The sequence below is a fragment of the Gemmatimonas aurantiaca T-27 genome, assembly GCF_000010305.1.
Taxonomy (GTDB): domain Bacteria; phylum Gemmatimonadota; class Gemmatimonadetes; order Gemmatimonadales; family Gemmatimonadaceae; genus Gemmatimonas; species Gemmatimonas aurantiaca.
Genome location: NC_012489.1, coordinates 3,804,671 through 3,862,341 on the forward strand (window position 1 = coordinate 3,804,671; position 57,671 = coordinate 3,862,341).

The following is a 57,671-nucleotide window of genomic DNA, read 5'->3' on the forward strand; positions in this document are numbered from 1 at the left end:
GATCATCCCACCGATATCCCCCACATCTTTCCGATCGTGGCGTGGAGCAAGCAGGGCGATGCGCTGCTGGTGAACGACACACATGACGTGTGGCGTTTGGCCGCCGATGGCAGCGCTGCCACCCGCCTGACCAACGGCGCCCGCGAACAGGTGGCCCACCGCCTGGTCAGTGCGGCCGGGTTCAATGCGTCGGTCGTCGACCGCGCGGTGGACCTGTCGGCGCCGCAGTACTTCGCCCTCACCGGACGGCAAACCAAGCAGAGTGGCTACGCCCGTCTCAATGCCGATGGCACCGTGCAGCGGCTGCTGCTGATCGATGCCGGGCACTCGGGATTTGTGCGCGCCGACAGCGCCAATGTGGTGGCGTTCCTGCGCCAACGGTACGACACGTCACCCAATGTGTTCGTGGGTGCCGATCCCGCGTCTGCCAAGGCCGTCACCGCCACCAACCCACAGCAATCGAAGTTCGCGTGGGGCAAGGTGGAGCTGATGAACTTCCGCAGCACGATCAACGTGCCGCTGCAGGCGCTGCTGTACTATCCGGCCAACTACGACCCGGCCAAGAAGTACCCGCTCATTGTCTACACGTACGAGCGGCTCACGCAGGGGCTGCATGGCTACATCGCCCCCAACAATCGCAACTACTACAACGCCACGGTGTTCTCGCAGGAAGGCTACTTCGTGCTGATGCCCGACATCGTGTTCCGGCCGCGTGAACCGGGGATCGGCACCAAGTACGCCGTGGAACCGGCGGTACGGACCCTGATTGCGAAGGGGTTGGTGGACGCCAAGCGGGTGGGCCATGTTGGCCACTCACAGGGCGGCTACGAAGCGGCGTATCTCGCCACTCACAGCAACCTGTTCCAGACCACTATCGTGGGCTCCGGCATCACCGACATGATCAGCTTCGCGGGCCAGTTGCATTGGAGTGGCGGCACGGCGGAGTTCGATCACTGGGAGACCGGTCAGTTCCGCATGCAGGTGGCGCCGTGGGAAGACATGAAGGCCATGCTCGACAACTCACCCCTCGCGCGGGTGCATCAGATGCAGGCCAAGAGCATGCTGATCGAAATCGGCAGCGACGACGGCACGGTGGATCCGCGGCAGGGTTCGCTGTTTTACAACTACGCCCGCCGCGCCGGCAAACATGTCGTGATGCTCACCTACCCGGGCGAAGGCCACGGCCTCACCAAGCGTGAGAACCAGCGCGACTACCAGACGCGCATTCTCGAGTGGTTCGGACACTACCTCAAGGGTGAACCGGCCGCGAAGTGGATCACCAACGGCCAGACCGCACTCGAACGTCGCGCCATTCTCGACGCGAACAAGTAAGCGCGAACGCGTGGAGCAGGACGCCCTGAGCGCAGCCCAACCGGCCGCCTCAGGGCGTTCGCATTTTGGTGAACTCCGGCTTGGTGGCCGTGAGGATCTCCAATACCACGCGCCGGTCTTCGGCGGGAATGTTCTGCAGGTCCGGCGTGCGATCAGTCCCCCGGAGAATGCCATCGAGACGCACGTAGATGGCGCGCTTGGCGATCTCCGGCAGCGCATCGAACGCTTCCGAATGAATCAGAAAACTGAGCGGATACTTGAACAACCGCTTCTCGAGATCCAGCGCCCGCAGTGACCGACCCTGCGGATCCCGCGGCCCATGGGCCATGAAGTCCGTCGCAAAAGTGGTCGTGCCACGAACCGGTCCTTCGAGCGGAGCAGCATTCACGAACAACATGCCACGCACCAGTGTCTCCACCGCCCCCCGTAGTCGGGGCGAGACCTGCGGGGTCTGGGCGCGCGTCTCCGGTGGAGCAATGGCCGCTTCGAGCAATGCTTCCCGGGCCGCTTCATGCGTGGCGGTGATGAGATTGTGCATGATCGTCTGGTGCGTGAGCACCAGGATCGCGACGATATCGCTCTGGGTCGTCAGGTAGTACGTGGAATCGAACTTGCCCGCGAGGCTGGTGAGGGCGCTCTCGGTGCGCATGTTGAACTGCGTGCGATACTGGGCCTTGTCAGCCACCTGATGACCCAACACGGGCGCATACACATTGCCCGAGTGCCCGATCGTGCCGTGCGTGCCGGTCACATACCACCCACCGAATCGCTGGCGTACCGGCGTGGCATCGGTGGTGGCCCCTTCATGCACGCCGGTGATGGGATAGCCGTGCCGATCGACCAACGTGGAGAGCACCATGAAGCCCGGCACGCCACCGGTGACACTGCGTGACTGATGACACATCAGGCAGGTCGTGGTTTCTCGCGCGAATCGCGGCTTGGGACGCACGGCCTGACCAAACGTGTAGAAACGCGCGCCCGCCGTGGGGTGCACGGCCGCGATCTCCAGGAAATCGCTGTCGAACACATAGCCCACATACACATCGTCGTTGAAGTACAACGCCCGCGGCGACCACGGCGTGATCTTGTCCGTCTGCAGGCTGGTCCGGGAGAACACCAGCGTCTGCGACGACGACGGGATATCGAGCGCCTTCAGCACCGCCGGCAGATACCCGAGCACCGAATCATGGGCGAGCGTCAACGTGCCCGCTTCCAGTTTCGCTTGCAGGCGCATGACCGGATCGAGCGCCGTGGTGTCCTGTGCCATCACGGGGCGTGTGAGGCCAGCCGCCCCGGCCAGTACCACGGCCGCTATCCAACCTCGGAGTGCACGCATATCCGATAAAAGTGGGTGATTAGATACTTGTATTAAAGACTACGCACGGCCAGCGCTTTTCGCTCGAAGGGCAGTTCGTCCCGGGAATCGGGCAATCGCATCGCCGAGTGGCATATGCGCGGGACCAGAGGTGAAACTGGCGCGTCGGGTGCGCGTGGTGAGAAGAGGAGTACTGTCCTCCCACTATTTCCTTCCCAATGCCAACGCTCCGGAGCCGCCTGCCCATGGCGGCATCACTCTCGCGCTCCCTGCTGGTCGCCGTCACCGCTGCGGCAATCCTCCCCCTCAAACCGCTCTACGCTCAGCCGGGCAATGACCCGCGCGCCGAGGCCGTCGTGGCACGCTCCCTGGCTCGCATGGGCGGCGACAGTCTGTTGAATGCGGTCACGTCCGTTCGCATGGATGTCATGACCCAGTGGCAACGGATCGGCTTCTCCGATCTGCCCTATGCCGACGCCCCGTCGTACGAACGCCATACGGAACTGCGCAACTACACGACGAAGAGCTGGCGCAATACGCGCTACTTCCTGCCCAGTCCTTCCATCGCGGTCGATGTGGTGCGCGATACGGTCGGCGCACGCTGGCTCTCCCAGCCCAACGGGCCGAGGTCGATCACACCGCTCAACATCGCCTACGTCGATGAACGTCGGGAACTGTTCGCGTTTGCCCCCGAGCGCACCCTGCAGCAGGCACGGGCGTCCGGCACCCTGCGACTGTTGACCGACACCACACTGGGTGGTGTGCCACATGCCCGTGTGCGTGGTACGGTCGATGGATTTCCGGCCACCTGGTTCCTGCATCGGAGCACGCATCTGCTCTCCATGATCCGCTTTTCGGCCGACGAGACCAATGATTTTGGGCTCGCACCGTGGGCCCGACAGGACGTCGAGATCTGGTACTCCGGATGGACGCGATACAATCCCGGTGTGCTCATCGCACGGCAGCGGGATGTCCGTCGTGTGGGTCGTCCGTACAAGCGCATGACGGCCATGGTGGTCGCGGTGAATGCACCGGCACCGGCCGATTCGTTTGCCATCCCCGACAGCGCTGTGACGCGGTATCTCGCCACTGAGCGCCGTCCGATGTGGCAGGTGTCGCTCGACTCCGTACAGATCGTGGAGAATGCGTTCGCCAATTTCCCGCCCTTCATCGGCAGCATTGGGGCGGTACGCATTGGGGGGCAGTGGGTGCTGCTGGAAACGGCGCAGACCGAAGGGGCCGTCGACATCGTGCACAACTGGCTCGCCAAACAAACCGGAGCGGGAGCATCGGTGGCGATCGTCGCCCGCCCGGTGAGTGGGAATGGCGGTGTGCGTTGGTTTGCCGCGAAACAGCGTCCGCTCTATGTGGCCCCGGGCGCCGCGACGTCGGTGCGCCGCATGACCGGAGCGGCCAACGCAGCCCGTGCCACCGTGGTCTCGAAGACCCAATGGGTGCGCATCGGCAGCGATTCGGTGTTGATCACACCATTCGAGGTGCCGGACTTTGGTGTGGCACTCGCCGTGTATTCACCCACCCTGCGCTGGCTGTACACACCGTTTGTGGGCGTGCCTACCTATCAGGTCGAACATGATGTGATCATGGCCGACCTCAAGCGTCGACAGTTGCCCGTGGAATGGATGGGCACCACGCGCGCCTTGCGCACGGCGGCCCCGCGTCCGACCAACTGACACGGCACACGCCTACGCATTCAAGCGCGACACCGACTACCCGAGGGCGCGCGCCAGCTCCCGCAGCAGCCGGCGCGTGTCTTCGAGACTGACACAGGCATCCGTGATGCTCTGACCAGGACGCATCGGCACACCAGGCACGAAGAGCTGACGCCCCTCCTCGAGATGACTCTCGAGCATGATGCCCAGCACATGGGTCATGTCCTCATTGCGTCCTTGTACCCGTCGGATGATGTCCTCGAGCACCACCGTCTGCGCACCGGACGGCCCGGCGTTGCCGTGCCCACAGTCGATCATGACACGCGGCACGAGCCGCTCCCGGGCCACCGCTGCGCTTGCGACATGCACCGAATGCCGATCCGCATTCGGTCGCGTTCCACCTCGCAGGATCAGGTGCGTGTCCGGGTTGCCGGGTGTCTGACGCACCGCGGCACGCCCATCATCGTCGATCGTCAACACCCGATGGGTGGCACCGGCCGAGATCATCCCGTTGATCGCGGCCGTGACATCGCCGCTGGTGCTGTTCTTGAACCCCACCGGGCACGCCAGCCCAGACGCCATCTGGCGGTGCAGCGGGCTCTCCACCGTGCGAGCGCCGATGGCACTCCACGCCACCAGATCTTGCAGGTAGTCGGCCACGACCGGGTCCACAAATTCGGTGGCCACTGGCAACCCCATGGCGTTGATCTCTTCGAACAACGCTCGGGCAATGCGCAGTCCGTCGTTCACCCGACCACTGCCATCGAGCCCCGGATCATGCAACAGACCGGTCCATCCGAGTCGCGTACGCGGCTTTTCCACGTACACACGCATCACCAGTAGCAGGGAGGACGAGACCTCCTGCTGCAGCGCGTGCAACTGCGCGGCGTACTCACGCGCCGCGTCCACATCGTGCACCGAGCAAGGCCCCACCACCACCAACCAGCGGCGATCGGCTCCGTGCAGAATCTCGCGAATATCCGCACGGGCGCGCTCCACCGTGCCCTGGGTTGCATCCGACAGCGGCACCGCATCCCGCAGTGCGTGGGGAGTCGGTAGTGCATCAACCATGCAATGATGCTCCGCCATCGACAAAAAGCTCGTTCATCGTGATATGTCCGGCACGATCAGACAGCAGGAACAACACTGCGTCAGCGACATCACGCGGCTCGGCGAGTTTCGCGAGTGGGATGCCGATCTTGAATTGGGCGGGTGACCCCGCGATCACACTGTCCATACCATGTTCGGCCAACATCGCCTCCAACATGGGGGTTCTCGTCGAACCCGGCGACACCACATTGCATCGCACGCCAAAGGGCGCGAGCTCGAGGCCGAGACTGCGGGTGAAAAGGGAAGCGGCCGCCTTGGACGCTCCATAGGCGGCCATGCCCTGGCGCGGGACACCGCCGGCGTTCGAGGCCACCGTGACTATACTGCCCTGGCGCTCGGTCATCATGTGCCGCGCCAAGGCGCGCGACAGGTTGAACACGCCGGTGGTGTTGACGGCAAACAGTCGATCCCATTGGGTGTCGTCGGTATCCACCACGGATGCCGTATGCAACACACCAGCCACGTTCACGCCGAACCTCACCGGTCCCCATTCAGCGATGGTCTGTGCGACCAGCGCTTCCACCGCAGCCGACTGCGACACATCCACCGCGAAGGCACGATAGCGCGAGTCATCCGCGTCGGTCCGCGTTGGGATCTGCTGATCGAACGCCACCACGCGCGCTCCGGCGTGCAGGAGCGCCGACACCACCTCGGACCCGATGCCACCCGCTGCACCACTCACGATCGCGACGCCACCGACCAGACCGGGATGGGTCATTGGACCACCACCGTGAGGGGTTGCAGCCCGGCGTGCATAAGTGCCGCAATGCGGGGCGCATGTTCAGGGCTTGTCATGTGTGCATGCAACGAAGGGATATCATGAGCGTCGATCGTCTGGGCGTACGGCTCCCACTCCGTCGCCAGATACGAACCGTCTCCGTGATCGAGCGCAGCGCGCAGGTGCAGGAGCGTACCGTCGAAACGGCGCTGCACATGCCCGCGCACCAGGCGGTTGTTCGACTCCACCACACGCAGAACGCCGGCCAGGGTGTCGTCGGACAGTGTGCCCAGCGGATGGCCGGTGTGTCGGAGCAGACAGATCACGCTTTCGAGATTCCGATCAGCCTGCGCGAACGACGCCGGATCGATCCCGGCGATGAGCAGCAGCGCATCGAGAGCGGCGCCGTCAGCCGGGGGCGGCGCAAGGCGCCAGTGGTCGGCGGGATACGCATCGAGCAGTGCCACGACACCCACGGCAGCACCGGCTTCCTGCAATTGCACAGCCATCTCCTGAGCGATGATCCCCCCCACCGACCACCCGGCGAGGTGGTACGGACCGGCCGGCTGGATCTCGCGCACGCGCTGCACATAGGTCGATGCCATGTCGCGCAGTGTGGATGGCTGCGCACCTCCGAGCAGGTCCGCCTGCAGACCATACACCGCACGCGGTTGCATCATGACCCGACCCAGGGCGGCGTAACACCACGAGATGCCACCCGCCGGATGAATGCAGAAGAGCGGCGCGTGGTGCGGCGCCACGCCATCCCGCACGCCATCGGCGAGCAACACCACCGTCCCCAAGCCTTCGGCCTGCGCACGCTCGTGGGCGCGCAATGGCAGCGCCTCATCGAGATAACGGGCAAAACGCGACACCGTGGGATTGGCGAAGAGCGCGCCGATACCAGCCGAAAGCTGTCGCTCTGCACGCAGCCGCACCATCACGCGGGCGGCCAGCAGCGAGTGCCCACCCAGAAGAAAGAAGTCGTCGTCGGCATGCAGCGTGGTGACATCGAGCTGCAGCAGCTCGGCAAACAACGCCGCCACCTGGTGTTCCGTCGCGGTGGACAACGAACGTCCAGCCCCCACGATGTGTTCAGGCATCGGCAATGCCTTGCGATCGAGCTTGCCACTCGATGTCAGTGGCACTGTGTCCACTGCCATGACATACGACGGCACCATGGCTTCGGGCAGTCGCGTCTGCAGCAACGCACGCAGTCCGTCCGCATCGGGCGAGTTCGCACCGATGGCCGGCATCACGTACGCCACCAATCGTGTCTCACCATCGGGCATGACGCGTGGTACCACATGGGCCTGCGCGTATCCGCCGATGCTCATGATCGCCGATTCGATCTCGCCCGGTTCGATGCGTACGCCGCGGATCTTCACCTGGTGGTCGGATCGGCCGAGATAGGTCAGGGCTCCATCGGCACGCCACATGGCCTTGTCGCCCGTCAGGTACATCCGTGCGCCCGACACAAACGGATCTGCAATGAAGCGTTCGGCCGTGAACTCCGGGCGATTGAGATAGCCGCGCGCGAGCTGCACACCGGCGATGTAGAGATCGCCCGCCACACCCGGCGGCACCGGCCGCAGGCGCGCATCGAGCACATACATCGCGGTGTTCCACACAGGGAAACCGATGGGCACCGGATCACTGCGATCGTCTCGACTGGCGGGCCAGTAGGTGACATCCACCGCCGCTTCCGTGGGACCGTACAGATTGTGCAGTTCGGCCGCATACAACCCATGGAAACGATCCCGTTGCTCCGCCGTGAGGGCCTCCCCACTGCAGAACACCTGACGCAGCGACGATACCGGTCGCGGCGCACCTTCCTGTTCAGCCAGAAAGGCCGACAGCATCGACGGCACGAAGTGCGTGACAGTGATGCCTTCGTCATCGATCACACGCGCCAGCCACGCCGGGTCACGGTGCGACGCCGGAGGCGCCATGACCAAGGTTGCGCCTGCCATAAAGGGCAGGAACAGCTCCCAGACCGACACATCGAAGGTCACCGGTGTCTTCTGCAGAATGCGATCCGTCGCACCGATGCCGTAGTGCGTACGCATCCATTCGAGGCGATTCACGATGGCCGCGTGTTCCACCACCACACCTTTCGGAACGCCGGTGGATCCCGACGTGAAGATCACGTAGGCGGCGTCGGAGCACCCCGGCCGCTCCGGTCGTGCATCGGCACGCGCCTGTGCAGAGGGCACGGCTATCACACCGTCCTGCACCTGCAACTGTGGCAGCGCATCAGGAAGTGTCGACGCGAAGGCCGCACTGGCCACCAGCAACCGCGGCTTGGCCTCGCGCATCATCACATCCACGCGTTCGATCGGCTGGTCCGATTCGATCGGCATGTAGGCAGCGCCGACCCGCAGTACCGCCAACATCACCACCGACAAGTCGAGTGAGCGCGGAATCGCCAATGCCACGACATCGCCCCGCTGCACACCGGCGGACGCCAGGGACACGGCAGCCGCAGTGACCAGCGTGTCGAGCTGCGCATAGGTGACGGTGCGACCATCGGCCCGCAATGCTGGCGCATCCGGCGCGCGCCGCATGGCATCGTCGATGAGGTCGATCAGCGTGACGGACGGCACGACATGCGCCGTATCGTTCACCGTGTGCACCCACTGCTGATGCTCGGTGTCGGTCAGTGTGGGGACCGAAGCGAGTGTGTGGGCCTGCACGGCGCGCTGCAGGAACGTGGAGAGCCGCGTCAGATGCGCGTCCACCTCGGCCACCGAATACCGATCCGGGTTGGCCTCGAATTCGAGGCGTGCGACCGTACCCGGCACATCACGACTCGGCGCTCCACCACGCACGGCGATGGCCAGATCATCGACCGGTCCGGTGCCGAGCACCAGGTGGTTGCTCTGCACACCACGCAGCGTCACCGCTTCTTCAAATGGCAACACATTGACGATCGGACCGTGCACGTGTCGATCACCACCAATCAGGTGCAAGTCGCGGCGCAACTGTTCACTGCGATACCGGCCATGTTTGCGGGCCATGCGCAGTCGATCCGATACGTCGGCCACCAGTGCGCGCATCTCCTGGGATTCATCGATCACCAGGCGCATGGGCAGCACGTTCATCGTCATCGTTGGCACGCGCGCGGCGGGCGTGCCGAGGCGACCCATATAGGGAACGCCGATGACGATTTCTTCACTGCCGGTGTGACGCGTGAGATACGCGGCGACCAACGTCACCAGCACATCGGGCCATGGCACTTCCGCTTCCTCGGCCACGGCCTGCACGGCCTCGATGACCGTGGCCGGCAGCGCGGCAGAGGCCATGTGTGCGGCCCGAGCGGCTGGGGCGCGCGACGCGGACAGCGACGTGATCTCCGGCAGTCGCACGAACTGCTCGTGCCAATACCGGCGATCGCGTTCCCGCAGAGCGCCGGCACGGTATCGGGCATCGTCGGCCTGGACATCGACAATCCGCCCCATGGTCATGCCGGTGGGTTCGTCGTCGCCTCTGTCATACCACTCGCTGATGCGCCGCATCAACAGCAGTGTGCCGTACCCGTCGATCAGGATGTGGTGCACCCCTTGGTACCACAGCCAATGCGCGGGCCCGAGCACATACAGACGCTGCACCACCAGCGCGTCCCGATCGAGCGCGCGGGCGCGGTCCATGTCCGCGCGGATGGCCATCATCGCCACCGCGTGTGGGTCGGCCTGCGACGCAAGGTCCACCACGTCCAGCACCGGGACCTGCGCGTGCATCACCTGACGCGGACCATCGAGCGTATCGATGATCTGCACCTGCAACCCAGGCGCTTCCGCCAATGCGCGCTCGATGGCACGGGCAAAGCGCGGCACGTCGAGCGCGCCGCGCAGCTCAACGGCATGTGCGGTGTTGTAGCCTGGATGCGTAGGATCGGCCTGCGAAGCGTACCAGATGCCTTCCTGGGCTTCGGTCAGCGTCACCGCTCCAGCCACATCGCCGGCCATGTCGCCGTCGGCGATATCAGCCGTCATGCTCCGCACCACCCGCAGACGCGAGCAGTCCCCACCAGTACGAAAGCTGCGGCCGCTCCGCGAGCTGCGCGAAGTCGACCTGAAGACCCGCGCGTTGCCACTGTAGCGTCAGCGCCATCAGGCGAATGGAGTCGAGCCCCCAGTCGACGAGATTGTCCTCGTCGCCGATCTGCGAGACTTCTTCTCGGAGGATGTCCGCCACGGCCTGGCGCATCCCATTGAACGTGATGGCCGTCATGACGTGGTCACCTCCGTTCCCGAGAGCGCTGCAACAATCTGCGTGGTGTCCTGCACCACCGCGCAGCGTGACGCCGCGTAGGTGATGGCCTGATCGTGGTGCGCACGGGAAAAATCGCCAATGGCATCGGAAACCAGGAACGGCTCGATATCCCGCATGAAGGCGTCGGCTGCCGACAGCAGGCATCCGATGTGCCCATACACGCCACAAACGATCAACTGTGACCGACCACGCGCGCGCAGCATTTCTTCGAGTGGCGTGCGCTGAAAGGCACTGTACCGCCACTTGGTGAGCACATGATGCCCGGCGCCGGGCCGCAACGCCGGGATGATGGCCGCCTGCTCGGCCGTCGCCATGCCCGTTCCCCAGAACTTTGCCTGCAGGCCGCGGTCGCGCTGATCCTGAGCCGCATGTTGCGCCGTGTAGAACACGGGCACTCCCTGCGCATCACAGGCATCACGCAACCGCGCGATATTGGCGACCACCGCCTCGACAGGCGCCTCACCCGACGCAAAGGCATCCACGAAGTACTGCTGCATATCGTGGATGAGCAACGCGACGCGATCCGTCTGGACACGCCACGGCGCCACCACCGGCGGCAACTCGTCGGCGGTAGGCATCACATACGAGCCGATGCGAGGCAGCTTGGCACTGCTTGGAGCATTACTCATGACACGCGAGAATCAGGAGTGGAAACAGGTGCTGCGGCGGCCGTGGCCTGCTCTGCCGCGAGTGCGCGCAGCGCACCACGCAGATCCTTGCGACTGGTCTTGCCGACACCGGTGGACGGGAACGCGTCCACGAACACGATTTGATCAGGCACCTTGTACGCGGCCAGCCCCCGATTGCGGATCCACGACTTGAGCACCGGCGGGGGCACGCGTTCGGCGCGTGGGATCACGAACGCGCAGGATCGCTCGCCGAGATAGTCGTCGGGCACCGATACCACCACGGCATCGAGGACGGCCGGGTGCGCCACGAGGTGATCTTCCACTTCCTCGGGAGACACCTTCTCGCCTCCCCGATTGATCTGATCGGTGGCTCGGCCATGCACCACGAGATACCCGGCAGCCGTACGGCTCACGAGATCACCGGTGCGATAGAAGCCGTCATCGGTGAAGGAGCGCGCATTGGCCGCGGCATTCTGGTAGTAACCGCGGATGGTATAGGGGCCACGGGTCTGCAGGTGACCGATGGCACCCGGTGCGACCGGTACATCATCATCGTCCACGATGCGCAGTTCATCGTCCGCACTGATGGGGCGCCCCTGTGTGTTGCAGATGGTGTCGACATCGTCGTCGAGACGAGTGTAGTTCACCAATCCCTCTGCCATGCCGAACACCTGCTGCAACGTGGCGCCGAGCGTCGGCGTGACCCGTGCCGCAATCGCCGGCGTCAGCTTCGCCCCTCCCACCTGCAACACTTCGAGGCTCGACAGGTCTGCCGATGTGATCGCCTTGGCCTCCAGCCACATCAATGCGATGGGTGGCACGGCAGCAGCGATGGTCACCCGTTCCTGTTCGATCAATGCAAAGGCCACGTCGGGTGCCGGCGATGGACTGAGCACAATGCAGGCGCCAGCGTCCAATGCGCCGAGAAACCCGGGTGAACTCATCGGAAAATTGTGCGCCACCGGCAGCACGACCAGATACACCGACGCCGGTGAGAGACCGCAGATCGTCGCGCTCTCCCGTACGCTGTACAGATAGTCGTCGTGGGTGCGAGGGATCAATTTCGACAGTCCTGTGCTTCCACCCGACAATTGCAGGAACGCCACCGACGAGGACGGCGGATCGATCAGCAACGACAGATCGTCGCCACGGAACGCGTCCAGCGACTCGAGATCCGGATCGTCCTGCTCCACGACGCCGGCAACGACCACGTGGCGCACGGTCGCATGCGAAGCCCGCAGCGATCGCCCCAGCGTGCGATAGTCGAACTTCTCATGTACCGCCGGAATGACATACGCCACCGCACCGGACACCGTGGCGATGTTGTCGATCTCGGTCTGACGATGGGCCGGCAGGGCAAATACGGGCACGATACCCGCCCGAATGAGCCCAAGCATCACTGCCAGGAACTCGGGGACATTGGGCAACTGCACCACCACCCGTTCCCCCGGTTGCACACCACGCGCTAAAAAGCCCGCCGCCACGCGGTCCGCTTCCTGATCGAGACGCGCGTAGCTCCATCGGGTGCTGCCGCCCACAACGGCGGTGCGCTCAGCATGCTGCGCGGCGCGCGCGCGCAACCAGGCGCCGATGGACTCGCCCTGCCAGTAGCCCGCGTCGCGATACCGGGTCGCATCGGCGACCGGCCATTCCTGCGTGGGCACTCCAGGCACCGATGTCGGCATAACGGGCCTCTCAGGCATGTTGGGGTTCTCCCGCCGGAGCGGCCACAGGACGATGGGCGCGGGCAAGAACCTCCTGGGCACTGAGCGCACGTAGCATCGTTTCGAACTTGGCCGATGTCTCCGCGCCTTCGCCAGCCGGATCGGAACCGATGACGATACCGGCACCGGCATAGAGTCGCGCTCGCGTGCCCGCAATCTCCGCGCAACGGATCGTCACCATCCAACGTCCGTCTCCGCGGGCATCACACCACCCCACCGCGCCGGTGAAGTAGTCGCGGTCGAATCCCTCGAGCTCCGTGATCAGCGACTGAGCCCGTGGCTGCGGCACACCACACACGGCAGGCGTGGGATGCACCACATCGAGCAGCTCCAGCGACGAAACGGCATCATCGCGCAACTGCCCCGTGATGCGCGTGCCCAGATGCCACATGGTGGCCGTGGAAACGAGCGCAGGCGAACGCGCAAAATCGAGTGAGGAGCAATACGGTGACAGTACATCGGCGATGGCTTCCACCACGGCCGCGTGCTCACGCTGGTCCTTGTCCGATCGCAGCAACGCTTCGGCCGCAGCCCGATCGTCTGCGGCAACCAGTCGACGCCGCGTGGATCCGGCCAATGGATGTGACGATACCGTGCGCCCCGACTTCGCCACCAACAGCTCCGGTGTCGCGCCCACCAACGAGCGGGCTGCGCCATCTGGCGTCGCGGGCAACGGCGTCGCAAAGGTGGTCACACTCGGATCGAGTCGAAGCCGCGCCAGCAGACGCCGGATATCGATCGGTGCCGTGGAATTGAGCTGCAGGCTGCGCGACAACACCACCTTGCGCAGCGGATCAGCAGCGGCGGCCTCTGCGTCGTCCACCATGTGCGCGGTGGCCCGGGCAACGGCCGCTTCATACTGCGCACGCGTGGGCTGTGGCACGACATGCCAGACACCGGGCACAAACGCTCCGTGCTGCGCGTCATCGGACGACTGAGGCGCGCTGCCACCATGGGCTGCCCATGCCGCTTCCCACGTGGCACTGCGCGTGACCCGTTCGGGGCGCAGCAACTCCAGCGTCCGCGCGCGATCGAACGGAATCGCGCCCACCAGAACGCCGTGTGGATCTTCCGCCTGTGTTCCCGCAAAGCACGCCGCCACGGCCGCCGGCAAACCGGCGCCGCGGGCGAAGCGCACCCGCTCGACGACACCCGATGCCATGAAGGTCTCGGGTCCCGACGACAGCAGGAACGGCAGTGCCGTCACCGGAGGCTCACCCACTGCGGGCCTTCGATCGGGACAGCGAGGTACTTCGTGTTGATTTCGGTCAGCGTCTTCGCCGGATCGATGTCCTTGAACAGCACGGGATCGATCCACCGCGCCATGGACTCCACGGCGAGAATATCGAGCGGCGAGTTGAGGAGCTGATGGGCAATGCCATACGTCCGTCCACTCTTCACGGCGGCCAACGACGAGATCCCCTGACGCGCCGTCATCTTCTGCAACGCGGTACGGGCCTGCTCGGGCGTGAAGCCCGGGCCCAACACCAGGCCACCGGCCTTCTCGAGGTGCGGTCCACCCGTCTCGATGTACACGGGCGCGTTCTGCGACAGCACGTATTCGATGTTCAGCTTGCCCGTGGTACCGGGCAGCACATCGGCCGCGATGTTGTGGCCACCCACGAAGGTGATGTAGTCACCGATGTTGCCCTTGCCCGGGGCATGACAGCACTCCTCGGAGATGCCGGCGTGCACTTCCACGAACACCTTCGGGCGCGTGCGTGCACCAGCCTTCCGTAGACGCTCCGAGATGACACGCATGTGCTGCTTGCGGAAATCCACGAACGCCTGCGCGGCCGCACGACGTCCTACGAGCTGACCCAGCATCAGCAGGCTGGGGTCGGTGTTCTCGAGCGGGTGCACAAAAAAGTCGATGAACACCACTTCGATACCGGCCCGCTGGAGTTGCTCGACCTGCTCCGTGGAAGGGCCCTGCCCCATCGAGAACACAGCCACCTCGGGACGCACGCGCAGGACCTGTTCCTGCGAATAGGTCGCCGCCGAACTGGCAATCGCGGTCAGTGAATCGAGGCGCGGAAACTTCGCCCGGAACTGTTCGTGGGTGCGCACCCCGATACGATTGATATCCTTGGGCCACGCCACGAGTGTGCGCACCGGATCGGGGTCGATGAGCGCCATGGCCATCAGGAAACGGCCATCATCGATCAACACACGCGACGCCGGCTTGGCCAGCGAGATGCGGCGTCCGGAGATATCGGTGAACTGCACCGGTCCCTGCGCCACCGCCGCGGTGGCACGCGCGGTACCACGCGGCGCGGCCTGCGCCTGCACGGTGTTCACACCAGCGGAGATACCCTGCCCGATGGTCGCCAGGAGCAGCGGCAAGAACGAACGGATCACGGAGTGCCTCACAGAAACGATGGGAAGGAAGCGAACAAAACGTGGCCGGTCACGAGGGTTGTCCCTCGCGGCGCAGGGCGGGAAACGCGAGCACGATGACCACCGTGCCGATCAGCGCGAGACATCCACTGACGGTCACCACCCGATGCGGCGGCAGCCATTGAGCGGCGGCGCCAGCGAGTGCCATGCCCAGCGACGGCAACACCACCGCCTGGATCAGCCACAGGCTGCCCACACGCCCTTGCAAGCCATCGGGCGTGTGTGACTGCAACAACGCGCGGCGAAGAATCTCCGAGAGCGCGCGGCCGGCGCCGGCCACCGTCAGGGCGATCACGGCGGCCAGTGCGGTGGATGCCACACCGAGTCCGATCGTGCCGACGGCCCACAACACCGTCGTCAACACCAGCATCGCACCGGCATCCCGCGTGCGACCGGTCCATCCGCTGAGCAGCGACGAGAGAAAGGCACCTGCGGCTGGCGCTGAGTAGAGCCAACCGGCCACGATGGCACCATCCATCAGCCGACTGCTCCACGGCAGCGACGCCCCGGCAAACCGCGACGACGCCAGCTCGGGAAACAGCGAGCCCGGCGACGCAAACAACGCCACCGGAATCTCCAGCAACAACAGGGCACCCACCACATGATGGGTGCGTGTGAAGTGCCACGATTCCCGCGCCGCAGCGATCGGGCCCAATGGCACACCGGGGCCGGCCGGCAATGGCTGCATGCGCGACAGCAGCAGCGGCGTGAGAATGGCCCCCACCGCGACGATCACATAACAGGCCGTGAGTCCCCACGCACCGATCGTGATGCCGGCGAGCGAGGGCCCCAGCATCGCACCGGCCTGACTGGACACCGTGATCAATGCACCGGCCGCGGCCAGTTGCGCGCGCTGCACCAGCGAGGGCATCGCCGCCATCAGCGCCGGCGCACTGATGCCGTTGATCGCTCCGGCAATGGTCGACGCGAGATAGATGATCCACAACTGCGGTTGTGGCAGCAGCGTGTTGATCAGAAACAGCGCCGCCACCAGCACGTACACGCTGCGCGAACTCACGATGAGCCGACGACGATCGAACCGATCGGCCATCACGCCGCCGACCATCAGCCCCATCGTCATCGGCACGGCGAGGCACAGATTCACCAACCCCACGTGCCACGACGAACCGGTGATCTCGAACACCTGCCACCCAACCGCCACACTGATCACCCCGATCGACACGATGGAGATCGTGCGTGCGGCAAACAGCAGCCGGAAATCCCGGCTCGTGCGCAGTGGGGTCACATCGAGCAGCAGCCCCGATGCCGGCGCCGTCATCGGACCGTCCCCACCAGGCGCAATGCCTCGCTCATGCTGGGCAACACCACTGAGGCATGATCCTCACCGGCGAACACACGGCATCGCGCATCGAGCGCCGGCGCGACCTCGTTCAGGCGATCGGTGAACTCGCGTGCCTGGTCGACCATGCGACGCGCGCGGCGGCGCTCCAGAATGTCGTCGGCATTGTTCTGCCCATGCTGCCAGGGCGCCAGCGCCTGCTCGTATTCACCCACCGTGATCAGCACCTGCGGATGCAACACCGGACGCGATGTCGACAGCGCCGCAACGGCCTGCCACAAAGTGTCTCCACCTCGCCAGATGGACGGGCTGATGGCCACGTACGCCTGATAGGGCGGCGCCCCTTCGGGTGACGTTCCACGGCCCAAGGCTTCCAGCAGCGTGTCGAGCACAAACAGACCGCCCAGCGAGTGACCGATCAGTGTGGAGCGTGCGGCATTCACCGGAAAGGCCGAGGCGATGGCCGGCTGTACCACCGATGCCAGGAACGTCCGAAAACGCGACGCACCCAGTGCCGGCGTGAAGTCCTCCGCACGCAACATCTGTCGGTGCCGACGCCGATCGTCGGCACTCACGGCGGTGTGTTCGGCCCCGTCGTCGGCATACGACACGCCCACCACGATCGCCGGCATCACCCCCGTGGCATCGGCTCGGTGGGCACGCGTACGCATCGACTCCACCGTGGTCGCGAACGTCGCATCGCCATCGAGCTGATAGATCACGGGGTAACCGCTCGGCGGAGCCGGTTGCACGGGCCAGGCCACTCGCAACCGATAGCGCACACCATGGGCGCTCTCGAGCTCCCAGGTTTCTGCGTCGGCCATCACGACCGGACCCACGACCGCGCCCATGACCGCGCTCACACGAGGTGAACCGGCCCCGGACATCGTCGGGTCGAGCGCCGCACGATCACTCACCGCGCATCACCCTCGCCAACACGATCCCGCGTGCCGTCGACAATGACCTGCGGATACCCGAACGAACACGGTTCCACGCGCGCGTCCACACCGTAGATGCGCGACAACAACGTGGACGTGAGCGCCGCCGTCGGTGCGCCCATGGCCTGCACACGACCGCCATCGAGCACGATGAGCTGATCGGCCCAGCGAGCCGCCAGTGTCAGATCGTGCAGCACCGAAATCACCAACCGCCCTTCATGCGCCAGTGCCCGGGCGAGCGACATCACGGTCACCTGGTGCCGCAGATCCAGCGCACTCGTGGGTTCGTCCAGCAGCAGCATCGCCGGCTCACGCACAATGGCCTGTGCCAATCCCGCCAGTTGCCGCTCACCCCCCGAAAGGTGCTGCAACGGCTGCAAGGCCAGGTGCGCGATCCCGATGCGCTCCAGTACGGCAATGCCCCGCTGCTGCGCATCTTCCATGGTCTCCACTGGCGGCGACATCGGCGACGCCTTGAGCGCGCCCAGCAGACCATCGAGCACGGAGAGCGTCACGTCCTGCGGCAGCGATTGTGGCATGAAGGCCACGCGCTGGGCACGCTGCATGGCCGACACCCGCAACAGATCGAACCCGTCGAAGCGCACCGAACCGCGCCCTTCCACCAAACCGGCGAGCACGCGCAGCAACGTGGACTTGCCCGCACCATTGGGCCCCACCAGCGCGATGTGCTGGCCGGCATGCAGCAACGGCAGCGTGAGGTCGTGCAACACGGGACGATGGCGATAGCCCGCCGTGAGCCCGCGGATCTCCAGTGGACCAGCCGAACGATCGCGTGGTGCGCTCATCCGCGTGTGCCTCCTCGCGTGCCGAAGATCAGCACCACGTAAAAAGGCACACCGATCAGCGCCGTCACCAAGCCGATCGGCAGGATCGCACCGGGCACGATTATCTTGCTCACCACCGACGCCAACGACACCACCAACGCCCCACTCAACGCACTGGCCGGCAGGAAGAACCGATGGTCTTCACTCACCAGCATGCGGGCGATATGAGGACCCGCGAGTCCGACAAACGGAATCGTGCCCACAAACGCGACGGCGGTGGCCGTGAGCAAACTCACCCGCAACAGCGACGCGCGCCGCAGTTGCGCGACGTTCACGCCAAAGCTGTGCGCCCGTTCTTCACCCAACCGCAGCGCGTTGAGCTGCCACGACGCACGAAACGTGAAAGGCAACACACAGGCCACCACGATGGCGACGAGCTGCACGCGGGGCCACGACGCACGCCCCAGGCTACCCATCGTCCAGAAGACGAGCTGTTGCAACGCCTGCTCGCCGGCGATGAACTGCAGAATGGCCACCAGCGCATTGAACGTGAAAAACAGGGCGGTGCCGAGCAGTACCAGCAATTCGGTGGACGACCCCTTTCGACGAACGGCCGCCTGCAGCAACAGCACCGAGCCGAATGCAAACACGAAGGCGTTGGACGAAATCACCCAATGATCCGGCACGCCGGGGATGCGCACTCCCAACACGATCGCCAGCGCCGCCCCCAGGATGGCCGCCGAAGACAGGCCCAGCGTAAATGGACTGGCCAGCGGATTGCGCAGCGTCGTCTGCAACTCGGCGCCGGCCAACGAAAGCCCCATGCCCACCAACAAGGCCATGACGGCCCCGGGGAGACGGACTTCCTTGATGATCATCAGCGATGTCTCATCCATCGGGCCGTCGCCGAACAAGCTTCCCAGCACTTCGGCCGCCCCCAGATCCGAAGGGCCCGTCAGCACATCGGCAATCAGGGCCACCACAATGGCCACCGTGAGCAGCACCAGCAGCGCAAGCCGCTGGCGTATCTGCCGACGGTACCCCGCCAACACGGTGGCGGCCTGCGGCGACGCGGCCCCTGAAGATCCGGCGGGCAAACTCGTCATGAGCGCACGACGCGTATATCGTGCAGTCGATGCACACGCTGGCGACACTTCCCCGTACGCTGTCCCCCGGACACGCGCATCTGTACATCGTGGTAATCGCCGACTGGCTGCCCGTCGCTCTGGATGTGCTGCAGGCGACGATCTCCGCCGAAGAACAGACGCGCATGCGCCGCTTCCGCCAGCACGCCGATCAGGAGCGTTTCCTGGTTGCGCACGGGACACTGCGCCTGCTGTTGGGACGGCACCTTGATCGGGAGCCGGTGCGGCTGGCTTTCAGAACGGGCGCCCGCGGCAAACCCTGGATCGCCACCGATACCATCGGTGATGCCATCACGGAGCCACCGCTGCACTTCAACCTCGCGCATGCCGGCGGCGTCGTGGTGATTGGCATCGCCGAACGACCGCTGGGGGTCGACGTGGAGATGGTGCCGGCGACCACCACGGCACCCGATCCTGGTCCGGCCTTCGATCTCACACAACAATGGGTGCGTCACGAGGCACTCCAGAAGGCCACCGGGCTCGGCCTCGGAGCAGAAATCCTGGAACCCCAGACCTTGGACGCCACGGAGGCCAGCCCACCGCTTCGCGTGGTCGACATTTCACTGGCCAGCAACCTCGATCCGGCTCGCCCGGAACAGACGTATGCCGCGTCCGTGGCGATGGACGCTTCTCTGACAACCGTGTGCACATTCCGGCTGGTCGCGCTCTCACACCATCCATAGACAAGCAAGTCAGTGTGGCGTGATGACACTGCCACACCACTGACTTTATAGTGCCTCGATCGTGTTGCCTGTTTGGCTACGGCGGAAGGTCCCACAACAGGAGCTGGAAAGCGACGTGGGACGCACGGAGCGACCGCGGAACGTCTGGTTTTTGACTGAATCGGATAGACTAGCAACAATAAACGATTGAAGGTATCGGGATTAGTACGAGTCGCGATTTCTGGCCGCCTGGACACGCCAGAACTGGCCCGCATAGGCATTGAGTCCGCGTGGCGACCAGCCATGTTTTCAAGCACTATGTTGCTCCATGACCCCGTCTCGGGCCCTGGAGCTCATCGCCGCCCTTTGCATCGCGCATGTTGTCGCGGTGCAGCGCCTCGCAGCGCAGGAGTTTGGCCGGCGCCCGACACCCGCCACCTCGTCGGCGGTCACGGCCCTCGAACTCGACGACCTCGCCTACACGGCCTTTGGTCGACGTGACGGTCTGCCGGACTCGCCCCTCTACTCGCTGACCCGCTCGCGGGACGGCAGCGTGATGCTGGGCACCGCCGACCGTGCGCGCCATTTCACGGGACGGTCATGGTCGCGATTGCCCCTGCCACCCACCATTACGGACGGTATGGTCCGTATGGTGCTCGATGCGTCCGCGCACGAGCGGTACTACGTCCATCATCGCTACGTCAGCATCGAGCGCGATGGCCAATGGGTTGGACGCTTCGAACTGCCGGAGGCGGCGGCCCCCATCTACTCGGCCGTGTTCGAGCCGCGCGGCGACAGCACGCCACGCCTGATCGTCGGCACGGCGGGTGGCGTGTTCACGGCGCAGGACAGCGGACGTTTCACGCGCATGCCGCTGCCCGCTGGCATGGTGGAACGCGATGCCATGATCGCCTCCCGTACCGTCAATGGAGAATTCGAACTCTGGGTCGGTACCCGGGGGGGAGGTGTCGCGCGCCGGTCCAACGGAAGGTGGACCACCTGGGGCGCGGCCGATGGCCTCGACAACCGCATGGTGGAGCATCTGGCCGTCGCACCACCGGGCGACTCCGCGTCGGCGATCATCGCCACCGAGGATGGCGCCTTCCTGCTCACCGGCAATCGGTGGCGTCGCATCGGACCGGCGGGCTCCATTGCCCGCGTGTTACGTGTGCGCGTCAACGACGCGACCGAAACCTGGATCGGAGCCACGAGCGGTCAGGTCTTTCGATCCCGTGACGATCGACAATTCACATCGCTCGAACTGAGCCCCCGCACACTCGGCTCACGCGTTCAGGCGCTCGAGGCGGTGGACCATGGACTCGGGCACCCCTCCATCTACATCGCCTTTCGCAGCGGCGTGCTGCTCCGCGTCACGGTGGGGGTCGCCGGACGGGTGGCGACGGCGCCCGAAGTCCTCGGCTATCCCATCGTCGGCGCGGCCCCGCGACGTTTGGGGGACACGTTGTGGTTCTGGGCCATGAACTTCGGGGCAGTCCGTTTCCCCGATTTTCACGGGGTGCGCACCAACGAGGAGATGCGTGGTGGCAACGACTCCCGCACGCGACTCTACTTCGATACGGGCACCAGCCCCGCCCGTTTGTTGACCGCCATCGGATGGCACTTCTACGAACAGGTCGGCGACCGATGGGTGCTGCGCCTCGATGTGGGGGAGAATGACTTCATCTTCGATTTGCTCGAAGGTCCCACTCCCTCGGGATCCAACGCGCTCATCATCGTGTCCGGTCGTGGCGCCTGGTACGAGTCCGCTCCCTCCACATTCACGCGATGGCCTGGCTTTCCGGCAAGCGCACGGGCGGCCACCATCGATTCCACCGGTCCGACACGCCAGCTCCTGGTAGCGCTTGCCGACGGACGCGTCGATCGGTTCGACGGACAACGATGGTCCGTGCTCTCCGACGATCGACCCGCCATTGGCACACCGGTTGATCTCGTTGCGATGCGCTTGAGTTCCGGCGAATGTGCGTTGGTGCTCGGTGGCTCCGAAGGCCTGGCCTTGATGCGGAGCTGCGGTGGGACACCGTCCTGGAAATTCTTCGACACCGAGCATCTCACCGGGCTGCTCGGCGAGGACGTGAAAGATCTCGCCCCGCTCCCCGGAGGGCGGGTTGCCATTGCCACGTCGCGCGGGCTGACGATCGCCTCGCTGGGCCGCACCTTTGCCGACTCACTGGCCGTGACGGAATCGTTCACGGACCTCGATGGACTGCCGCACCCCTACGTCGCAACCATCGGTCCGCTCGACGATCGCGGACGCCTCTGGCTGGGTACCCCACTCGGTGTCGGATTTGCCAATATCGACGGACGACGCGGACACGAGATGCGCCCCCTGCTCTCGCTGGTGCAGCTCCGCAATGGCCGTGGTCTGCTCATCACCCAGGGCTCGCGTCTGCAACAGGCCGAATCACGCGTGGAGATCGATGCCTACGCGATGACTTTTCATCGCGAGGAAGAGACGCTGTACCGGTTTGAGCTCGACGGAACACCCATCACCACCCCCGCATGGACCGACCGCGGCAGCGCCACGCTGGCCACGCTGTCACCAGGGCGCCACACGATTCGTGTGCGCGCCGTGGACTATCGGGGCTTGGAGGCCGTCAGCAGCGAAACGCAGTTTGTGGTCATGCCGCCCGCGTGGCGCTCTCCACTGGCACTGATCACCTATGGTGGGCTGTTGCTGGGTGCCGGGGTATTGATCGATCGTCGACGCAACCAGAAGTCGTGGCAACGTGCGCAAGAAGCAGAGGCCAATGAGCGACGGCTCGCCACCAGCGAACAGCGCTTTCGTCGTCTGTTCGAAGACGGAGCCAACCCACAACTGCTGATCGCCGATGGCGCCGTATTGCAGGCCAATCATGCGGCCATGCAACTGCTTCAGACCAGCGCCCAACCACTGGTCGGACGTCCGATCGCGTCGCTCATTCCTCGGGTCGTGCCGCTGCTGGCCAGCGACCGCCCCACACATCGACGTGAGTGCGATGTCATCAATGACCACGGAGAAGCGATCCCGGTCGAAGTGTGGCACACGCGTATCCCGCTCGATGAGGCCATCCTCGATCACTTCGAGATGCGCGACCTGCGGGAGCGCAAGCGCCTCGAGGAAGAACGAGCCGAACTGGAGTCTCAGTTGCGCGATGCGCAGCGACTCGAATCGATGGGCACCCTGGCCGGCGGGGTGGCACACGACTTCAACAACCTGCTGACCGTCATTCACGCCAACGCCGAACTCGCGGCGAGCGATCTCGTGCCGACATCAGCGGCTGGTGAGGCGATTTCGCAGTTGCTGGTGGCGAGCCATCGAGCACGTGAAGTGGTGCGGCAGATCCTGACCTTCAGCCGGCGTACCGCACTGCAGCAGGAACCGGTGCGCCTGTCCGCGCTGCTCGAAGAAACGCGCTCGCTGTTGCGCTCGACGATCCCCTCCACCGTGCAGGTGATCATCTCCAACGAAGCGCCCGACGCCACCGTCACGGGAGATACCACGCAACTGCAGCAGCTACTGCTCAACCTCTGCTCCAATGCCGAATACGCGATGCGCGCCACCAATGGGGGCACGCTGGGCATCCGGTTGCGTTGGCTCACGGACATCGCAACGGCTGACGGTGCAGAGTGGGTGGCACTGACCGTCTCGGACTCCGGTGTGGGCATGTCGCCAGACGTGCGCGCGCGCATCTTCGAGCCGTTCTACACCACCAAGCCCGTGGGCCATGGCACGGGGTTGGGTCTCAGTGTGCTGCATGGCATTGTCACGTCGCACGGTGGACTGACCCATGTGACGTCAGAGCTCGGCCGGGGCACGACCATGGAGATCCATCTGCCGGCATCGCGGATGGCGGAGCCCGAACGCCCAACCGCAACACCTCCCACCGCGAGTGCATCCAGCCAACGCCAGCGTGTTTTGCTGGTCGACGACGAAGACGCCGTAGCAGGTGTGATACGACGACTCCTCGAGCGCAACGGGTTCAACGTGACCCTGGCCAGCAACGGGGTGCAGGCGCTGGAGCGTGTGGCGGCCCATCCGGCGTTCGACCTGATACTCACCGACCAGACCATGCCGATGATGACGGGCCTGGAGCTGGTCGAGCGACTGCGGGCGACCGGTCACCACACGCCCATCATTCTGGCGTCAGGATTCGGTGCATCGATCGACGGGGAGCGCGTCGCGCATTTGCGCGACGTGCACCGCATCGACAAGCCATTTGCCTCCAACGACCTGCTGCGCCTGGTGCGCAGCGCGATCGCGGGATCCTGAGCGTCAGTCGTTACGCGCCCGGCTGGGGCACAATGCGCAGGTACGGCTTCGGTTCCTTCCAGCCGTCGGGATAGATGGTGCGTGCTTCATCGTTCGACACCGAGCCGGCGATGATCACCTCTTCGCCATGCTGCCAGTTGGCCGGGGTCGCGACACGGTGCTTCGCCGTGAGTTGCATCGAATCGACCACCCGCAGGATCTCGTCGAAATTGCGACCCGTGGTCATCGGGTAAGCCAGAATCAGCTTGATCTTCTTGTCGGGGCCGATGACGTACACCGTGCGCACGGTCTGATTGTCGGCCGCCGTACGACCTTCACAGCTTTCTCCCGCTTCTTCGGGCAGCATGTCGTACAGCTTCGAAACGGCGAGTTCCGTGTCACCGATCATCGGGAACTCGGGCATGTAGCCCTGCGTTTCCTGAATGTCCTTGGCCCACTCGCTGTGACGATCGGTGGGATCCACCGACAGGCCGATCACCTTCACATTGCGCTTGGCGAACTCCGGCGCGAGACGCGCCACATAGCCGAGCTCTGTCGTGCAGACCGGCGTGAAATCCTTCGGGTGCGAAAAGATGATGCCCCAGGAATCACCAAGCCATTCATGGAACCGGATGGATCCATGCGTGGTGTCGGCCTGAAAATCTGGAGCGGTCTGACCAATGCGCATGCGAAAACTCTCCTGAGAGTGAACGAGAACCTAAACCATAGCGACACGACCCGTGATGCGCGATCAACACCATCACCCGTACCCCGATCAGCGCGGCGCGATCTTCTCCTTCGCAATGCGCTTCTCGAGCGCCTCGGCCGCACGGGATGCGTATCGACGGCACGCCTCGCGGTCCACCAGCGCGGGACGCGCGCCGGCCGGTGATGCGGAACGGTCACTGCTGGCCAGTCGCTCCCATAGCGACGACGCCGCCGGATGTGGCGTGATGAGAATGTCGCAGGAGAGTCGGCTCAGCAGAGCCTGCCCACGACGGAAGTCCGCAACACCGGTGCGGTAGGTGGTGCTCCGGGTGTAGAAAAAATCGTCGGCCGACACGGGGGTCTGGCTATCGGCATACACGAGATCCAGGCACTGCGTGCCTTCGCAGGATCGCCAGCTCCAACTGGTACCACCCGGCGTGTGACCACCCGTGAAATGAGCGGTCAGCGACAACGTCCCCACTTTCACGACCTCCCCGTCACGCAGGACACGCACCCTGGGCACCTTGGCAAAACCGGGATTCATACCGTACTGCGGGTCATCGTTCGACGATTGCCCAGCCATCAACCAGCGCGCACTCGAGGGGCTCGCGGCCACCGTCGCACCGGACAGCCGCTGAATCTCGGCCAGCGCCCCCGCATGATCGAAATGCGCGTGGGAATTCACAATGATTTTGATGTCCCCGACACGAAACCCCATGGCTTCGATGCCCGCCACGATCTGTGGTGCCGATTCAGGCAGGGCGCCGTCCACCAGCACATGACCATCGGGTGATGTGACGAGGATGGCGCTCAGACCATGCGTGCCCACGTAATAGCTGTTGCCAAAGATGCGGAATGGCGCGTGGGGGGCATTCCATTCTGCACAGTCCGGACAATTCGGGGTCGGTGGAACCGGTGTGACCACCGCGCGCGTGGCACTCTGCGCCGACACACCGACAGGCCCCCCCAGAAGCAATGCTGATGAGGCCACACACCATGCCAGGGCCATGGCAGCGCGCTGCGAGCGCGACAGAGGAATGCAAAAGGACATGTGTTCCTAAAGCTGCGCGCGAAAGGCGCGACGGTAGGCGTGGGGGCTGGTATGCAACTGCGTACGGAAATGTGCACGCATGGAGATCACGGATCCAAATCCACACTGCTCGGCGATTCGTGAAAGCGGCAACGCCGTGGACTCCAGCAATGTACGCGCACGCTGCAAGCGCTCCATCAGCAACCACTGTAGCGGTGATGTCCCGACCTCGGCGCGAAAGCGGCGGGTGAAGGTTCGCAGTGGCAATGCGGCATGCCGCGCCATGGCGTCCACGGTGGACACTTCCCCCAATCGCGTGCGCGCCCACTGCCGTGTCGCATCGAGCGAGCCGGTGTCGTCGGTCACCATGGCACGATCCACGAACTGCGCCTGTGAGCCATCACGGTGCGGTGGCACCACCAGCCGTCTCGCCACGGTAGCCGCCACGGCCGCGCCGAAGTCTTTGCGCACGACATGCAGACAGAGATCGATGCCGCAGGCGATGCCGGCCGATGTCAGCACCTGGCCCTCGTCCACGTACAACACGTCAGGATCAACGCGCACCTGCGGATAGCGCGAGGCCAGCAATGGGGCGTCCATCCAGTGTGTGGTGGCGCGTCGACCATCCAGCAGCCCTGCTTCGGCCAGCATGAACGCCCCGGAGCAGATCGACACCAGGCGCGCGCCTCGTGCCGCGGCTCGCTGCAGCGCCACGCTCACCGCACGCGGAATGGGCAGATCAAGATCGTGCACACCCGGCAACACAATGGTGTGCGCCTGCCGCAGCGCCCCCAATCCGCGCGTCACCAGCACATCGAATCCATTGGCCGTGCGCACCGGGCCGGGCTTCGGGGCGCAGAGCGTGGCGCGGTATCGCTGTACGCCGAGATCGATGCCGGGATAGCCAAAGACCTGCATGGGCACGCCAAGATCGAAGGGCACGACCGATGGCAGGATCAGAATGGCGACAGAAATTGGCGTTTCGATCGGTGTTTCCGGCATGGCCGAAAACTATCGGAAACTGGCTTTTCAGCCACTCACAACCTGAACCAGCCGACGCCATGTTTCGTGCGAACACCCTATCAGCGCTACTTCCGACCCCAATGACCATGCCCGTTCGTGCCCCTCTTGCCGGTTTGTGCTCGTTGACCGCGCCGGCCTTCCGCGTCGCGCTCACGGCCGTTGCACTGACCCTCACCTCCGGCTTCATGCCCCATGCCGCGCAGGCTCAATCGCCAGCGCCGTCCCCGCTGAAGATCGTGTCCACGGAATGGCTGGCCGAGCGTTTGAGCGATCCCCGTCTGGTGATCATCCAGGTGGAAGGCAAGAATTCGCCGGACGTCGTGCGCATCCCCGGGGCGCGCGTGATACCGTACTCCGCGCTCACGACACGTCGTGGTCCGCTCACCACGGAGTTGCCGGACGTGGACAGCCTCGCGTCGCTGTTCCGAAACCTCGGTGTGTCCGATGCGAGCACGGTGGTCATCACCACCAGCCAGGAATCCCCGATGGCCGCGCGCGCACTCATGTCGCTCGACTATCTCGGCCACGGTTCGATGGCGTTCCTCGACGGCGGTGTCGCGCGCTGGACGGCGCAGAATCGCCGCACCACAACGGAGGCACCGGTGGTGACCCGTGGCACCTTCACGCCGCGCGTACGTCAGGATCTGGTGGCCACCGCCGACTGGATCAGTGGCGCTCAGCAGCAGGGCCGCATCGCGCTCATCGACACCCGCACCGATGGTGAATACGCCGGCGGTGGCAATCGCAGTGGCATGCCGTCGGCGGGCCACCTGCAGGGCGCACGACAGCTAGAGTGGGAACAGCTATTCACGGACGAGAAGCACTTCCAGTTGCGCGACTCCACACAGCTCCGGCAGCTCTACACGGAACGCATGCGTGGAGGAGATACGGTGGTCACGTACTGCTGGGTGGGCTATCGCGCGAGCATGACGTATGTGGCCGCGCGAGCCCTGGGATTGCCGGCCCGCTTCTACGACGGCTCCTATCAGGACTGGCAGCAGCGTCAATTGCCCGTGGTGGCCGGTACGTCTCCGCGCGAGTAAAAAGACAACGGCGCCGGGTAAGTGCCCGGCGCCGTAATGCTCTCCCCCACACTGCGTCAGCTTGCGTCAGGACGCCGGCTTGGCCGCAGCCAAATGGGCCTGCATCCGCTTGCGAAAGCGTTCCGCCGTGGCGCGCCCCATGTCGCTGTTGGTCGCCACCCACTCGGCATTGCGGAAGCCGTTCGCGTTCACCTGCGCCCGGTACTCAGCGAGCCACGGTTCGATGCGCGAATAGAGCAGCAAACCTTCCCCGTTGCTCTCGAGCAGGAAGTCGGTGTGGATCACCCCGTGCTTGGCCATCGCGTAGGTCATCTCCCAGTACGTGGAGCACTGACGGAAGGCGGCATTCAGCGGATGATCCGATTTCGTGATTGCCAGCACGTCATCGAAGCTGGTGGGCAGAAACTTGGTGATGATCTGGGCCCGCGAGTCACGCATGACCGCTTCGCGACGCAGCTCATAGAGCTTGAGTACGAGCTCTGCGTCATGATGATCGGGAAAATCCTTGAGGGGCACGAGCTATCCGGGAAGGTGGGAACGCCGACGCCAACTGTTGGCACGGCAGGTATCCGGAAAATATGCGCCTGAAATGCGAGAAGCGCCGGGCATACTGCCCGACGCTTCTCCGTGTCGTCCGTGGAGGTTCGTAGCGACTTGGTCGCGAGAGCGTATTTGCCCTCTGAGTCCACGTCGACACCCGATCATCAGGAACTGCAAGCCCAATGACGGCGCGTTCCACTCTGTGGTGGAATGTTGCAGCGGGTCAATGCACGCAACGTCGTTGCACTACGCCTTCGGTTGAACCGCGAGGAATCGGGATCGATCCCCGATCTGCCGCAGCGCTGTGGAGGCATCGCCCTCTCTCTGCATCAGCAACATGCAAAGACCGAGGGCGCGCCGCCATAGGTAAAACCCCTACACGAGCTGCGCCGTACCAACCCGCCGTACCAATCAGCCGCCCGTGCCGAACTGCCGCGTGAACTTCACGAACACCGAGCGCTGCTGACGCTGCTCCCAATCGAAGAAGCCGTTCGCCGTGCGTCCTTCGTTCAGCACGATGAACAGACCTGTGCCGGCCGTGTTCAGCCACCCGAAACGCACATTGGCCGACCAGATCTCCTGCTGGTTGTTGTACTGCGTCAGTGTCTGCACGAACACACGCGGCGAGAAGAAATAATTCAGACGCAGCGCCTGCAACGAACTCTTGAAGTCACCCTGCGGCAGCTTCACATCGTTGTAGTCCATCGTGAACGATCCCGAGAACGTGGCGCCGCGGCGCACCGTCACGGTGCCACTCCCACCTTGGCGCGTTCCCGTCCAGAACGGACCGACATCGAAACGGCCCACGGCCGACACGTTCTCGCTGGGATCGGTGTTGTAGTCGAATCCGAACGTGCCCCAGTCGTACTGACCAACGGGAATCACCACTCCCGGCGCGATGGTGAACGGCGCCTGCAGGCCTTCATGCGAGATGTTGTACTCCGGACCAAAACGTGCGCCGTTGGCCAGTTCGAACTCGGTGAGATCGATGTGCCAGTAGCCAGTCTGATAGAAACCGTCCTTCAGGCCACTCACATTCCGGTAGCTCACGTGCGGGTTCCACTGCTTGAACCACGACCACTCCGGCTTGCGGATCAGGCGCATCACCGATGCATCGTACGTGCGGTAGCCACCAGGCCGGCTCATGAAGCCCACTTCCGGATTGAAATCCGCGCCCACTTCCGCATAGCGCGCGTTGTGGTTCCACACATTGGTCTGGTAGGCGATGCGTCCGCTGAACGCGCGGTCGTTGCCATCGCGCCCGCGCGTGGTCGTGCGTGCGGCCCACAGGTCGCTGGTCCACGCCTGACCGAGACCGATGCGTCCGTCCACGGCGAACGTACGATTCACATCGACGCTGCTGTCCGTGGACATGCGCTGCACGGCCATCACACCAATACGTGAACGCGACGACAACTCACGTGTAGCGCGCGCCACGGAGTACGACTGGCCGGGCAAGCTGTCGTTCGGTGCCTCGGTGACCATCTGCAACAGACCAACAGTCGTCTGCCCCACGCGTCCCGACAGACGTCCACCACCGAGGATGGGCTGCGGAGACCCATCGGAGGCAATGCCGATGCGGCGCGAGAAGAACAGGTCCACGGCCTGCGGCGTACCAGCCGAGAACACGCCGGCATTCTCGAGGAAAAACGGACGCTTTTCCGGGAAGAACACGGGGAAACGCGTGAGATTCACACGCTGGTCATCGACTTCCACCTGCGCGAAGTCGGTGTTGTACGTGAGGTCCAGCGTGAGTGACGGTGTGACACCGTACTTGATCTCGCCACCGAACTCGGTGGGAGTTTTCTGGGTCTTCACATCGCCAGCCCATCGCTGCTGCACCGACGACAGAATGTACGGCGTGATGGTCTGGATGCGTCGCGACGGTACGTCGAGCGATGTCAGCGTTCCGGCGAGCGACAGTCGATACAGGTTGAACTGACGCGGGATGAACGCCCAATACAGTTCTTCGTTCTTCCGACGAATGCTGCGCGAGACGTTGAGTCCCCACGTCTGATCTTCACTGCCCGCCTGAAAGCGCAGCGTGGAGAACGGGATGCGGAACTCCGCCGTCCAGCCCAGCGAGTCGATGGACGTAGCCACTGTCCAACTGGCATCCCAGTTCACGTTGAAGCCGCCCATCGCACCAGCCTGCATGCGATTCTGTCCGGCAACGGAGGCACCGCCGCCCTCACCTTCGCGGATCACCTGACCATCGTACTCCACACCCGCCGGTGTGGTCGCGAACACGAACCCGTTCTGGCGATCGTGATACGTGTCGAAGATCAGGGCGATATGGTCGCTGTTGCTCAACTGCACGTCACGGATCTTTTCACCCGGCACGATCAGGTGCGGCTCCCGATCGTACATGCGCGCTCCGATATAGAGGTACTTGCCGTCGGTGGCGAGACGGACCTCGGTCCGCTCGGAGGCCGGCACCCCTTCATTCAGTTCGCGCTGCACGAACTCACTGATGGGGGTGCCTTCCTTCCACATGGCCTCATCGAGCCGGCCATCGATATTCGGCGCCGTGGTCACCCGTATCGCGGTGGTGCTCGGCCGTGGCCTGGCGCGCGCAGCCCGTGCAAACGAATCGGCCACGGCCGCATCGAGGCGAGGCTGCGTGGGGGGCGTGCCACCCGCCTGAGCGGAGGCGCGAGGTGCAACAAGGACGGACGCGACAAGACCGAGCACACCAAAGGCACCGGTCAGGGACGCCGGCGCGGTGCGAAACGACGGAAGCATGGAGGGGGCGGAAGGGGAGCCGTGGAGGGAATTGCCGCGGGCAATCTAACGCACATGGACCGTGACGCATCCGTGATCCTACGGTGATGGACCGTTCGCTTCGGCGTGACCGGAGGCGGGGATTCTTCACGATTCCCTTCACCCCTTTTCATGACTTTGGTAACGATCTCCCGCACCGATACCGCCACGCCCCGGCACTCGCTCCGGCGCGCACTGCTCGCCACCACCCTGCTGCCACTGGTCATCGCCGCAGCGTGCTCGGACAGCGACAGCACCGGCCCCGACACGCCGCCGCCCGAACCGACGCCCAACAGCCTCACGCTCGAACGCATTGGCGGCTTCACCGGAGGCGGCGCAGGCGCTGCCGAAATCACGGCGTTCGATTCGGCCAGCAAGCGATTGTTCGTGGTGAACGGCGCCCTGGGTTCGGTGGACGTGCTCGATCTCTCCAATCCCGCGATGCCGGCCCGGGTGGGTTCGATCAGCGTCTCGGGTTTCGGCGCGGCCGCCAACAGTGTGGCGACCTTCGGTGGGTATGTGGCCGTGGCCGTGGAAGCCAACGTGAAGACCGACAATGGTCGCGTGGTGTTCTATCGGGCCGCGGACCTGCAGGCGGTCTCGAACGTGACCGTGGGCGCACTGCCAGACATGGTGACCTTCTCGCCGAGTGGCCGGTATGTGCTGGTGGCCAACGAAGGCGAACCATCGGCCACCTACGCGGTGGATCCGGAAGGCTCGGTGAGCATCATCGATGTGGCGACCATCACCGCACCGACGGTGCGCACAGCGAGTTTTGCCTCGTACAACGGCCAGGAAGCCACGCTGCGCGCGAGCGGTATTCGCATCTACGGTCCGAATGCCACGGCGGCCAAGGATTTCGAGCCGGAGTACATCACGGTCTCGGCAGACAGCCGCACAGCCTGGGTCACGCTGCAGGAAAACAATGCCATCGCCACCGTCGACATCACATCAGGTGCCGTGACCGCGGTGCGTGCGCTCGGCTTCAAGGATCATTCGCGCGCCGGCAACGGCATCGACGCCAGTGATCGCGACAATGCCATCAACATCCGCACCTGGCCGGTGCGTGGCATGTACCAGCCTGATGCCATCGCGTCGTACGTGGTGGGCGGACAGCAGTACCTGGTCACTGCCAACGAAGGAGATGCCCGCGACTGGCCGCCGGGTCTGCAGGAAGAGGCGCGCGTCTCCACGCTCGACCTCAACCCGTCGATCTTCACCGACGCGGTGTGTGGTGGCCCGTGCAAGGATGCGTCACGCCTCGGCCGTCTCACGGTGACCACGACACTCGGCCGCAACACCACCACCAACCAGTTCGACACGCTCTACGTGCTGGGTGGCCGCTCCTTCTCCATCTGGAACGCCACCACGGGCCAGCAGACCTGGGATTCCGGTGACCAGTTCGAACAGCGCACCTCCGCGTTGCCCAGTGTGGCGTTCAACGCCAGCAACGAAGGCAATACGGCCGATGATCGCAGTGACAACAAGGGACCGGAACCGGAAGGCGTGGCGCTTGGAACGTTTGGCTCCAAGACCTTCGCTTTCATCGGACTCGAGCGCGTGGGCGGTGTGATGGTCTATGACATCACCTCACCCACGTCACCGAGCTTCGTCACCTACATCAATCCGCGCACCGGAGCCACCGGCGATCTCGGTCCGGAAGGACTGACCTTCATTCCCGCGAAGTCGTCGCCGAACGGCAAGCCACTGCTCATCGTAGGCAACGAGATCAGTGGCACCACGGCCGTGTATCAGATCAACCTGACGTACTGAGGTACCACGTACTACGGCGTCGGCGGACCGACCACAGGAGACGTGGTGGTTGCGGCCGGCGCCGAATCAGCAGCAGCGGGAGCCGGGGGCGCTGCGGGCGCGCTCTCGGCCACGGCCTTGAGTTGACGTAGTCCCTTTTCGAAATCCGGACCGATCATGCGGTCCATGCTCGTCACCGTCATCATGAGTTTCGTCATGAAGTTGGCGGGGCCCTCCATCAGCCAACGCACATTGGTGCCGTTGCCGGCGGGGGCCAGCGTGAATGTGGTGACATTGTGGCCCTCGATCGGTTCGAGGAAGTCCAGTTTGACGGCCACCGAGGTGGGCGGCGTGGACGACGTGATCTCCATACGCCCCGCCCCCACCGAGGAATTGCCCTTCCATTCGTATGTCGCCCCCACACCGGCCGCTGGACCGGAATAGGTCGCGGCCATGGTCGTGTCGAGTTTGGCCCACGGCGACCACGCTTCCCAGGCGTGAAAGTCATTGATCTGCGCATGCACACGTTCGGGGGGCGCCGCAATATCGATGCTGCGTTCAACCGAGAAGCTGTCCGGCTTGGTAGTGGCAAAACCCAGCAGCGCCACCACCAGCAACAGCACAACGAGCAGAACCTTGCGGACCATGACGCCTCCGTGAACGGTTGCCTGCAGTGACACCGGCGCCCGCCCGGTGATAGCCGAGAAGGCGTACAATTGGAGAGCCAGAACTTAGCACTCAACCTTTCTGCCCGGATCCCGATACTGAAACATGACGACACCATTTCCGGTGTCCAGATTTTGCTTTCTGCCCCGTTCCATGCCGACTCGTCGCGTCCTGGTCCGGTGGCCGTGGGTTCTGTTGTTGGTCGTGGCAGTGCCGGCGCTGGCACAGTCTTCCCAAGCGCCGGCAACCGTGCCATCACGATCCACCGAGTCCGCTTCTCATATCCCCGTATCCGCTGTCGGCATTGCGCTAGCAACGGCCGCCGACACGGTCACGGCGCCCGATAGCCTCCTCAAGGCAGTCACTGCCCGTCCGGCGGAAGCTGAGGCACGCCGGAAGCGCTGGGACCAGTCCTTCAAGAACATGCCGGTCGCCGGGCACTATCCCGTACGGCTGACCATGGCCGGCCAGGCCCGGTGGCGCGAAGAATTCTTCCGTGCCTTCAACGTGGGCCCGGTGGACGACGACCACGGACAGTCGCGACTGCTGCTCAGCGCCGACCTGATCGCCGGCAATCCGAAAGGTTGGTTCGGCCGCGTGTTTGCTGAAGGTCGGGACGCCCAGAGCTACGGCCGTACGTTGCCGGGAGGCGCCCGTCCCTCCGATGCCGATCGTCACGACATCCAGAACCTTTACGTGGATGCCGGTTTCGGAAAGTCGTTCCTTCGCATCGGACGGCAGGAGATCGCGCTCAATCGGGAACGTCTGATCGGTGTGCCTGATTGGTCCAACACCCGCCGTGGTTCGCAGGGCGCGCGTCTGCAACTGGTACATGGCGCGTTCGCCTTCGAAGCCATCGAAGCGCGACCCATGATCGTGCGCCAGTCAGCCACGAACCGCCCGGACAGCACGGCACGTTTGCATACGCTGTCTCTGGGCAGTGCTCCGGGAGCACGCGCGCTGGCCCCTGGCCTTCCCGCGACCTGGCAGGGCTATTGGTACGAGCAGCGCATTCGCAGCACCCCGACAGCGCCGCTCACGCGTCGTATCACGTCGGGTGGAAGAGTGCAGTGGCAGTGGGGCAGCAAGGCTGATGCACCACATGGACGGACCCTCGAATTTGAAGGGGCCCACCAGAGTGGGCGCGCCGGCACGAAGGTGATTGATGGATGGTTCTGGATTGGCGAAGGACAATGGCAATGGAAGCGGCTGCCCGGCAAACCCGCGCTTGCGGTGGGCGTCGAAGAAGCCAGTGGAGAACGTCCCGGTACATCGGGCCGCATTGAAGCCTTTGCCGTGTTGTATCCCGCTGCACACGCGCATGGGGGATACGCCGACGTGATCGGACGACCGAACGTGCGAGAATTGCACGCCATCGGGACATGGGATCCGTTCGCGTCATTGAATCTTCGCGGGGCCGCCTACCGGTTCGATCGGCGGCGTCTCGACGATGGCATCTACACCAAACAGAACTCGGTCTTCCGGGCGGCAGGCAACTCGCGTCAGCGTCATGCGGCCGACGAGTTCGATCTGACCGGCACCTGGAAGGCCACAACACACTGGCGCCTGATTTTTGGTGGGGCGCTGGTGGTACCTGGCGCGTTTCTTCGCGAAACGCCGGGCAGTGCCCGTACGGAGCGGTGGGGCTTCGTGGGCACGACGTTTTCATTCTGAGTGCAATTCGCTCGTCTTACATAGGAATTCTCATGCGTCGCTGGACCGTTCGTAACCGACTCATTGCCGGCTTCGGCTTGCTGCTGTTGTTGCTGGGATTGACCGGCACCATCGCCACTGTGCGTGTGCAATCACTGCGCCACACGGTAGACATCGCCACCCGTGAAGTGGCCGCGAAGGGCCTTGCCGCCAACGCACTCATCGATGCCGTGAACGAAGCCGCGCGCTTCAAGCTCGCCCTGTTCGCTGCCACCTCGGCCGACCTGATCGAACAGTCGAACGCCGGCGTGGTCAGCTCCCGCGAGCGGATCAACACGGCTTACACCCGACTCGATGCGATTGCCAACGATTCACTGAAGGGCGATACGACAATGGCCAGACAGCTCACGGCCATCAAGGCGCTGCGGGTCGTGCACGCCGCGGCGTTCGATTCTGCCGCCGCCGTCCGGAAGACCGGTGATGTGGCACATGCCGAGGTGATCCTGACCACGTCGGTCCTGCCGTCACTGCGCTCGTACATCGAAGCCATCGACTCTCTGATCTCCACACAGAACCAGGCACTCGCGGTCGAAGCACAGCAAGCGGAGAAGCAGGCCGTCCTGGGGATCTCGCTGATCGTCGGCCTCTGCCTCGCAGCCCTGGTGCTCGGGCTGGTCGTGGCGCGTGGCATCTACCTCAGCATCACGCAGCCGCTGGCGCAGCTCACCGGTGTAGCCAATCAGCTCGCCGAAGGCGATTGCGAAGTGACCTTCGACAATCAGGACGCTCGTGATGAAGTGGCGGAGCTGGCGCGCGCCATGCAGCGCATGGCCAAGGCCGATGCCGATCTCGCCCAGGTGGCGCATCGATTGGCAGCCGGCGATGTGTCGGTGACAGTCACCGTGCGTGGCAGCGCCGACGTGCTGGGATCCGCCATGCTGCGCCTCAAGGAGACGCTGGTGGCACTGGAATCGGAAACCCGCAGTCTCACGACCGCCGCCATCGACGGACGCCTCAGTGATCGTGCGCAACTCAAGTCGTTCGAAGGCGCATTCCGTGACCTCGTCGGTGGCCTCAACGCCATCCTCGACAACCTGCTGGCCCCCGTCAATGAAGCGCGCGCCACGCTCGAGCGGCTGGCGGCACGTGACCTGTCCGCGCGCATGAGCACGGAATGGCACGGTGATCATGCGGTGCTGGCGCAGGCGCTGAACACCGCGGCAGAAGCCCTCAACCGCACGTTGTCCGAAGTGACCGCCTCGGCTGACCAGGTGAACAGCGCGGCCCTGCAGATTGCCGACGGCAGTCAGGGCCTGGCTCGTAGTGCATCGGAGCAGGCCGCCTCGCTGGAAGAAGTCGCCGCCGGTCTTCAGGAAGTGGGCTCGGTGACACGCCAGAACGCCGACAATGCATCAGAGGCCCAGGAACTGAGCGCACAGGCGCAGCAGAGTTCCACACGCGGTGTAAACGAAATGCAGCGTCTCTCGGATGCCATTCTGCGCATCAAGCACTCGAGTGACAGCACGGCCAAGATCATCAAGACCATCGACGAGATCGCGTTCCAGACCAACCTGCTGGCGCTCAATGCAGCAGTGGAAGCGGCGCGTGCCGGTGATGCCGGACGTGGTTTCGCGGTGGTTGCCGAAGAAGTCCGTGGTCTGGCCCTGCGGAGTGCCGAAGCCGCCCGACAGACGGCTGATCTCATCGAACAATCGGTGACGACGGCCAATGAAGGGGTGACACTCAACGCCGCCGTGCTGGAGCAGCTCACCGACATCGACCAGCGGGTCAGCCGCGTCGGCACGGTGCTGGCAGACGTCGCATCGGCCAGCCAGTTGCAGCGCGATGGCATTGCCACGATCGGCCGTGCCGTCGACCAGATGAACGCGGTGACCCAACAGGTGGCCGCCAACGCTGAAGAATCGGCGAGTGCCGCCGAAGAGTTGGCCGGTCAGGCGACCACGATGAATGCCCTGGTGAATGAGTTCACGCTGTCGGATCAGGCGTCCTCGCAGGGCAGCCTGCACAACAGCACACGGTTCCAGCGGGGCCGCCTGCGCCGGAGTGCCTGAGTACAATGACATGTCCCATCGGCCCGTCAGGTGCCGATGGTCGGACGAGGAATGAACAATGCGGTGAACGCCGGCAGCGAAGAGAGAAACGCTGCCGGCGGCTCACCAACAAATGCACGGAAATCGCGAATGAGATGCGATTCGTCGCAGTAACCACGGTCGGCCGCCACCCGAGCCAGTGTATCGGGCGCACGACGCCAGGCGGTACACACGCCATGGAAGCGCACGATGCGAGCGAACAGTTTGGGTGAAACACCAATCTGTGTCGTGAATCGGCGCTGCAGTGTGCGCAGCGCCATATGGTGGTCAGCGGCCAGGGTCTCCATGTGCACCGCACCGGCTGTCGCGCGAATCGCCTGCACGGCGTGTGTCACCACATCACTGGTCCGCGGGGCCGTACGTGCATGACGTGTCACCCATTCGTTCACGGCATCCTGTCGGGCCCGATCGCCCAGCGGCTGCAAGGTGTGCCACAACGCCCGCACCGATGTCCATGCTGGGGTGTCGGGCGTGGTAGGCGCGAACGCATCCACCCAATTGTCCGGAGGTGGTGCCGATGGAGCGGTCAGCCCCCAGGCGCCATGGGCCTCGAAGCGAATGGCCAGCAGATCCACCACGCCTGTCGGCCGCACATCGAATGGTCCACTGATCTGCCCCACGAGAAACGCTCGCGGCTGCGAGCGAATACCGTTGTTCGCGCCATGATGCTCAAATGGTGCGCCAAAATTGAGCAACAGCTCCGGGCACCCATCGGGCAACGCAGGCTCCGGGGGGTCAGCGCCCGGCGATGACACGGTGGCAGCCTGCTCACGGCGCAGACGCCATCCACACACGGTCAAGCCGTCGGACGGCTCGGCGGTCGGCCACTCGTGATAGTCCATCATGAGGAGGGAAATCGATACCGGTACGGGGGCTGTCGCAATTGTCCAATGACACCAACCGCACCCATGCTATGCTGGCCCTCTCCGGCACGTGCCCCGTCTCGCCCTACCCTGCAGCCCCTGTTCGCATGACCTATTCCCGTGGCAGAATGCTGTCGGCCCTCGCACTGCTGCTGTGCCCCATGCGGCCGCTGGCCGCGCAACCTCCCGCTGCACTGCCGTCGGATCCGGTGCGCCTGCAGTGGCTGGCCGGGTGCTGGGCCCAACGGGCACCAGGTCGTCTCATCGAAGAACAGTGGATGGTTCCCCAGGGCGGCGTGATGATCGGCATGAGCCGCACGGTGGTGCGCGATACGGCCCGTAGCTGGGAGTTTTTGCGCATCGCGAAGACGGGGGACCGTCTGGCGTACATCGCCACGCCCAGTGGTCAGGCGGAGACCACCTTCCCACTTGTGGCCCTGAGTGACACGCTGGTCACGTTCGAGAATCCGCAGCACGATTTTCCGCAACGCATCAGCTACCGGCGTATTCGCTCGGATTCCGTCGTCGCCACGATCTCCGGCACCGTCAATGGCCGAGCGCGGGCATCCAGCTTTCCGATGGTACGCAGTCGCTGTGTGGGGGCATGACTCGATCTCCAATACGTGCGACTTCGGGCTGAGGTCAGCCGGCCTCAGCGCCACGCAGGCGCTCCACGATCGCTCCATGTCCCTTGCGCTGTGCCCAGGCGAGCGGGGTGGCCCACGGCGCTCCCGCCGCATTGGGGTTGGCGCCGCGCTCCAGCAGGAACGCCACCATGTCCTCGCGGCCCCAGTGTGCGGCATAACCAAGCGGCGTCGACGCGTAGTCGTCATCGATCGCGTCGATCTGCGCGCCCCACTGCAGCAGCAGTGCGGCCTTGTCCACCTCACCGGTGAACGCGACGTCGTGCAACAAGCGGAACTGTCGCCAGTTCCTGTGTTCAGGAGACATGCCGCGTTCGAGTAACCACGCCGCTGTCGCCGTGTGTTTGAAGTAGTACCGGGCGCCCCACTTCGATTCGAGGGGGACGGTCGCGCCATACGACATGAGCAACGCCAACATGTCGTGATCACCGTTGTTGGCCGGGACACTCAGCAGCCCCTCTCCCCAGTACGCATCGGGGTCCTTTGCCAGCGCCGGATGCGCATTGAGCAGTGTGCGTACCTCGTCATGCGCGCCGCGATCGATCAGCGTTTCCAGCGCACGGGCTTCGTCGCTGCGACCGCGCTGAATCGCCCCGGTGTCTCCCCACGCGTGCGCCCGTCCCGGTTCCTTCAACGCAGCACGAAGACGTTCGGCAATCGCCAGTTCTCCCCGGTCTTCGGCGTATGTGACCAGTGGGTCGAGAAAGGGATGTGTACGCGCGTCCGGGTCCAGCGCCCCCTGCTCCACGAGCCAGTCCACGATCTCCCCATGACCGCTGCGCACCGCGAGTTGGAGCGGTGAGGTGTAGTCGTACTGGCAACTCCGCAGCGGTGGCGTGGCGCTCACCAACTGCTGCAGATGGTCGAGGTCGCCGGTGGCGGCGGACACCAGGGCATCCCAGACGAGCGTGGTCGTGCTCCACACCCCTTCATGCAACTGCATGGGGCGCGACTGACGAAGATCCACAGGCTGGTACATCGGAGACCGGGGCATGAAAGAACCATGTGGCCCCCTCGTGGTGGTGTCGAGGCCCCGCTGCCCTTGAAAAGCGACCGATCGGTCGTTTTACTTCAGTCATGAGGCAATCGAAAGGAGAACTCACCCGCCAACGCATCGTGGAAACGGCGGCGCCGGTGTTCAATCGCCGAGGCTATGCGGGGGCCAGCATGGCGCACCTCATGGAGGCCGCCGGTCTCGAGAAGGGGGGGCTGTATCGCCATTTCGAGAGCAAGGATGCGCTCGCCCTCGCGGCCTTCGACCACGCCGTCCGGCTCAGCGGCCGACGCATCCGACAGTGTGTTCTCGACGGGGGGCCCTCGGCGGCAGGCCGTTTGCTCGGTGTGGCGCAGGGCATGGCCACCTCAGGCCTCGATCCATCGGTGCCGGGCGGATGTCCCCTGCTCAACACGGCCATCGAGGTGGATGATCCGTCGCTCGACGCCGAGAACAGTCTGTATCCGGAACTGCGTCTCCGCACGCGCCGCGCCATGAATGATTTGCTGCGTGTGGTGCGCCGCATCGTGGACGAAGGCGTGGCCAGCGGTGAGTTCATCCAAGATGTGGACGCCGATGCCGAAGCGTCGCTGCTGGTGGCCACGATGGAGGGCGGCCTGCTGCTGATGCGTCTCTACGACGACCCCGCACACCTGCGGTGGGCGTTGCAGCGTATCGAAGATCGCGGGATGCAACTCACCCGGAGATCCAGCCGGCGACGCGTGCCCACGGTGCCTACCAAACGCACACGGTCGCGCTGAAATGAGCCTCACCCATGCACATGTCGCACGCCTATAAAGAGACCGATCGGTCTCATAGCTGTATGGTCGACACCGGTCCCGTGACGCCGCTGCCGACCCACTTCATGTCCGGTCGAGGAATTGCACCATGTCTCATCTGAAGCCCCAGGATGCTGTCATCGTCGAAGCGTTACGCACGCCGCGGGGACGTGGCAAGCCACTCGGCAGCTCACGCCCGGGCGCACTGGCCGGGATCCACCCGCAGGAGCTTGCCGCACAGATTCTCGACGCCACGGTGTCGCGCACGGGTATTCCCGCCCGCGATGTCGACGATGTCATTCTCGGCTGTGTGACCCAGGCAGGCGAACAGGGCGCCAATATCGCACGGCACGCCGTGCTGACCGCCGGCTGGCCCGTCTCGGTCCCGGCCACCACACTCACCCGCGCCTGCGGATCCGGACTCGAAGCCATTCACATGGCGGTGAACGGCGTACTGGCGGGAGCGCATCAGGTGGTGCTGGCCGGCGGCGTGGAGAGTATGTCCCGGGTGCCCATGGGCAGCGACACCGCGCGCCTGGTCGACCCGTCCGCACCGGGTGCCGACGCCGCGGATCGCAGCGGCGTGGGTGATGGTGGCAATCCGCAACTCCGCCGTCGTATCCGGCAGGTCCCGCAGGGCATCAGTGCCGATCTCATCGCCACGCTGGAAGGCTTCAGCCGCGAGGAGATCGATGCATTCGCCCTGCGTTCCCAGCAGCAGGCCGCGATAGCCATCCGCGAAGGCCGATTCGCGCGCAGTCTGGTGCCCGTGCGTGATCCGGCGTCTGGGCAGGTCGTGCTCGACCACGAGGAGTATCCGCGGGAGACCACCGCCGAAGCCTTGGCATCGCTGGGAGCCGCATTTGCGACACTTGGCGCCAAGTCGGTATCGGCTACGGCCGATCTTTCACTCGATCAGCTCGCGCTCACTCAGGTGCGCGACCGACTGCTGGCCGGCCTGAGCGATGAAGGGGCGCGTATGCAGGCGGCCGTACAGACGGTGCAGGCGATCACACATGTACACACGGCCGGCAACTCGAGTGGCATTGCCGATGGCGGAGCGGCGGTCCTGGTAGCGTCGCACGACTACGCCCGCGCCCATGGCCTGCGGGCACGGGCACGTATCCGTGCGATGGCCACCGTGGGCAGTGATCCCGTGCTGATGCTGACCGCTCCCACGCCGGCGTCACAGCTCGCGTTGTCACGGGCGGGGCTGTCGGTCAGCGACGTGGACCTCTGGGAAATCAACGAAGCCTTTGCCACGGTTCCCCTGCGCACGATTCGTGATCTCGGTATCCATCCCGATCGCGTGAACGTCAATGGCGGCGCGATTGCTCTGGGTCATCCGTTGGGCGCATCGGGCGCCATGTTGCTGGGTACGGTGTTGGACGAACTCGAGCGGCGCGGTCAAGCCATCGGTGTGGTGACACTGTGCATCGCCGGTGGCCTGGGCATTGCGGCTGTGGTGGAACGGGTCTGATCGCCACCCCGTCCATCGCGCATCACGCCGCATGCGGCACGATACACGACGAAGCACCACGAACGAGGGCGCCGGAATCCCGGCGCCCTCGATTGCATTCACATCATTGGTTGTTCTGTTGCCCTTCGTGGTTGATCAGGCCTGCTTGCGACGCACCATCAGCAGGAGCGCGGCGGCGCCGGTGGCAAACAACAGCACCGACGACGGTTCCGGCACGACACTGCTGGTGAAGTTCGCGTTGAAGCGCGCCTGCAGCGCCGGGTCGCCCGTATAGTCCCAATCGGTCGACGTCAGATCCCCGAAGGTCGTGGCACTGTTCGTGAACACCAGTGCGCCGTCGGCATACGGACTCGGATCGCCAGACACCACATCAAAATCCGCCACAGCCGTACCCGGAAGACCACTGATCCCGACGACGCTGAGGAACGCGATGTACTGCGTGCCAGCATTGATCGAGACATTCGACGTACCAAACGTGAACTGCTGCGAGGCCACCGTCGGTCCGATGCGCTCTTCGCTGGAGTACAGCACGTTGGTCACCTTGGTGCCGTCCCACTCTGCCACATAGGCCCGCAGCACCAGTCCGTTCGACGGCTCATCCACCGACGGCGAGAGCCAGAAGGAGAAGTCCTGCATGTAGCAGGTGAGCGCGCAGACAGGACCAGTGGGACGGACAAACGTCTGGCCCATCGCCACGGTGGCGCCGCCAGGCAACGCCCCGAAAGGACCCATCGGCATCGCTTCCGCGGCGCTGCCAATAGTGATGGACGTGCTCTGCGCTGCCGCGACGCCCGGCACCATGGCCGAACCAACGAGGGCGGCAGTCGTGGCCACGAGTGCCACGGAGCGAGTGAAGAACTTCGGCATGGAGGTCGTGAACATCGTCAGGGTCGGAAGAAACGTGGAGTGTGCCATCACTGCACCGTGATGGTCAGCGTCTGCGTGGTGCTGGCACCACTGCGGTCAGTCACGCTCACCGTGACCGTATACTGGCCCGCCGCGGCGTACACGTGCGGACGCTGCAGCGGTGATGCGGGCGCGACGGTCGAGATGAACTGGGTGACCGCCGTGTTGTCGCCCCAGTTGATGCGCACGGTGTACGGCGCACCCTTGGTGCTGCTGAACTTGACGCCAATGCTCGACGACACACCGGCCGTCCACGACGCCGGCGGCGTCACGGTCAGCGACGGATCGTTCACGACGGGCGATGTCAGCGTGAGGCCGATCAGCACCGGATCATGATCCGACGTGCGGAATGCGCTGTTGTCCGTGAGTGACACGATCTGGCCGGCCGACTTGTAGTCGGTGTTGTAGTCGAGGATGCTCGGCTCGTCGGCATTGATGTGCCACGTCGTCACACCCGTGATCTGCGAGGCGATCGACGACGAGGCCATCGCATGATCGAGGTAGCCCCACTGACCGTCGAACACGTACGAGTAGGCGTTCGGGCCGATGCGCGACTCGAGCAGGTCGATGAAACCGGCGTTGCGCAGCACCATGATGGGGTCTTCCTTGGCGTAGGCATTGAGGTCGCCGAGGATGAGCACATCCGGATCACCCGTACCCGTGGGGTTGGTGGTGAGCCAGTTGCGTAGCTGCGTGGCGGCCGCCACACGCACTGCATTGCAGTTGCCCTGTCCGTCGCCGGCGTCACCCGCGTTGCAGGCGCTGCCCTTGCTCTTGAAGTGGTTCACCACGGCGATGAAGCGGGCGCCGTCGGCCTGCTGGAAGGCCTGGGCAAGCGCCGGACGATTGCGCGGCGCGCCATCGCCACCGTTCACGAACGCGACCGAATTGAGTGCGGCGGTGTTGCCTACCGGCGTCACCCGTGCCGGCTTGTAGATCAGCGCCACCTTGATGGCATCGGTGCCGAGGGCGTTGGTCTGGCCCGTGGCCGCGTCCGCATTGATGAACGCGTACGTGTTGGGACCCGCCTGCGCATTGAGCTGCGACACGAGATGGGCAATGGCGCTCGAGGTGCCGTAGCCGTCGTTCTCGATTTCCACGATGCCCAGCACGTCGGCGTTCAGACCCATCAGCGCCGCGACCGTCTTCGGCACCTGACGGTTGAATTCCGTCTGACTATCGGCGCCGCGGCAATCCGTCGAGCCGCCACCCACACCGTAGGTGCAGCCGCTGAACGAATTGAAGTAGTTCAGCACGTTGAACGACGACACACGCAGCGTGCCACCGACGCTGGTCGGCGTCGTCGGACGGGCGTTGGTAGCCACGAAGTTTGGCGCACCACCACCCATCGCGCCGATCGGACGGACGCGGTAGGCATTGCCCGAGGCTTCGTTGCCGGACCAGGTGTAGGTCATGATGCCCACGATGCCCGTGGCCACATCACCACCACGCAGCGTGTTGCTCGCGCTGAGCGGATTGCCACCACGACCGAAGATGATCGGATCGGGGTTCTGGTCGTTCGTGGCATCGTCGACGATGATGCGGGCCAGGTTGTTCTGGGCCTGGAGTGCGGCCGCGGCTGCGCCGGGCGCCACCACATTCGTCGGCTGCATCTGACGCGCGTTCACCGACATCACCACCTGACCAAAACGACCCAACTGATAGTGCTCCGTGACGTAGAGCGACTGCGGCAGGCGGACCAACATGCCCTCGAAGCGCTCGAGGTAGGTGCTGGACGCCACCGGCAACGTCACATCCGTCGGCGTGATCGTCGCGCCGCTGCTGCACACCGTGATGGCCGTGACGTTGCTGATCTGCGTCTGTTCCTGGAATTCACCGGCGGTGCCCGTCACGCGGACCACATCACCCAACGAGACGCTGTTGCTGGTGTTGTTGAACACGAACAGGCCGTCGGACGTGGCGGCATTGCCGTCGCCCGTCTGGTCCTGGATGTAGAAGCCACGCAGCGCCGGCTGCGCCCCTTCGAAGTCACCGACCACCACACCCTGCGTGGTGACGGTGCCCGTGATGGCCGCGGTCGCGCCACTGCCCTGGATGGCATAGGTCGGCGTGAAACCCGACGAACAGGTGCTGCCACCGAGCGTGGAGAAATTGAGCACATGGTTCGCCGTCATCGGCACCGACGGATTGGCCGCATCGACCACCTGCGCCGCCACGATCGTCACCGTGCAGCTCTCACCCGCCGTGAAGTCGGTCGTGGGGTTGAGCGTGAATGCACTGTTGGTCGTGCCACCGGTCACCGTGGCCGCATGTGTGCCGCTGTTGGTGCAACTGATCGTGTACCACGTGCCGCTCACCGTCACCGGCGTATTGAAGGCGACGGCAATGTCCGACGTGACCGCCACGTTGCCCGCACCGGCCGCCGGTGTCGTGCTGGTCACGGTCGGTGCCAGGGTCACGGTCCCGCAGGTCGCCGTGTGCGCACCGAGACCATCGATGTTGTCGGTCGCGAAACCGTCCCACTCGGTGGCCGGATTGAACGCATCACTACCGTTGGTGTCACCGGTGCAGATGCTGCTCTTGCGGCGCAGCGTGTTGTCGGCCGTGCTGGTGAGCCCCGAACCCCATTCGGTGCCGGGGTTGTTGCCGATCTGGCCGATCACGTCGAGCGCGGCACTGCCCTTCACCAGCGCGACTGCGTCGTTGCCGTTGTACCACCCGGCCGAGTTGGTGAGGTTGGCCTTGGCCAGGATCTGTGCATTGGCCGAGCCATGCGCCAGCACGAACACACCGCCCGCCGGCACGGTACCGGTGAGATTGATGGTGAGATTGGCCGTGGCCGCACCGTTGGAGTACATCAACACCTTGTACTGACCCGACGACAGATTGATCGCCGCGCCCGTGCCATTGTAGATCTCGAGTGCCTTATTGTTGCTGCTGCCTTCGATGTATTCGGAGATGAACAGGTCTGTCGCCGGAGCGGACAGATCCAGACGTGGCGCCGGGAGTTCCGGAACCGCCGATGTCGGCATGGGGCGGTCAGCGCAGGCCGCCAGCAGAGCGGCAATCACTGTCGCGGGAAGCACGCGCCGGGAGCGCGTGAACAGAGTCGGGAGATTCATGGAGGAGGCCGGTGTGGACGTGAGGGTCGGACAACCGGCGTGCAAGAGGCGCATTCCCTGATTCGGGCACAATCGACGTTGCCATTCCGTTGCGCGTTCGATTCGTCGGGCACATCGATCGTTCGCAAAGTGCCGCGCGCAAGCTTCAACAGTGACGCACACGCGCCACGAAATTGGTGGTGTTCGGGCCTGCCGATTGGTACCGTCAGAGCCCGACGACGACTACTTCAGCAACTGTCGCAGCAGTTCCGGCATCGCGTGATACTGATCCGTGTGGTCGGGCCCACTATTGCCCGCATAGCCCTGTACCGTGAACCGACCGGCGCGCACCTCGCTCAATCGTTGTGTGCCGCGCGGGCCCCATGCCAGCACCGGTGCGCGGCGGAGGCCAACCGCGTGCAACAACCAGTCGGCCGTTTCCGTGGTACTGACAAAGGTGCCTGGGAAAATTTCGGTGTGCGTGACGAGAAAGCGCTTCTCCCGACGCATGGCACGCCGCGCAAAATCGGCAAACGCCGTGAGATTGGTGCTGTCGATCGAACCGCCCAGCGCCAACACGCGTCCCTCGGGGATGTACGAGGTGTGCATGCCGTCGAGCAGTAGAACTGCCTGCACTCGATCGCGATGGCGCGGCTCACGAAGGATGCGCCGAATGGCGCCATGCCCTGCCGAAAACCCAGTCAGGGTGATGTGGTCGGCCTGAGTGGACACTCCAAGGACCTGACTCACGTCGCGATCGATGGCGGCCAACAGCGAGTCGAACACAGCGGGGTCGGCGAAGGCCCGGTCGTAGGCACCGGAACCGGCACCCAGATTGATCACCGCGGCCACGGTACCATCGCGCAGATCGGCAACGGCTTGTTGTGCCAACCACGCCGCGCCGTGAAAGTGAATCACCAGCGCATAGTGGCCACGTTTCCGGGTGCGATGGCCTATCCACAACTCGACCGTACGTCCGGCGGGCCCCGCGACGGCACGTTGCTGGCCACCGAGCTCTCGCGCCGATAGTCGGGCATGCGCACGCGTGGATTCGTCCATCGGGGACGGATTCTGCGCTGCGGGAGGCACGGTGACGGGCGCCGGAGGAGCGCCCTGGGCACCCGCTTCCAGCGCGGCGACCAGCAACAGGCAGGCAGTGACGAATCGGCGCATAGGGGATGGATGCTGGCGGTCTGACCGGAAGCGGATACGTTGGAGGGATCATCTCCAGCAGGCAATGCCATGACCACGCCGTTGAGCAATCGTCTTCGCAGGCTCGTCTGGTGGACGGGCGCACTCGCCATCCCCTCCATCACCAATGCGCAGCCCGCCGTGGCGCAGCCCACTGGCGCGCGGGTCGCGGCGGTGCGTGGAGTGGTTTTCGACAGTCTGGCCGGTGTGCCACTCGGCGATGCCACCGTACAACTGGTATCCGCGGATGGCAGCGGCGCCTTTGGAAAGACCGTCTCGGCGGATCGCACGGGACAGTTCTACATCGACAGCGTGCCCGATGGCCGCTATGCCCTTGGTTTCTTCCACCCGAAACTCGATTCGCTCGGCATGGAAGCGCCGCTGCGGATGGTTCAGGTGTCGAATCAACAGAACGCCGTTGTTGGCACCGGTATTCCCGCGCCCAAGGCCTACCGTGCCATGGTATGTGGCTCGGCCGCAAATCCCTTGGGGAATGCGGCGTTGGTCGGTTTTGTGCGCGATGCCACCACGCACGCCCCCGTACCGGGAGCGACAGTGCTGGTGAGCTGGCTCGAAATGTCTCTCGGCGGTGCGGGAGGGACGCAGATTCGTACCGTGCGCCGCACCGCAAAGACGAGCGACAATGGCTGGTATTCCGTGTGCCAGGTCCCGAGCCCAGGCAGCATCCAGGTGAGCGCCCGGAGTGACGCTGGAGGAACAGACACGCTGCAACTGGAAGTGCCGAGCTCTGGATTGCTCCGCCGTGAGCTGGCCGTCGGCGCCGCGCACGTGACCGTGGTGCAAGACGGCGCGAGCAAGGCAGATACCAGCGGATTGCCGCCGCGCGTGATGCAAACGGGAGACGGCACACTTCGCGGCACGGTAGTGGGTGCCGCCATCGGCGCTTCAGCAGGTCGCCCGCTGGTTGGTGCGACCGTTGGTATGGCCAACGGACCGCAGACCAGAACGGATGCCAAGGGCGAATGGACACTCTCGTCACTACCACGAGGCACGCGTGCATTGGAAGTGCGTGCCGTGGGCTATTACCCGGAGCGCCTCGCCGTGGATGTCGTGGAGGACGCACCGCCACAACACGTATCCCTGGTGACGTTCAAGTCAGTGCTGGACACCATGAAGGTCATTGCCAGCCCTGCCCCCCTCGTTGCCGGCGGTTTTCTCGAGCGTCGACGCTCCGGCCTGGGCACGTACATCACGGCCAATGACATCGCGGTGAAGACGGCCATGATGACCAGCGAGATCTTCCGGAATATTCCAGGCATCTATCTGGAGTATCCACAATCCGCGGACATCGACGGCGAGAGGCCTGCGTCCAGCATGAACTCTCCAGAACCGGTGGTGCTGATGCGCAGCAACGCCGGCACCCGATGCTTTCCCACGATTGTCTACAACGGCACGTTGATGCAGCACCTCAGTACTCCGGACCTGAACAGCTTCCTCAATCCCAAAAACATCCTGGCCATCGAGGTGTACCGACCCGGCCAGGCCCCGCCGAACTTCCAGATCGGCTTGAGCGGGTGTGGCAGCATCGTCCTGTGGACCCGCTAGGGACGCGTCAGGTCAGTCCACTGAGCAGATAGGTCGGCACCACGTCGCGTGCGGTGGCCACATTGGCGCGCGTGGTGACACCGGTGAGCACGATGGCCGAATCGATGCCCACGGTCTGCGCGCCGGCAATGTCGGTGTGCAGGGTGTCGCCGAGCATCACGACATCGCGTGTGCCGATGGCCTCGAGCGCCGCATTGAAGTGAATCGGAGATGGTTTGCCGAGCACTTCGAACGTTGGCGCTTCCTCGTGCAACAGGACTTCGAGTGCCTGTTCGAGCATCCGGGCGAACGCGCCAGCCGTGAATCCGAAGCGCCGCAGGCCGGACGGATAGATCAGGTCGGGATTGGCCAGGATCAGGCGTGGCATGCGCCCATGATGGTGGGCCTCGAGAATCATCGACAGAATGGCATCGAGCGAGTCGACCAGGTCGATACTGCCTTCATCCGCGATGACCACGGCGTCGGCCGGATGATCAGGTGAGGGGTCGACCACCGTGGCGCCGACTTCGCGAGCATAGTTGGCCGAGTCCTCAGTGCCCAGGACGACCACGCGCCCATTCGCCAACCCATGGGCGTGCAGTGCCGGTCCGATCATCATGCCAGAAGACAGGATGTGGGCCGGTTCGACCGGCACGCCGAGTCTCGCGAGGCGCTGCGCCGCGCGCTCAGGAGAACGTGACGCGTCGTTGGTGACCACCAGGAACGGCTGATCGTGACGCTGCAACAATCGTACGGCGTCACCGGCGCCCGGCAGGGCCCCGGACGCATTGACCAACACACCGTAGGCATCAAAGAGCACGGCCGCATGCAGCGTCCGGAGCTCGGCAAAGGACAGTTCGCGCGGCATGAAGCCAATATAGTCCGCGCGAACCGCCATCCACGAAGTCCCTATTCCCGAAGTCGCACGATGGCCACGCGCCAATCGGAAAGGAATGTGCCTCGTGTGTCCTCGGCTGGAGCGATTCGCGCCCAGTCGCCGCGCTGGACCACCTGCTGCATCGCCACCAGATCCCCGACCAGTTTTTCCCGCTCGATGTCGATGTTGTCTTCCACACGATGTGTGAAGCCACGGTGCTCGCGCGAGATCAACACGCCAATGTCGTGCGTGGCGGCGGCCACCCAGAGGGGCACACCGGCGAGAATGCTGTCGGTGCGCCAGATGCGCACATGATGGCGTTTGGCAAACGTATCGGTGACGCGCTGAAACACGAGATCGGGATCGCGTCCGAACATCGTCTGGGCCGACACGGGCTGGTGGGTATACCCTTCCGCCGCTGCGGCGCGCACGAAGGTCTCGAAATCGGAGCGCGTGGACATGCGATCGGGTGTATCCCACCCTGCGGCGGTGAAAGCGCTGCGCACCTGCGCCTCGGTGCCCAGTAACATGACGTTGATGAAATCGCCCGGACCACGTCCACCGGCCGTGAGGCCACGGGCAGGCAGGGATGTCAACATCGCGCGCATTGCCGCATCGGGCACGAGCGTGTCGGGAGGCACATAGGTGGGCCACGCCCCCAGCGTCATCGGTTGCCGCATGCGCAACGTGAAGTCGGTGCCGGGCGGAAACACCACACGTCGGTGCCGCTCTTCCGCTTCGCCGCGCACCGCCGTGAACAACAACGCACCAGCCACCGGGTCCACGGAACCCAACAGCAACGTGGACCAGGCAGCGCGCGATTTCACCAGACTGGCCAGGGGCGGCCCCAGAATTCGCCCGTCGTTGTCCACGGTTTCGCGGGCATTGTCGACGGTGGTCACGATGGCGTCGATCGGTAGGGTGATACCGTCGGACGTGAGTGACGTGAAACGCACACGCACGGTACGGCGTGCACCGGCGAGTCGCTCCGTACCGACCTCGTCCACAACTCCAGCGACCTCAGCGCGCGGTGCAATCGCGATGCGTCCGTTGACCAGAACGGGCGTGAGCACCTGAGCGCGGATGGTTCGTCCGCGAAACGTGTCACGCGCCTCGAGCGAATCGAGCAAGCGCACCGAGAGTATCGTACCTGTCGGCAGTTGCTGTGCATCGACGCGTGTGGACATGCCGGCCGCGAGCCACATGGCCACGATCAGCCTGGGGAAAAGACACCGAGAACGCATGACTGTGGCATTCCTGTTGAACGTGACACCGGTAGGATGATGCACCACCGTACAATGTTGTCAGGGCGTGCATCAGCGTAAGTTGGCTTCCCCGTCCCTTCGGATCTGCTCAATGACCTGGAAACAGAAGACCGCGCTTTTTCTCGGCAGTCAGGCGCTGTCGCTGTTCGGCACCGCGCTGGTGCAGTACGCGCTGATGTGGCATGTCACGCTGGCCACGAAGTCCGGCTGGCTGATGACCATATACATCCTGTGCGGTTTTGTCCCCGCCTTTCTCGTGTCTCCGTTTGCTGGCGTGTGGGCCGACCGCATGGATCGCAAACGGCTCATCATCCTGTCCGACGGCAGCATTGCCGTGGTCACGCTGCTCCTGGCGCTGGCGCTGCGCTCGGGGCAGAACGTGTTGTGGCTCATCATGATCACGGCGGGTGTGCGCGCGATTGGCCAGGCCATCCAGCAGCCGGCCGTGGGTGCGCTGCTGCCTCAGTTCGTCCCGGCGGATCAACTGGCGCGCGTGAACGGCATCCAGAGCACGGTGCAATCGGCGACGTTCTTCGGTGCCCCGATGCTGGCCGGTTTCCTGATGTCGGTCTGGCCGCTCGAATACGTGTTTCTGCTCGATGTCGTCACCGCTGCGGTGGCCATTTCGTTGCTGGCGGCGTTCCTGAAGATCCCGCCGCATGAAAAGGCTGGCGTGCCACAGTCGGTGTCGTACTTCGCCGATATGCGGCTCGGCTTCGACTACATCCGCGCCCACCGTTTCCTGGTGCCGTACTTCAGCTTCGTGGCAGTGCTGCTGGTACTGGTGGCACCGGCAGCCTTCCTCACGCCGCTCCAGGTGGTGCGCACCTTCGGCTCCGATGTCTGGCGCCTGACTGCCATCGAAATGGCGTTTTCGGTGGGCATGATGACGGGTGGTGCGATCATGGCCTGGTGGGGTGGTTTCACCAATCGCATTCACACCATGGTGCTGTCATCGGCCATCATGGCGGTGTGCACATCGCTTCTGGGGCTGATGCCCAACTTCTGGGCGTACCTCGTTCCGATGGGCATCTTCGGCGTGGCGCTGCCGCTCTACAACGCCGGGGCAACGGTGTTGTTGCAGGAACATGTCGAGCCCGACTATCTGGGCCGGGTGTTCTCCATCTTCACGATGCTGCAGACGGCCATGATGCCGCTCGGCATGCTGGTGTTCGGTCCGATGTCGGAGTACGTGCGCATCGAAACGCTGCTGATCGTGACCGGTATTGCCATGGGCGCGCAGCTCCTCTGGGTGATGAACGACCGCACGCTGATTGCGGCGGGTGTCCCGGTGGTACGGCCGGCTGAGGCGGAGGCGACAACGGAATGAAAGGGTTCCTGCGGGCGCTGCGCGCGAAAACGGCAGACAGGGAAGGGAAAGAAATGGCGGTCAGGGAGGATCGAAATTTCTTTTGCTGTGATGTCGATTTCTGCTTCGCTCGTTCGACGCCCGTATGAGGCGAGCGGGATGTCTGGTGGTTCAGTGCCTGCCGAGATCTTTCAGGAAACATCTAAACCCATAGAGGACAACAGCATGCGCGTCATGGTCATCGTGAAGGCCAGTCATGAAAGCGAAAACGGCATCATGCCGAGCACCGAACAACTGACGGCGATGGGCAACTTCAATGAAGAGCTCGTCAATGCGGGCATGATGCTGGCCGGTGACGGGTTGCACCCCAGCGTGCGTGGCAAACGGGTGCGATTCGAGGGGAAGAAGTCCATCACGGTCATTGATGGCCCCTTTGCGGAAACGAAGGAGCTCATCGCCGGCTTCTGGATCTGGAAGGTCGCCTCCATGGACGACGCCATCGCCTGGGCGCGCCGGATTCCGGCTGAGGAAGGGGTGATATCGGAAGTGGAACTCCGCCCGTGTTTTGAATCCGAGGACTTTGGTGCGGAGCTGACGCCGGAGCTGGTGGCGCAGGAAGATCGTCTGCGGAGCAAGGTCGAGGCGCAGCAGTCGGGCCAGTGATGACCGGCGACGCCAGGACCAACGAGGTCCGGCACGCCGTCGCGACGATCTGGCGGGCAGAATCGGCCCGTCTGATCGCCGCCTTGGTGCGACGCACCGGTGATGTGAGCACGGCGGAAGACCTCGCACAGGACGCGCTGATGGCGGCATTGGCGCAGTGGCCGCAGAGTGGCATTCCCGAGAACCCGGGTGCGTGGCTCATGCAGAGCGCCCGCCATCGCGCCATCGATGGACTGCGACGAGGGCAACGCCTCGAACGCAAACACGCCGAACTGGCGGAGCAGCTCGACGCACAGCAGCGCGTCCATCCCGAAGACCAGTGGGCGCAGGCACTCGACGATCACGTAGGCGACGACGTGCTCCGTCTGCTCTTCATGACGTGTCATCCGGTGCTGGCGGTCGATGCGCAGGTCGCACTGACATTGCGGCTACTGGGCGGTCTCACCACGGCGGAGATCGGCCGCGCCTATCTGGCGCCCGAGTCGACGATCGCACAGCGCATCGTACGGGCCAAACGCACGCTCAACGAATCGCGAGTGCCGTTCGAGATGCCGCGAGGTGCCGCACTCGGTGAGAGGGTGGGGTCGGTGCTCCGGGTGCTGTACCTCGTCTTCAATGAGGGGTACGCAGCCAGCGCCGGCGACGACTGGATGCGCCCCGCGTTGGCAGACGAAGCCCTGCGCCTGGCCCGCTTGCTGACGGCACTGATGCCGGAGGTATCGGAAGCGCACGGATTGCTGGCGCTGATGGAGCTGCAGTGGTCTCGCGCCGATGCGCGCATCGGACCCAACGGGACGGCCGTCCTGTTGCTGGACCAGGACCGGAGCCGGTGGGATCTACTGGCAATCCGTCGTGGACTGGCCGCGCAGTCCCAGGCGGAATCACTCACCGGCACGCTGGGCCCGTATGCCTTGCAGGCCGCGATTGCCGCATGCCATGCCCGGGCCACCACGGCCAGTGAGACCGACTGGGTACGCATCGTGGCCCTCTACGATGGGCTGGTGGAACTCACCGGATCGCCGGTGGTGGAGCTCAACCGAGCGGTGGCGGTGTCGATGGCCTTCGGTCCAGCCGAGGGTTTGATGTTATTGGCTGAACTGTCGGAGGATCCCGCACTGCGGAGATATCACCTGTTGCCGGCCGCCCGTGGCGACATGCTCGACCGCGCGGGGCGGGTAGAAGAGGCGATCGTCGCGCTGAGGGAAGCCGTGAATCTTGCCGAGAACACTCAGGATCGCGCGGTACTGGAGCAAAGAATCACATCACTGACGCAGAAGTCAGGCATCAGTATCACGCCAGTGTCTTGAAGTAATTTCTCACGGGTGCACGTTCCTGCGTTTGTGGCCCCTCATCCACGAACGCTTCATGCGGATTCATCGCAGGATCCGGGTGGTTCACCGAGCGAACACCACCGGTTACCGAATCCGCTTGGAGGCCGGAGCGTAGGGGCTGTAACGTCTGCCCATGCTGCTGCCGATCCCCTTCCGCCTCCGCCGCGATACCGGCGAGACGCCGCTGTCGCCCATGCCGCGCGGCGTCGTGCTGCTGCTGCACGCCGGATACTGGGCCATGTACCTCCTGCTCATGGCGCTGATCTTCGCGCTCGTGCAGGCCCAGACACGTAGCCCGATGGGACTGGTGACGTTGCTGTTTCGGTCGCGCCTCGCGTTTCAGCTCATCGTGCCCAACGTCGTGGCGTTTTACATCGCCTATGGCATTCTCGCGCCGCGCTTCCTGGCCACCCGGCGATTCGGTGCGTTCATCCTGGGCGGTCTCGTGGCCCTGCTCTCCGCGTCCGCCGTGAGCCTGGCCGGCGTGCCGTCGCGTATCCTCGATCCGTCGTCCATCTACATCGCGGCCAATCGCATCACCCCGTTCCTGATGGCCACCGGTGGCATCGCGGCCATCCACGTGACCATCGCCACGATCATGCGGGGCTTTGTGGGCTGGTACGATGACTTTGCCGAACGGGATGCCCTGCGCCGCCGCACCACCGAGATGGAAGTGGCGTTGATGCGCGCGACCCTCGATCCGCACTTCCTGTTCAACACGCTGAACAACATCGACACGCTGATCACGCGGGCCCCGGAGACCGCCTCGCTGTACCTCACGCGCCTCTCGGAGCTGCTGCGTTTTGTCCTCTATGATTCGCGTGCCGACCTGGTACCGCTCGACACCGAACTGGCCTTCCTCGACAAGTACATCGCGCTCCAGCGCCTACGCCTGCGCAACCCGGACACCGTCACCTATGCGGTGCGCGGCAACCGACAGGGCAGCCTGATTGCCCCCATGCTGCTGGTGCCGTTTGTCGAGAATGCGTTCAAGCATGCCTCAGGGCAAAAAGCCACGGGCGCCATCGCCGTGGACATCGCCGTCGACAACACCTCGCTGCGCTTCACCTGTGCCAATCGGTATGACCCGGCCCGACGCGATCAGGCGGTAACTGATGGTACAGCGCTCGCCGGTGGCCTGGGCAACGACCTCATTCGCCGCCGCCTCGAGCTGCTGTACGCCGGCCGCTTCACGTTGCAGATCGACGATCAGGACGCGGTGTACTCCGTGCACCTGTCCGTGCAGTTGGCGAGTGCGCCAATCTCGCCGTCCCTTCACGCCCCCGCGGCCACAGTCACGAATCTGGCGTCTCTCTCCGCCGCTGCGCATGCGCTGTCTCATCATTGAAGACGAGCCGCTCGCGGCCGAACGTCTCACCGACTACATCGCGAAGCTGCCCCTGCTGCAGCTCGTGGGCACGTTCGACAATGCCACCGATGCGATGTCCTGGTTGTTGGCCAATCCGGTCGACCTGCTGTTTCTCGACATCAGTCTGGGTGGTATGACGGGCATCGAATTGCTGGAAACGATGACGGTGCATGGTCAGGTGATCCTCACCACGGCGCACCCCGAGTTTGCGCTCAAGGGCTACGACCTCAAGGTGGCCGACTACCTGCTCAAACCCATCACGTTCCAGCGCTTCGTGCAGGCCGTGGAGCGTGCGCAGACGTTGCGGCCAGTCGTCGATGCGCCGGCCGAGCGGGGTTTCATCTTCGTGCGCACGGAATTCCGCCTCGAGAAGGTTCGTCTCGCCGATATCCTCTACATCGAAGGGGACGGCGACTACCGGCAAATTCACACCACACAGAAACGGCTCACCACGGCCGAAACACTGACCGAACTCGAAGCCCGTCTTCCAGTCGATCGCATCTGCCGAGTGCACAAGTCGTACATGGTGGCACTCGACCGGATCGAGGCGGTGGAACGGGACCGCCTCAGTATCCGCGACAAGCTCATTCCTGTTTCGGCGACTTATCGAGATCGGTTTTATGCCCTGATCGGGCACGGAGCTCCGCCGCGATGACCACTCCCGCGGCGGTTTCGTCTGGCGCGCGGCATGGCTCGGTCACGAACATCCTCGCAGCGGCGGTGGTGGGCATTGGTTCACTGCGTGAGAACCCGCTGCGCACCATTCTGTCCACGTTGGGCGTGATCATCGGCGTTGGCGCCCTGGTGTCGGTGCTGTCGCTGGGCGACGCCATGCAGCGTTTCGTGCGTGGAGAGCTCTCTCGCACCACCGACCTGCAGAACCTGTCCATTCGTTCACTGACACAACTGAACGTGAACGGTGTGAACGTGCCGGTGCGCAACTATCCGGTGTTCACGCTGCGGGACCTCGACGACATCCGTCGCGACATCACACCCTTGCGTGGTGCCGCCATGACACTGGGCGGGACGGCGCGCGTAACGTACGCCCGCACCGGCAATCAACGTCAGGTCAACATCTCGGCCGCTACCGCCGGGGTGGAGCAGATCACGCCGCCCAACCTCATTGGCGGCCGCATGTTCACGGCCAGCGAGGCGTCGCACAACGCCCCGGTCATTCTGTTGTCGAACCTGCTGGCCTCGGAGCTGGCCGCCGAACGGGGCATTCATTCCATCCTGGGCGCCTTCGTGCGCGTGCATGGCATACCCATGGAGGTCATCGGCATTCACGCGGCCTACAAGGGAGAGCGTGGGTATGCCGCCACGGTGCCGTTTGCCGCGGCGAGTGCGCTGTTGGGTAGCTCTGCCACGCTGCGCACGCCCACCATCTTGCTCAAGGCCGAGTCGGTGGAGGATGTGCAGCGCGTGAAGCAGGAAGTGGAAGACTGGCTGGCCACCCGGTATCGCGACTGGGAGACATCCGTGCAGATCTCCACCCGCGAAGGCACGCTGGAGCAGGCCATGCAGGGCTTGATGATCATGAAGCTCTTTCTCGGCGCGCTGGCAGGCATCTCGTTGCTGGTCGGTGGTATCGGCATCATGAACATCATGCTGGCGAACGTCACCGAGCGCACGCGCGAGATCGGCATTCGCAAGGCCATCGGTGCCCGGGCACGCGACATTCAGTGGCAATTCCTCACCGAGGCCGTGGCCGTCTCGTGTTTTGGCAGCACGGCGGGTGTGTTGCTCGGCGCGGTCATCAGCGCGGGCACGCTGGTGGGTATCAGGAAGTGGGTGGGCGCCGAGCAGATGGCGTTCACGATGTCACCCAGTACGGTGGTGGTCGCGGCCGCGG

Annotated in this window: 44 protein-coding genes (2 of these 44 running past the window's edge); 18 read left to right on the top strand and 26 right to left on the bottom strand. The window is 64.5% G+C overall.

The window, feature by feature from the left end:
- A protein-coding gene (locus GAU_RS16410) for a S9 family peptidase (RefSeq protein WP_015895024.1) crosses the window boundary here: on the top strand, positions 1-1,332 show its 3' end. 1,404 nt of this gene lie to the left of the window's left edge; only the last 1,332 of its 2,736 coding nucleotides appear in the window; the start codon falls outside the window, past its left edge; it ends in the stop codon at positions 1,330-1,332.
- 49 nt (positions 1,333-1,381) lie between these two features.
- On the opposite strand, the gene GAU_RS16415 is transcribed toward GAU_RS16410, so the two are convergent.
- Positions 1,382-2,668 carry a hypothetical protein gene (locus GAU_RS16415; RefSeq protein WP_015895025.1) on the bottom strand — a complete coding sequence of 429 codons (1,287 nt, stop codon included), beginning with the start codon at positions 2,666-2,668 and terminating at the stop codon, positions 1,382-1,384.
- A 197-nt stretch (positions 2,669-2,865) separates the two neighbouring features.
- Between GAU_RS16415 and GAU_RS16420 the strand changes: the two genes are divergently transcribed.
- Positions 2,866-4,338 carry a hypothetical protein gene (locus GAU_RS16420; RefSeq protein WP_169307715.1) on the top strand — a complete coding sequence of 491 codons (1,473 nt, stop codon included), beginning with the start codon at positions 2,866-2,868 and terminating at the stop codon, positions 4,336-4,338.
- Positions 4,339-4,374: 36 nt separating this feature from the next.
- Here GAU_RS16420 and GAU_RS16425 read toward each other — a convergent pair whose 3' ends face one another.
- The 12 genes from GAU_RS16425 to GAU_RS16480 are packed head-to-tail and all read right to left on the bottom strand — an operon-like array spanning position 4,375 to position 19,302.
- Positions 4,375-5,388, bottom strand: a complete 1,014-nt coding sequence (locus GAU_RS16425; protein WP_015895027.1) for a 3-deoxy-7-phosphoheptulonate synthase — start codon at positions 5,386-5,388, stop codon at positions 4,375-4,377.
- The gene (locus GAU_RS16430) at positions 5,381-6,145 is read right to left on the bottom strand and encodes a 2,3-dihydro-2,3-dihydroxybenzoate dehydrogenase (RefSeq protein ID WP_015895028.1); all 765 of its coding nucleotides are present in this window, start codon (positions 6,143-6,145) and stop codon (positions 5,381-5,383) included. Before GAU_RS16430 ends, GAU_RS16425 begins: the two co-directional genes overlap by 8 nt.
- On the bottom strand, positions 6,142-10,140 hold the full coding sequence (locus GAU_RS16435) for an enterobactin synthase subunit F (protein WP_197526003.1): 3,999 nt from the start codon (positions 10,138-10,140) through the stop codon (positions 6,142-6,144). The genes GAU_RS16430 and GAU_RS16435 overlap by 4 nt, the downstream gene beginning before the upstream one ends.
- Positions 10,130-10,378: a phosphopantetheine-binding protein gene (locus tag GAU_RS16440; RefSeq protein ID WP_015895030.1), complete on the bottom strand. Its 249-nt coding sequence runs from the start codon at positions 10,376-10,378 to the stop codon at positions 10,130-10,132. The genes GAU_RS16435 and GAU_RS16440 overlap by 11 nt, the downstream gene beginning before the upstream one ends.
- Positions 10,375-11,049 (bottom strand): isochorismatase family protein, encoded by a 675-nt coding sequence (locus tag GAU_RS16445; RefSeq protein ID WP_015895031.1) that lies wholly within the window; start codon positions 11,047-11,049, stop codon positions 10,375-10,377. The genes GAU_RS16440 and GAU_RS16445 overlap by 4 nt, the downstream gene beginning before the upstream one ends.
- The gene (locus tag GAU_RS16450) at positions 11,046-12,734 is read right to left on the bottom strand and encodes a (2,3-dihydroxybenzoyl)adenylate synthase (RefSeq protein WP_041265624.1); all 1,689 of its coding nucleotides are present in this window, start codon (positions 12,732-12,734) and stop codon (positions 11,046-11,048) included. Before GAU_RS16450 ends, GAU_RS16445 begins: the two co-directional genes overlap by 4 nt.
- 10 nt (positions 12,735-12,744) lie before the next feature.
- Entirely contained in the window at positions 12,745-13,980 is a 1,236-nt protein-coding gene (locus tag GAU_RS16455) for an isochorismate synthase (RefSeq protein ID WP_015895033.1), read from the bottom strand.
- The gene (locus GAU_RS16460) at positions 13,977-15,134 is read right to left on the bottom strand and encodes an ABC transporter substrate-binding protein (RefSeq protein WP_015895034.1); all 1,158 of its coding nucleotides are present in this window, start codon (positions 15,132-15,134) and stop codon (positions 13,977-13,979) included. Before GAU_RS16460 ends, GAU_RS16455 begins: the two co-directional genes overlap by 4 nt.
- 49 nt (positions 15,135-15,183) lie before the next feature.
- A complete protein-coding gene (gene entS, locus GAU_RS16465) occupies positions 15,184-16,452 on the bottom strand; it encodes an enterobactin transporter EntS (protein WP_015895035.1) in 1,269 nt (422 codons plus the stop codon).
- Positions 16,449-17,390 (bottom strand): alpha/beta hydrolase, encoded by a 942-nt coding sequence (locus GAU_RS16470; RefSeq protein ID WP_041265625.1) that lies wholly within the window; start codon positions 17,388-17,390, stop codon positions 16,449-16,451. The genes entS and GAU_RS16470 overlap by 4 nt, the downstream gene beginning before the upstream one ends.
- Positions 17,387-18,217, bottom strand: coding sequence for an ABC transporter ATP-binding protein (locus GAU_RS16475; RefSeq protein WP_015895037.1), 831 nt, complete (start codon positions 18,215-18,217; stop codon positions 17,387-17,389). The genes GAU_RS16470 and GAU_RS16475 overlap by 4 nt, the downstream gene beginning before the upstream one ends.
- Positions 18,214-19,302, bottom strand: coding sequence for a FecCD family ABC transporter permease (locus GAU_RS16480; protein WP_015895038.1), 1,089 nt, complete (start codon positions 19,300-19,302; stop codon positions 18,214-18,216). The genes GAU_RS16475 and GAU_RS16480 overlap by 4 nt, the downstream gene beginning before the upstream one ends.
- 29 nt (positions 19,303-19,331) lie before the next feature.
- On the opposite strand from GAU_RS16480, the gene GAU_RS21280 reads away from it, so the two are divergent.
- Positions 19,332-20,024 carry a 4'-phosphopantetheinyl transferase family protein gene (locus GAU_RS21280; protein ID WP_015895039.1) on the top strand — a complete coding sequence of 231 codons (693 nt, stop codon included), beginning with the start codon at positions 19,332-19,334 and terminating at the stop codon, positions 20,022-20,024.
- A 307-nt stretch (positions 20,025-20,331) separates the two neighbouring features.
- Positions 20,332-24,273, top strand: a complete 3,942-nt coding sequence (locus tag GAU_RS21285; protein ID WP_015895040.1) for an ATP-binding protein — start codon at positions 20,332-20,334, stop codon at positions 24,271-24,273.
- Between the two features lie 10 nt (positions 24,274-24,283).
- Here GAU_RS21285 and GAU_RS16495 read toward each other — a convergent pair whose 3' ends face one another.
- From GAU_RS16495 to GAU_RS16505, 3 genes are all read right to left on the bottom strand, one after another.
- Positions 24,284-24,940 carry a peroxiredoxin gene (locus GAU_RS16495; RefSeq protein ID WP_015895041.1) on the bottom strand — a complete coding sequence of 219 codons (657 nt, stop codon included), beginning with the start codon at positions 24,938-24,940 and terminating at the stop codon, positions 24,284-24,286.
- Between the two features lie 87 nt (positions 24,941-25,027).
- Positions 25,028-26,011 carry a subclass B3 metallo-beta-lactamase gene (gene bla, locus GAU_RS16500; RefSeq protein WP_015895042.1) on the bottom strand — a complete coding sequence of 328 codons (984 nt, stop codon included), beginning with the start codon at positions 26,009-26,011 and terminating at the stop codon, positions 25,028-25,030.
- Positions 26,012-26,017: 6 nt separating this feature from the next.
- Positions 26,018-26,992, bottom strand: coding sequence for a helix-turn-helix domain-containing protein (locus GAU_RS16505; RefSeq protein ID WP_015895043.1), 975 nt, complete (start codon positions 26,990-26,992; stop codon positions 26,018-26,020).
- A gap of 101 nt (positions 26,993-27,093) precedes the next feature.
- Here GAU_RS16505 and GAU_RS16510 point away from each other — a divergent pair, with 101 nt between their 5' ends.
- Positions 27,094-28,056 (top strand): sulfurtransferase, encoded by a 963-nt coding sequence (locus tag GAU_RS16510; protein ID WP_015895044.1) that lies wholly within the window; start codon positions 27,094-27,096, stop codon positions 28,054-28,056.
- A gap of 66 nt (positions 28,057-28,122) precedes the next feature.
- On the opposite strand, the gene GAU_RS16515 is transcribed toward GAU_RS16510, so the two are convergent.
- Both GAU_RS16515 and GAU_RS16520 read right to left on the bottom strand, forming a co-directional pair.
- Positions 28,123-28,572: a DUF4760 domain-containing protein gene (locus tag GAU_RS16515; protein ID WP_015895045.1), complete on the bottom strand. Its 450-nt coding sequence runs from the start codon at positions 28,570-28,572 to the stop codon at positions 28,123-28,125.
- 435 nt (positions 28,573-29,007) lie between these two features.
- Positions 29,008-31,341 (bottom strand): carbohydrate binding family 9 domain-containing protein, encoded by a 2,334-nt coding sequence (locus tag GAU_RS16520; protein ID WP_052574510.1) that lies wholly within the window; start codon positions 31,339-31,341, stop codon positions 29,008-29,010.
- Positions 31,342-31,491: 150 nt separating this feature from the next.
- Here GAU_RS16520 and GAU_RS16525 point away from each other — a divergent pair, with 150 nt between their 5' ends.
- A complete protein-coding gene (locus GAU_RS16525; RefSeq protein WP_015895047.1) occupies positions 31,492-33,132 on the top strand; it encodes a choice-of-anchor I family protein in 1,641 nt (546 codons plus the stop codon).
- An 11-nt stretch (positions 33,133-33,143) separates the two neighbouring features.
- Here the strand turns inward: GAU_RS16525 and GAU_RS16530 are convergent, their stop codons facing one another.
- The gene (locus GAU_RS16530) at positions 33,144-33,758 is read right to left on the bottom strand and encodes an SRPBCC family protein (RefSeq protein WP_015895048.1); all 615 of its coding nucleotides are present in this window, start codon (positions 33,756-33,758) and stop codon (positions 33,144-33,146) included.
- A gap of 172 nt (positions 33,759-33,930) precedes the next feature.
- Here GAU_RS16530 and GAU_RS16535 point away from each other — a divergent pair, with 172 nt between their 5' ends.
- Together GAU_RS16535 and GAU_RS16540 are read left to right on the top strand one after the other, a co-directional pair.
- A complete protein-coding gene (locus GAU_RS16535; RefSeq protein WP_169307717.1) occupies positions 33,931-35,451 on the top strand; it encodes an alginate export family protein in 1,521 nt (506 codons plus the stop codon).
- 32 nt (positions 35,452-35,483) lie between these two features.
- The gene (locus GAU_RS16540) at positions 35,484-37,502 is read left to right on the top strand and encodes a HAMP domain-containing methyl-accepting chemotaxis protein (protein WP_041265627.1); all 2,019 of its coding nucleotides are present in this window, start codon (positions 35,484-35,486) and stop codon (positions 37,500-37,502) included.
- Between the two features lie 26 nt (positions 37,503-37,528).
- On the opposite strand, the gene GAU_RS16545 is transcribed toward GAU_RS16540, so the two are convergent.
- Positions 37,529-38,386 carry a helix-turn-helix domain-containing protein gene (locus GAU_RS16545; RefSeq protein ID WP_015895051.1) on the bottom strand — a complete coding sequence of 286 codons (858 nt, stop codon included), beginning with the start codon at positions 38,384-38,386 and terminating at the stop codon, positions 37,529-37,531.
- Between the two features lie 125 nt (positions 38,387-38,511).
- On the opposite strand from GAU_RS16545, the gene GAU_RS16550 reads away from it, so the two are divergent.
- Positions 38,512-39,012, top strand: a complete 501-nt coding sequence (locus GAU_RS16550; RefSeq protein WP_197526004.1) for a DUF6265 family protein — start codon at positions 38,512-38,514, stop codon at positions 39,010-39,012.
- A gap of 34 nt (positions 39,013-39,046) precedes the next feature.
- Here GAU_RS16550 and GAU_RS21290 read toward each other — a convergent pair whose 3' ends face one another.
- Complete coding sequence (locus GAU_RS21290) at positions 39,047-40,042, bottom strand: ankyrin repeat domain-containing protein (protein ID WP_083765728.1); 996 nt, start codon at positions 40,040-40,042, stop codon at positions 39,047-39,049.
- 83 nt (positions 40,043-40,125) lie between these two features.
- Between GAU_RS21290 and GAU_RS16560 the strand changes: the two genes are divergently transcribed.
- Both GAU_RS16560 and GAU_RS16565 read left to right on the top strand, forming a co-directional pair.
- Positions 40,126-40,803, top strand: coding sequence for a TetR/AcrR family transcriptional regulator (locus GAU_RS16560; RefSeq protein WP_015895054.1), 678 nt, complete (start codon positions 40,126-40,128; stop codon positions 40,801-40,803).
- Between the two features lie 127 nt (positions 40,804-40,930).
- Positions 40,931-42,301: an acetyl-CoA C-acyltransferase gene (locus GAU_RS16565; RefSeq protein WP_015895055.1), complete on the top strand. Its 1,371-nt coding sequence runs from the start codon at positions 40,931-40,933 to the stop codon at positions 42,299-42,301.
- Positions 42,302-42,436: 135 nt separating this feature from the next.
- Here the strand turns inward: GAU_RS16565 and GAU_RS16570 are convergent, their stop codons facing one another.
- The 3 genes from GAU_RS16570 to GAU_RS16580 form a co-directional block, all read right to left on the bottom strand.
- Entirely contained in the window at positions 42,437-43,216 is a 780-nt protein-coding gene (locus GAU_RS16570) for a PEP-CTERM sorting domain-containing protein (protein ID WP_015895056.1), read from the bottom strand.
- Positions 43,216-46,290 (bottom strand): ExeM/NucH family extracellular endonuclease, encoded by a 3,075-nt coding sequence (locus tag GAU_RS16575; protein ID WP_156799096.1) that lies wholly within the window; start codon positions 46,288-46,290, stop codon positions 43,216-43,218. Before GAU_RS16575 ends, GAU_RS16570 begins: the two co-directional genes overlap by 1 nt.
- A gap of 222 nt (positions 46,291-46,512) precedes the next feature.
- Entirely contained in the window at positions 46,513-47,442 is a 930-nt protein-coding gene (locus tag GAU_RS16580) for a hypothetical protein (RefSeq protein ID WP_015895058.1), read from the bottom strand.
- Positions 47,443-47,511: 69 nt separating this feature from the next.
- Between GAU_RS16580 and GAU_RS16585 the strand changes: the two genes are divergently transcribed.
- A complete protein-coding gene (locus GAU_RS16585) occupies positions 47,512-49,026 on the top strand; it encodes a carboxypeptidase-like regulatory domain-containing protein (protein ID WP_041265628.1) in 1,515 nt (504 codons plus the stop codon).
- A gap of 7 nt (positions 49,027-49,033) precedes the next feature.
- Here the strand turns inward: GAU_RS16585 and GAU_RS16590 are convergent, their stop codons facing one another.
- A complete protein-coding gene (locus GAU_RS16590; RefSeq protein WP_015895060.1) occupies positions 49,034-49,873 on the bottom strand; it encodes an HAD-IIA family hydrolase in 840 nt (279 codons plus the stop codon).
- Between the two features lie 41 nt (positions 49,874-49,914).
- Positions 49,915-51,087: an LssY C-terminal domain-containing protein gene (locus tag GAU_RS21295; RefSeq protein WP_052574512.1), complete on the bottom strand. Its 1,173-nt coding sequence runs from the start codon at positions 51,085-51,087 to the stop codon at positions 49,915-49,917.
- Positions 51,088-51,238: 151 nt separating this feature from the next.
- Here GAU_RS21295 and GAU_RS16600 point away from each other — a divergent pair, with 151 nt between their 5' ends.
- The 6 genes from GAU_RS16600 to GAU_RS16625 form a co-directional block, all read left to right on the top strand.
- A complete protein-coding gene (locus GAU_RS16600) occupies positions 51,239-52,477 on the top strand; it encodes an MFS transporter (RefSeq protein WP_041265630.1) in 1,239 nt (412 codons plus the stop codon).
- A gap of 204 nt (positions 52,478-52,681) precedes the next feature.
- Entirely contained in the window at positions 52,682-53,119 is a 438-nt protein-coding gene (locus GAU_RS16605) for a YciI family protein (RefSeq protein WP_015895063.1), read from the top strand.
- Entirely contained in the window at positions 53,119-54,426 is a 1,308-nt protein-coding gene (locus tag GAU_RS16610; RefSeq protein WP_015895064.1) for an RNA polymerase sigma factor, read from the top strand. The genes GAU_RS16605 and GAU_RS16610 overlap by 1 nt, the downstream gene beginning before the upstream one ends.
- Before the next feature lie 157 nt (positions 54,427-54,583).
- The gene (locus tag GAU_RS16615; RefSeq protein ID WP_041265631.1) at positions 54,584-55,798 is read left to right on the top strand and encodes a sensor histidine kinase; all 1,215 of its coding nucleotides are present in this window, start codon (positions 54,584-54,586) and stop codon (positions 55,796-55,798) included.
- Positions 55,779-56,474, top strand: a complete 696-nt coding sequence (locus tag GAU_RS16620; RefSeq protein ID WP_015895066.1) for a LytR/AlgR family response regulator transcription factor — start codon at positions 55,779-55,781, stop codon at positions 56,472-56,474. Before GAU_RS16615 ends, GAU_RS16620 begins: the two co-directional genes overlap by 20 nt.
- Positions 56,471-57,671 carry the 5' portion of an ABC transporter permease gene (locus tag GAU_RS16625; protein ID WP_015895067.1) on the top strand. It continues 89 nt past the right edge of the window, so only the first 1,201 of its 1,290 coding nucleotides appear in the window; its start codon is at positions 56,471-56,473; its stop codon lies beyond the right edge, outside the window. Before GAU_RS16620 ends, GAU_RS16625 begins: the two co-directional genes overlap by 4 nt.

Excerpts from the sequence above, each read along its gene's own strand:
- GAU_RS16600 (WP_041265630.1), top strand. The coding sequence starts at position 51,239 with ATGACCTGGAAACAGAAGACCGCGCTTTTTCTCGGCAGTCAGGCGCTG.
- GAU_RS16420 (WP_169307715.1), top strand. The coding sequence starts at position 2,866 with ATGCCAACGCTCCGGAGCCGCCTGCCCATGGCGGCATCACTCTCGCGC.
- GAU_RS16590 (WP_015895060.1), bottom strand. The coding sequence starts at position 49,873 with ATGCCGCGCGAACTGTCCTTTGCCGAGCTCCGGACGCTGCATGCGGCC.
- GAU_RS16580 (WP_015895058.1), bottom strand. The coding sequence starts at position 47,442 with ATGCGCCGATTCGTCACTGCCTGCCTGTTGCTGGTCGCCGCGCTGGAA.
- GAU_RS21285 (WP_015895040.1), top strand. The coding sequence starts at position 20,332 with ATGACCCCGTCTCGGGCCCTGGAGCTCATCGCCGCCCTTTGCATCGCG.
- GAU_RS16445 (WP_015895031.1), bottom strand. The coding sequence starts at position 11,049 with ATGAGTAATGCTCCAAGCAGTGCCAAGCTGCCTCGCATCGGCTCGTAT.
- GAU_RS16430 (WP_015895028.1), bottom strand. The coding sequence starts at position 6,145 with ATGACCCATCCCGGTCTGGTCGGTGGCGTCGCGATCGTGAGTGGTGCA.
- GAU_RS21295 (WP_052574512.1), bottom strand. The coding sequence starts at position 51,087 with ATGTGGCTCGCGGCCGGCATGTCCACACGCGTCGATGCACAGCAACTG.
- GAU_RS16610 (WP_015895064.1), top strand. The coding sequence starts at position 53,119 with ATGACCGGCGACGCCAGGACCAACGAGGTCCGGCACGCCGTCGCGACG.
- GAU_RS21290 (WP_083765728.1), bottom strand. The coding sequence starts at position 40,042 with ATGCCCCGGTCTCCGATGTACCAGCCTGTGGATCTTCGTCAGTCGCGC.
- GAU_RS16620 (WP_015895066.1), top strand. The coding sequence starts at position 55,779 with ATGCGCTGTCTCATCATTGAAGACGAGCCGCTCGCGGCCGAACGTCTC.
- GAU_RS16550 (WP_197526004.1), top strand. The coding sequence starts at position 38,512 with ATGACCTATTCCCGTGGCAGAATGCTGTCGGCCCTCGCACTGCTGCTG.
- GAU_RS16560 (WP_015895054.1), top strand. The coding sequence starts at position 40,126 with ATGAGGCAATCGAAAGGAGAACTCACCCGCCAACGCATCGTGGAAACG.
- GAU_RS16565 (WP_015895055.1), top strand. The coding sequence starts at position 40,931 with ATGTCTCATCTGAAGCCCCAGGATGCTGTCATCGTCGAAGCGTTACGC.
- GAU_RS16525 (WP_015895047.1), top strand. The coding sequence starts at position 31,492 with ATGACTTTGGTAACGATCTCCCGCACCGATACCGCCACGCCCCGGCAC.
- GAU_RS16415 (WP_015895025.1), bottom strand. The coding sequence starts at position 2,668 with ATGCGTGCACTCCGAGGTTGGATAGCGGCCGTGGTACTGGCCGGGGCG.
- GAU_RS16425 (WP_015895027.1), bottom strand. The coding sequence starts at position 5,388 with ATGGTTGATGCACTACCGACTCCCCACGCACTGCGGGATGCGGTGCCG.
- GAU_RS16615 (WP_041265631.1), top strand. The coding sequence starts at position 54,584 with ATGCTGCTGCCGATCCCCTTCCGCCTCCGCCGCGATACCGGCGAGACG.
- GAU_RS16450 (WP_041265624.1), bottom strand. The coding sequence starts at position 12,734 with ATGCCGACATCGGTGCCTGGAGTGCCCACGCAGGAATGGCCGGTCGCC.
- GAU_RS16505 (WP_015895043.1), bottom strand. The coding sequence starts at position 26,992 with ATGCCGGAAACACCGATCGAAACGCCAATTTCTGTCGCCATTCTGATC.
- GAU_RS16495 (WP_015895041.1), bottom strand. The coding sequence starts at position 24,940 with ATGCGCATTGGTCAGACCGCTCCAGATTTTCAGGCCGACACCACGCAT.
- GAU_RS16585 (WP_041265628.1), top strand. The coding sequence starts at position 47,512 with ATGACCACGCCGTTGAGCAATCGTCTTCGCAGGCTCGTCTGGTGGACG.
- GAU_RS16530 (WP_015895048.1), bottom strand. The coding sequence starts at position 33,758 with ATGGTCCGCAAGGTTCTGCTCGTTGTGCTGTTGCTGGTGGTGGCGCTG.
- GAU_RS16520 (WP_052574510.1), bottom strand. The coding sequence starts at position 31,341 with ATGCTTCCGTCGTTTCGCACCGCGCCGGCGTCCCTGACCGGTGCCTTT.
- GAU_RS16605 (WP_015895063.1), top strand. The coding sequence starts at position 52,682 with ATGCGCGTCATGGTCATCGTGAAGGCCAGTCATGAAAGCGAAAACGGC.
- GAU_RS16480 (WP_015895038.1), bottom strand. The coding sequence starts at position 19,302 with ATGACGAGTTTGCCCGCCGGATCTTCAGGGGCCGCGTCGCCGCAGGCC.
- GAU_RS16570 (WP_015895056.1), bottom strand. The coding sequence starts at position 43,216 with ATGGCACACTCCACGTTTCTTCCGACCCTGACGATGTTCACGACCTCC.
- GAU_RS16435 (WP_197526003.1), bottom strand. The coding sequence starts at position 10,140 with ATGACGGCTGATATCGCCGACGGCGACATGGCCGGCGATGTGGCTGGA.
- GAU_RS16545 (WP_015895051.1), bottom strand. The coding sequence starts at position 38,386 with ATGATGGACTATCACGAGTGGCCGACCGCCGAGCCGTCCGACGGCTTG.
- GAU_RS16510 (WP_015895044.1), top strand. The coding sequence starts at position 27,094 with ATGACCATGCCCGTTCGTGCCCCTCTTGCCGGTTTGTGCTCGTTGACC.
- GAU_RS21280 (WP_015895039.1), top strand. The coding sequence starts at position 19,332 with ATGCACACGCTGGCGACACTTCCCCGTACGCTGTCCCCCGGACACGCG.
- GAU_RS16540 (WP_041265627.1), top strand. The coding sequence starts at position 35,484 with ATGCGTCGCTGGACCGTTCGTAACCGACTCATTGCCGGCTTCGGCTTG.
- GAU_RS16535 (WP_169307717.1), top strand. The coding sequence starts at position 33,931 with ATGCCGACTCGTCGCGTCCTGGTCCGGTGGCCGTGGGTTCTGTTGTTG.
- bla (WP_015895042.1), bottom strand. The coding sequence starts at position 26,011 with ATGTCCTTTTGCATTCCTCTGTCGCGCTCGCAGCGCGCTGCCATGGCC.
- entS (WP_015895035.1), bottom strand. The coding sequence starts at position 16,452 with ATGACGGCGCCGGCATCGGGGCTGCTGCTCGATGTGACCCCACTGCGC.
- GAU_RS16575 (WP_156799096.1), bottom strand. The coding sequence starts at position 46,290 with ATGAATCTCCCGACTCTGTTCACGCGCTCCCGGCGCGTGCTTCCCGCG.
- GAU_RS16440 (WP_015895030.1), bottom strand. The coding sequence starts at position 10,378 with ATGACGGCCATCACGTTCAATGGGATGCGCCAGGCCGTGGCGGACATC.
- GAU_RS16475 (WP_015895037.1), bottom strand. The coding sequence starts at position 18,217 with ATGAGCGCACCACGCGATCGTTCGGCTGGTCCACTGGAGATCCGCGGG.